This is a genomic window from Marinobacter sp., assembly GCF_041687235.1.
Taxonomy (GTDB): Bacteria; Pseudomonadota; Gammaproteobacteria; order Pseudomonadales; family Oleiphilaceae; genus Marinobacter.
Genome location: NZ_JAWLCH010000003.1, coordinates 36,201 through 93,871, shown reverse-complemented (window position 1 = coordinate 93,871; position 57,671 = coordinate 36,201). Strand labels below are relative to the sequence as shown.

Here is a 57,671-nt window from a genome sequence, read left to right as displayed (position 1 = left end):
AATAACCGGCAGCGTTTGATGCGGGCCCTGGAAGTGTTGCGCCTCACAGGAAAACCGATTTCGGCGTTCTGGGAGGCCGAAACCGGTCCGGGCAACGAAGCGGCAGAAGCAACAGGGAAGCGAGGCGATATTGAGGATTACACCTATTTCACTCGCTGGCAGGCAGACGAAACTTCTTTGCTTCCGTATACTGTGGTTCAGCTTGCCATGATGCCGCCTGAGCGGCGAGTGCTTCATGAGCGAATCCGCCTGCGTTTCCTGAAGATGCTTGAAGCGGGCTTTCTTGAGGAGGCGAGGGCACTGATGCTCAGGGAAGACTTGCACCCTGATCTCCCTTCCATGCGTTGTGTCGGATATCGCCAGGCCTGGAGTTATTTGTCCGGGGATGACGATTACGAGACATTTGTCAGCAAGGGAGTGGCAGCAACGCGCCAACTGGCGAAGCGGCAGTTGACCTGGTTACGCAAGTGGTCTGGTGTTGACTGGCTGGACAGCGACGACAAACTTATCGTTGAAGCAGCCTTGAAAAAAATCCGACTTCGCACCACATTTAATTTTGACAAATGACGATCTGCATTTACTAAAAACAGGAGAAAACACATGTCAAAAGGGCATTCGTTACAAGACCCTTACCTTAATGCATTGCGCAAGGAACGCATTCCGGTTTCCATCTTTCTGGTCAACGGCATCAAGCTACAGGGCCAGATTGAGTCTTTCGACCAGTTCGTGATTTTGCTGAAAAATACTGTCAGCCAGATGGTCTACAAGCACGCGATTTCCACCGTGGTACCTGCCCGTAATGTGCGTATTCCGCAGCAGGCTCCGGGAGGAGAGGGCGAGTCTGAAGACTGATCCAGCCGCTTTCCCGGTATTGCCACCCGCGTTCCAGGAGATCCCTTTCAGGGGTCTTGTGGCCGCGGGTGTTTGTTTTTATAACACCCCAAAGTCGATGACCCCGGAGTTGATGCCAATTGTTTGAACGTCCTGATGTCGGTGAGCGCGCGGTACTCGTCCACATCGATTTTACTGCCCATGATGGCACGGAAGACCCTGGTGAGTTTCGTGAGCTGGTTACCTCCGCCGGCGTCGAGCCCGTGTGTACGGTGACCGGGTCCCGCAAGCAGCCAAGCCCGAGGTTCTTTGTGGGTGAAGGCAAGCTGGAAGAAATTCGTGACGCTGTAGCTGCGAATGAGGCCGACGTTGTGCTCTTCAATCATGCCCTGAGCCCGCGTCAGGAACGGAATATCGAGCATGAACTCAAGTGCCGGGTACTGGACCGTACCGGCGTGATCCTCGATATCTTTGCCCAGCGGGCCCGGACTCACGAAGGCAAGCTGCAGGTGGAGCTGGCGCAGCTCGAACATATGTCCACGCGCCTGGTTCGGGGCTGGACTCACCTTGAGCGCCAGAAAGGTGGTATCGGTCTTCGGGGGCCGGGTGAAACCCAGCTCGAAACAGACCGTCGCCTGCTGCGGGAGCGGATCAAATCCATCCATAAACGGCTTGAAAAGGTTCGCCGGCAGCGAAACCAGGGGCGCAGGGCCCGTCAGCGGGCCGACATTCCCACGGTATCGCTGGTTGGTTATACCAACGCCGGAAAATCCACTTTATTCAACCGGATTACAACTTCTTCCGTATATGCTGCAGACCAGTTGTTCGCTACCCTGGATCCGACGCTGCGGCGGCTGGAACTTCCGGATATCGGGCCGGTCGTAATGGCGGATACCGTAGGCTTTATTCGGCATCTGCCCCATAAACTGGTCGAAGCATTCCGGGCAACGTTGGAGGAAACCACGCAGGCAACCTTGCTGCTGCACATCATCGACAGCCATGACCCCCGGCGCGACGAGAACATTGAGCAGGTTGAAGAGGTGCTTGCCGAAATTGGGGCCGATGAAATTCCCATGCTGCAGGTGTTCAACAAGATTGACCTGCTGGACAACTTTACGCCGCGAGTCGAGCGCAATGAAGAGGGTGTTCCGGTACGGGCCTGGGTGTCTGCGGTAACCGGCGAAGGTCTGGAAGGGTTGTTTGACGCGATCGTCGAGAGGGTTGCCGAAGACGTTGTTCATCATTTTGTCCTGCTTGGCCCCGCCGATGGCAAACTGCGCGCGCTGCTGCACGAAGCGGGTTCCGTGGTGAGCGAGGAGCACCGGGATACGGGGGATTCGGTTCTGGAGGTGCGCCTGCAGAATCGGGACTGGCAGCAGCTTTTGAGTCGGGCCGGAGTGAACGAAAATTCAGTCAGACTGGACGCTGGACGCGCCTGAAACCTTGGCGGCTATTGCCGGGGCGACGATAAATCCCTAGTATTTGCAGCCATTCTATCTATAAGTCAGTAACGGAGAGCACTATGGCCTGGAACGAACCGGGTGGAAACCGTAACGACAATGACCCCTGGGGTACCGGTGGTGGTCGACGCGGCAATGATCAGGGTCCGCCAGACCTCGATGAGGCACTGAAAAAGGGTCTGGATAAGCTCAACAAGATGTTGGGTGGTAAAGGTGGCAAGTCCGGTGGTGGCGGCAGCAGTAGCGGCGGAAGCGCCGGCGGCTTCGGTGCAATTCTCGCATTGGCGGCCATCCTGGTGGTTGGTTACGTCATATTTCAGTCCTTCTACACGGTGGACGAGCAGGAAAGGGCCGTCGTACTGCGTTTTGGTGAATACCACAAGACCGAAAACCCCGGCCTGCGATTCAAAGTGCCGTTGATTGATAATGTCACCAAGGTGCGCGTCACTAACGTGCGAACCGCCGAGTCCAGTGGCCAGATGCTGACCCAGGATGAGAACCTGGTTACGGTGGATCTGCAGGTTCAGTACCGCGTTGGCAACGCTGAAGCCTATGTATTGAACGTCAGGGACTCCAATGAGGCTCTGGCTTTCGCTACCGACAGCGCCATTCGTCATGAGGTGGGCAGCTCCACGCTGGATGACGTTTTGACCGAAGGGCGTGCGGAACTCGCTGTCCGCGTCGAACAAAGGCTCCAGACCTTCCTTGCGGATTATGGTACCGGCCTTGAGCTTGTGCGGGTCAACGTTGAGAGCACCCAGCCGCCTTCGGCCGTTCAGGATGCGTTCCGTGAGGTGCAGCGTGCCCGGGAAGACGAGCAGCGTGTCAAGGAAGAAGCGGAAACCTATCGCAACAAGGTTGTACCCGAGGCCCGAGGTCAGGCCCAGCGTATGATTGAAGAAGCGAATGCTTATAAAGAGGAAGTGATCGAGCGTGCACGTGGTGAGACTGCGCGATTCATGGAGCTTCTGAACGCCTATCAGATGGCTCCAGAGGTTACCCGTGAACGCTTGTATCTGCAGACCGTCGAGACGGTTCTGGCTAACAGCAGCAAGATCCTCGTGGACACAGAGAGCAGTGGCAACATGATGTACCTGCCGCTTGATCGTCTGACCCAGGGTTCCCTGCCCCGCAGTGGTGGATCGTCTTCCGGTGGCAACCAGGGTGATTTGGACATTCAGACTCTGACTGATCAGGTTCTTCAGGAACTGCGAACCAGGCAGGATACTACCGTTCGGAGGAGCAGATAATTATGGGACCTAAAGGTGTAGTGGGCCTTGCAGGCGCCCTTATCGTTGTCCTGCTGGTGTTGTCCAGTGTGTACATCATTCCGGAAACCCATCGGGGCGTTATGCTCCGGTTCGGTGAGCTGGTAGAGACCGACATAGAGGCCGGGCTTCATTTCAAGGTTCCGGTCATTGACCAGGTCCGCGAGTTCGACATCCGGGTTCTGACCATGGATCTGCCATCCCGGCAGTATCTGACGGTGGAGAAAAAGCCTCTCGATGTGGATTCCTACATTGCCTGGAAAATCCGGGATGTGGACCAGTTCTACCGGGCAACCGGTGGCGATGAGTTCCGGGCCCAGTCCCTCCTCTCCTCCCGTGTGGATAACGGGCTTCGGGATGAGTTCGGTGTCAGGACCATGGTTGAAGTGGTTTCCGGCCAGCGGGACGAGCTCATGCATACCCTGCGGGATCGGGTGAATCAGACCGCTCAGAACGAGTTCGGTATCGAGGTTCTGGATATTCGGGTGAAAGCGATCGAATTTCCGGGGCAGGTCAGTGAAAACGTTTTCCGGCGTATGGCGACCGAGCGGGAAAAGCTGGCCCAGGAATTCCGTTCAAGGGGGCGGGAACTGGCCGAAGGGATTCGTGCTGACGCGGACCGCCAGAGAACGGTGGTTCTGGCAACGGCTTTCGCCCAGTCAGAGGAAACCCGTGGTGAAGGTGACGGTGAAGCGGCCAGAATCTACTCGGAAGCCTATGGCTCAGATCCTGATTTCTACAGCTTCTATCGTAGCCTGGAGGCCTATCGCAAGACCTTTGCGAGCAAGGATGACATCATGGTGATCGATTCCGAAAGCGCGTTCATGAAATTCCTGAACGATCCGCAGGGCGCCCGTTAACCCTGCAGGCTGAGACCAAAAACCGGAATACCTCCGTATTCCGGTTTTTTTGTGTCCGCCAACCGTGTAAAATTCTGCCGGTTTTGTGTCGGGCTTTTACCAAGTGCCGCCTTAAATCCTGTGTGATCCCCCAGCCATCTGTGCCGGAGTGGATATAACGGACAACGGAATCTCATGACAGTATCTGATCGCTGGTTACTGCCAGATGGGGTAGAGGATATTCTGCCACCGCTGGCCGGACGGATCGAATCCCTGCGTCGGGATGTAATGGATACCTGCCAGCGCTGGGGTTACCAGCTGGTGATCCCACCGCTTATCGAATATCTCGAATCCCTGTTTACCGGGACCGGGCATGATCTGGAACTGCAAACCTTCAAGCTGACCGATCAGCTGACCGGGCGCATGATGGGCGTTCGTGCCGATATGACACCTCAGGCCGCCCGCATTGATGCCCACACCCTGGGCCAGGAAGGGATTACTCGTCTTTGCTACGCCGGGCACGTACTCCATACCCGCCCAAGACACATGCTGACTGGCCGAACGCCTATCCAGGCCGGTTGCGAGCTGTTTGGCAGTGGCTCGGAAGCGGCGGACATGGAAGTGATCAGCCTGATGCTAGAGGCTCTTCGGGTGGCGGGTTTGCCGCGTATCCATCTGGACCTTGCTCATGTGGCCATCTATGAGAGCCTGATCGGCGAGGCGGATTTTGATCGCGATACCGAAGCCGCCATTTTCGACGCCATGGCCCGCAAATCGGTACCTGAGCTGGATGAGCTGCTGGGTCAATGTCCGTCTGGCTCTGCGGGCGCTCGCCTGCGGGAGCTTGCCCGGGTCAGTGGTGGTCCGGAAGCACTGCAGGAAGCGCGCCGGATCCTGCAGGGTGCGTCTGACAACCTGGATGCCGCCCTTGATCAGCTGGCGCGCGTGTCCGACATGCTTGGCCGCGATTATCCGGACATCCGTTTCGGATTCGATTTCTGTGAGTTGCGTGGCTACAACTACCACACTGGCCTGGTGTTTGCCGCCTATGTACCGGGGCATGGTGATTCGGTCGCCAAGGGCGGCCGTTATGATGCCATTGGCAGTGATTTTGGCCGGGCCCGTCCGGCAACCGGGTTCAGTCTCGATATTCGGGCTCTGGTCTCCCTGGGTGACCGGGTAGTAAGCAAGGCCGGCGCAGTCTGGGCACCAGCGGAGGACGATCCCGCTCTCGAAGGTGTAATCTCCGGTCTTCGAATGACTGAAACCGTTGTCCGGGCCTTGCCCGAAGATAACGGCGTCGATCCGGTCCTCAGAGGCTGTGACCGGGAACTGGTAAAACAGGGCGGCCAGTGGGTCGTGCAGAAGCTGGGCTGATGCCTCCGGGGCTTCGGTGAATTCATTTCAGGTTAATTTGCGAAACGCCTGTCCTGCGGGGCAGCCGCATTGAGAGAGAATCATGGGTAAAAACGTTGTTGTGCTGGGCACCCAATGGGGTGATGAAGGCAAGGGTAAGATTGTTGATCTGCTGACCGACAAGGTTGCGGCGGTTGTCCGCTTTCAGGGTGGGCACAATGCCGGTCATACCCTGGTAATTGACGGCAAAAAAACAGCGCTCCATCTGATTCCTTCCGGTATTCTGCGACAGCACGTTTATTGCCTGATCGGTAACGGCGTCGTCCTGTCGCCAGAGGCCCTTCTGAAAGAGGTGCGTGAGCTTGAAGCCAATGGGGTGGCTGTTCGCGATCGCCTTCGCATCAGCCTGGCCTGTCCAATCATCCTGCGTACGCATGTCAGAATTGACCAGGCCCGCGAGAGGGCTCGTGGTGTCGACAAGATCGGAACGACCGGTCGCGGCATTGGACCGGCCTATGAAGACAAGGTGTCGCGTCGTGGCCTTCGTCTGGGGGATCTGTGTAACCCGGCCGATTTTGAGGTGAAGTTGCGCGAGATCATGTCGTACCACAACTTCATCCTGACCGAGTACTTCAAGGAAGAGGCCGAAGACATCGACGCCGCCCTTGAAGAGCTGAAGCAGATGGGTGAGGAAATCCTGCCGATGGCGGCGGATGTCACCGATATGTTGCACGACTTCCGCAAGCGCGGGGAAAACATCCTGTTCGAGGGTGCCCAGGGTTCATTGCTGGATATCGATCTGGGTACCTATCCGTACGTGACGTCCTCCAACACCACCGCCGGCGGCACCGCCACCGGGTCCGGTTTCGGCCCTCTGTTCCTGGATTATGTGCTGGGTATCACCAAGGCCTATACCACCCGCGTTGGTTCCGGCCCGTTCCCCACTGAGCTGTTCGACGACATGGGCAAGCACCTGGCGGTCAAGGGCAACGAGGTGGGTACCACCACCGGCCGCGCCCGCCGATGTGGCTGGTTCGACGCAGTGGCACTGCGCCACGCCATCCAGATCAACAGCGTGTCGGGCATTTGTCTGACCAAGCTGGATGTCCTGGACGGACTGGAAACCGTGAAGGTATGCGTTGGTTACAAGACCCCGAATGGCGAGATTTTCCGCCCCCCCATCGGCTGCGACAGTTACAAGGACATTGAGCCGGTCTACGAAGAGCTTCCTGGTTGGAGTGATAGCACCGTTGGGCTGACCAGCGTCGATCAGCTGCCAGAGAACGCCAAGGCCTACATTCGATTCCTGGAGGAGCAGATTGAGGCTCCGATCGACGTGATCTCCACGGGTCCTGATCGAATTGAAACCATCACACTCCGTCATCCGTTTGGCGACTGATCGTTAACGGATGAAAAAACCGCCCTGCCGAAAGGCACGGCGGTTTTTTTGTATTCAGGGCTTTTCCGCGACGACAGTGGCCCGAAGGGGGCCCGGGTACCCTTCCACCGTTTTCGACGGGTCTTGCCGGTCCAGAAAATCCTGCAGAGAGTTAAAGCGCATCCAGTCGGTGCTGCGCTGCTCTTCGGTGGTTGTCGCCGTGACATCGACCACCCGGGCATTGCGGAAGCCGGTTCGGTCCAGCCAGCGCAGCAGGGTATCGCAGGTGGGCAGGAACCAGACGTTTCGCATCTGGCCGTACCGGTCCTCGGGCATCAGGCTGAACCCCTCAGGGCCTTCAACCACCAGTGTTTCCAGCACCAGCTCGCCGCCCCGGCGAAGTGTCCCCTTGAGCTCAAGCAGATGATCCAGTGGCGACCGTCGGTGGTAGAGGACACCCATGGAAAAGGTGGTATCGAAGGTCTCGAGCCCTGTGGGCAAATCTTCCATGCGGATTGGAAGCAAGTCCACGGGTACATCACCAAGGTAATCCTTGACGCTGAAGAACTGGAACAGAAACAGGAGCCCGGGATCAATGCCGATCACCCGGCCGGCGCCTTCTCCCAGCATTCTCCAGCAGTGGTATCCGGAGCCACAACCGACATCCAGTATTCGGCGACCGGAAAGGTCTGAAAGATAGGGGGATACCCGGTCCCACTTCCAGTCAGAGCGCCACTCGGTATCAATGTAGGTACCGAAGAAATCGAACGGGCCTTTGCGCCAGGGCATCAGGCCCCGCAGTCCCTGCTCCAGTTGCTCCTGCTGGGCGCTGGTCAGGGGTTGCGAAGAGGTCAGGGTTACGGCGGAACGGTCCAGTTCCGCGGTTACCTTTTCAAGCTGGGGCAGGCGGTCAAGGGCAGCCTGCCAGCGATCCAGGTCGCCATGGGGACGGTCTTCAAAGCGGTGGGCCAGTTGCTGCCGGAGCAAACCTGCCCAGTGATCCAGGCCCTCTTCCGAAAGTTCATTGATGATTGGCCCGAACCGGGCGTTCCAGTCAAAATTTGCCATGGTCATTCGTCGGTTTCGTTAGCCTTGATGGCGAGCATGGAAACAAAGTTGAAGCACTGGTACCACACCACGACATTATCGAAACCCGCCTCCACAAGCCGGGCCCTGTGGGCCGACAGTGTTTCCGGAATCAGAACCTGCTCGATGGCCGTGCGTTTCTGGCTGATTTCAAGATCCGAGTAGCCATTGGCTCGTTTGAACTCGTGGTGGAGCCGGGTCTGGATGGTCTGCTCGGCTTCGGACTCGAAACGGATTTTCTCTGACAGGATCAGCACACCGCCGGGGCGGGTGGCTTTTGCAATTCGTGCGAGCAGGCTTGCCCGCTTTTCCGGATCGACAAACTGCAAGGTGAAATTCAGTGTGGTCACCGAGGCGTCGTTGAGCTCGGTGTCCAGAATGTCTTCGCACCTCAGGGTAACGGGAAGGGTGTTGTCGTCCAGGGCAATATAATGCTCGCAGCGTTCGATCATGGCGCTGGAGTTGTCCACGCCGACAAGAGTGCAATCCGAGTGTGATATGCCGTGGCGCATTGCAAGGGTGGAGGCGCCCAGGGAACAGCCCAGGTCGTAACAGTGGGAGCCCGGCTGGACGTATTGCTCGGTGATCACCTCGATCATCGGAATGATGGTGGTGTAGCCCGGAACAGAACGGCGAATCATGTCCGGGAACACCCTGGCTACCGATGCGTCGAATCGGAAATCCTCCGGCCGGCGTTCAGTGGCGAACAGCCGGTCCGTTACCTGTTCAGGCGCCGAAGGTCTGCGAGGTTTAGTCATCGGTGGCCGGGGCCTCCGGTGCCCGTGGGGCGGGCGCTCCCATGGGTGAAGGGCGTGCACAGCGTACGCCACGGTTCTTGTAATCCACCAGAATGCCCCGGAATGAAGGGTCCACATCCGCAGCAATAGCCAGGTAGCCGTTCTCGCAGACTGCGTGCAGTTCCGATGACTTGGGCGACATACGGAAGGTTTCGCCCTCGGTGATATGGATGGCCTGGAAATCACCGACCGGGACATGGTCCTTGTTGTCCGTATGACTGATCCTGCCGCTCATCTCCAGCACAAGAACGGTGCCGACGATGGCAACGATTGCGGTTAAAATCAGGCTGCGAACAGTGTAACGGGCCTCGTTCTGGCTCATGCCTACCTCGAATCAATAGAATTTAGAATGTTGTCAGTACTGTCCTGGCACGGTGATGGCCGGAGACTGAAGGGCTGATAACTGCTCCCGGAGGGAAAGAATCTGGTCTGACCAGAATCGTGGCTGAGCGAACCAGGGGAAAAAGCGTGGGAACGCAGGATCGTCCCATCGTTTTGCGAGCCAGGCGCAGTGTGCAATCTGACGGTAGCAGCGCAGTGGCTCGATCAGGTGGCGCTCACGACGGTTGAAATCACGGAACATCTCGTAACCTTCCAGCAGTTCTCCGAGCTGGGCACCCCGCTCAACGTCATCGCCGTTCAGCAGCAGCCACATATCCTGAATAGCCGGGCCTGTGCGGCAATCGTCCAGGTCGACGAACAGCATCTGCTCGTCCCGACACAGGATGTTCCCGGCATGGCAGTCGCCATGAATCCGCAAGGTTTCGACCGGGCCGGCCTCATCGACACGGGCGGCGCACTGCATCTGCAGGTCAGGGATCAGACTGTCCCAGGCGGGTCTGAGATCCGCCGGAATCCAACCGCCGTCCACCAGAAGCCGGTTACTGGATTCGATGCCGTCCAGCAGAGAGATGCTTGAGCGATGGGCAAACGGTTTGCGGGCACCCATATTATGGATTTGACCGAGCCATTGCCCCAATCGGTACAGGGTGTCGGTCACGCTCGTGTCCGGCGCCTGGCCCCCGCGCTGCGGAAAAACGGCGAACAGGAATTCGCCATGGCGCCCGAGGGTGTCTCCGGAAGCCAGCTTCAATGGTGCAACAACGGGAATGTCCGCCTGCAGCAGCTCCAGGGTGAAGTCATGCTCCTCCCGGATTTCCGCCTCGCTCCATCGGCCGGGCCGGTAAAATTTGGTGATGACCGGGGCGCCCTCGTCCAATCCCACCTGATACACCCGATTCTCATAGCTGTTCAACGCGAAGAGCCGTCCGCTGACTGCAAATCCGGCGTCTTCCATCGCGTCCAGAATGGTATCGGGAGTCAGGGAATCGTAGGGATGGGTGGATGCTGCAAGTGAAGGGTCATGGGTCATATGGGGACGTTTCAGAGCCTTGTGTCGTATTTGGACTTCATGGATTGCAGATGGTACCAGTTTTCATCCAGTTCCCAGCGGATTCGGCTGATGCCCGACGCTCCAAGCACGACATCTCCAGCACGGGCCTGTACCTGTGCCAGTTCCCGTTCGGCACGCTGCCAGTCCCGGTGACTGTCGCCGAGGTTTCGCATACTCGGGAATACCGCACTCAGGGCCTTATGGGTAGAGGTGGTGTGGGATCGCAGCGAACTCATGATGGCAGTATCGCCCTCCACCCTGAGCACCCGGTGCTTGTAGGGATAGCTGGCAACCATGGTGTCTGACTTGAGGCGCTCATTGAGGCTGATAACCTCAAAGCCACGCCAGCCCAGCCACCCGACGAACAGGGCGGCCACCACCATTACCAGAACAAACTGCTTCCTGTCAGACATCATACGCCGGGCTCCATGCACTTCTTTCCGGACGCCAGTATAACCGGTATGGGCTCTCGAGTAATGTGTTGAGCCTTCCCTGGCCGGTTTTTGCAGGGATGGCAGGATGGGGTAAGCTCAGTGCGTTGTCAGTAGATCCGGGGCAAGCGTAAGTGTCGACAGAAGTCCTTGAAAACCAGACCGTTGTAATCGGCGCTGGCGTTGTTGGGCTTGCCATTGCCCGCGCCCTCGCCAGAGCCGGACATGATGTGATTGTACTGGAAGCCGCGGGCCGCTTTGGTGAGGGGATATCCTCCCGCAACAGCGAGGTCATTCATGCTGGCATCTACTACCCGGAAGGGTCACTGAAAGCGGAATTGTGCGTTGATGGCCGACAGCGGCTCTATGAGTATTGCCGGACCCATAAAGTCGAACACCGGAAATGCGGCAAATGGATTGTCGCGGCCGACCAATCACAGAATGGCAAACTCCGGGATATTCAGGGCGCTGCAGCGCGCAACGGCGTTGAGCTGGCCCTGCATGACGCAGACCGAATCAGCCGGGAAATGCCGGACATCCGAGCCAGTTCGGGGCTCTGGTCGCCGGAAACCGGTATCGTCGACAGTCATGGTTTGATGCTCTCTTTGCTCGGCGAGCTCGAGGATGCCGGCGGCCAACTGGTCCTCCGGTCACCCGTGGTGGCCGCTGAATCGTACAGCCACTGGAATCGTCTCCACGTGGGAGGCGATCATCCGCTGATCCTGAAAGCGAAAAACGTCATCAACGCCGCCGGCCTAGCGGCCGTACCGCTGGCAAAAAATTGGGCTGGCCTGCCCGACGAATACAAACCCCGGCAGTGGCTCGCCAGGGGCGTCTACTTTAGTTACAGCGGCCGAACACCCTTCAAAACCCTGATCTACCCGGTCCCGGAACCGGGTGGCCTCGGTGTTCATCTCACCCTCGATCTCGCCGGCCAGGCCCGCTTCGGCCCCGACGTGGAGTGGATCGAAACGGAAGACTACACCGTCGACCCAAACCGCCAGGAAACCTTCGCCAGAGGCATCCGCCAATGGTGGCCAGCCCTCGACCCGGCCCGACTTCAACCCGCCTACGCCGGCATCCGCCCCAAGTTAACCGGACCTGATGGCGGCTTTGCGGATTTCCGAATTGATGGGCCGGAGGATCACGGAGTGAAAGGGCTGGTTAACCTTTTTGGCATCGAGTCGCCGGGTTTGACCTCGTGTTTGGCGATAGCAGATTTTGTACAGAAGAAGCTGGACTGATTAGCGGGCTCAGAAGTCTGGGCGTCAGGCGGGGTGGCCCTCCCGGGATTGTAGAGGGCCAAGGATGGCCCGAAACAAGCGCACATGGATGTGCTCGTAGCGTATCCCGGGAAGGCCACCCCGGCTGATGCATGCTCTGAAGAGAGGTATCGAATAACACTAACCGGGCGTCCGAGCCAAAGCCCAAACCTGAATCTCCCGCGCCCCGGCCTCCCGAAGAACCGAAGCCAAAACCCGAACCGTCGCCCCCGTCGTCACCACATCGTCCACAATGGCGACCCGCTCAGGCACCTCCGAAACGACCTCAAACACCCCGCGAAGATTCGCCAGCCGCGCCTCCCGGTTCAACTCTCGCTGCGCCCGAACCCGCCGGACGCGCTTCACCAATCCGGTAGCCACAGGAATGTTCAGGTGTCCCCCTATGGTCTCGGCAATGTCCTGGGCCTGATTGAACCCCCGCTGCCGCCGTCGCTTCTCATCCATCGGTGAGGGCACCAGTGTGTCCGGTCTGGCTATCTTGCCAGCGCCCAGTTCCTGTTCAAGAAAACTGGCGAAATCCGCCATCAATGGCCGCCCGAACTTACGCTGGCCATGGTATTTGTAGCGGCCGATCATACCGTCCAGCGGAAACTGGTAGCGCCAGGGCACGCAGGCATTATCAAAAGGTGGCGGGTATTTCAGGCAGTCGCCACAAAGCAGTTCCGAGGATGGAAAGGCGAGGGGCAGTGCGCAGCAGCGGCAGCGCCAGTGGTTAACCGGTAGATCGTCCCGGCAAGGTTGGCATAAGCCGTTGAAAGCATGAGAAGAAAGGCAGGCGACACACAGTCCGCCCTGCTTGATGCTGTTAACCTTTTGCTTCATCAAGGTTGACAGCAAGTTCAGTCCCTTTATCATCTGATTCATCCGTAAACCCAGAGACCGGGAAAGGTTAACAGGACTTTTACATGACCGCTACAGAACTCCGCCACGACTGGACACTGCAGGAAGCCCGCGAGCTTTTCGAGCTCCCCTTTAACGATCTTCTGTTCCGTGCCCAGAGCGTGCATCGCCAGCACTTCGACCCGAATGAAGTGCAGGTAAGCACTCTGCTGTCGATCAAGACCGGCGCCTGCCCGGAAGACTGCAAGTACTGCCCGCAGAGCGGTCATTACAACACCGGGCTTGAAAAAGAAAAGCTGCTGGAAATTGAAAAGGTGGTGGCGGAAGCCAAGGCCGCAAAACAGAAGGGGGCTTCCCGGTTTTGCATGGGCGCCGCCTGGCGCAGTCCTTCGAAGAAAGATATGCCTTATGTTCTGGACATGGTCAAACAGGTGAAGTCCCTGGGTCTCGAGACCTGCATGACCCTCGGCATGCTCAAAGAAGAACAGGCAGTGGAACTGGCCAATGCCGGACTGGATTACTACAACCACAATCTGGATACCTCCGAGAAGTACTACAGCCACATCATCACAACGCGGACCTACCAGGACCGGCTGGATACCCTGGACAACGTTCGCAAGGCCGGCATGAAAGTATGCTGCGGCGGCATCATGGGCATGGGTGAAGACGAGGATGACCGGGTTGGCCTTTTGGTTCAGCTGGCGAATCTGCCCCATCATCCGGAGAGTGTGCCGGTGAATATGCTGGTCAAGGTAAAGGGCACGCCCATGGAGGATGTGGAGGATCTGGATCCGTTCGAGTTCATCCGCATTATTGCGGTGGCGCGGATCATGATGCCAGCTTCCCACGTGCGTCTGTCGGCAGGCCGGGAAAATATGAACGAGCAGATGCAGGCGCTGTGTTTCATGGCCGGTGCCAATTCGATTTTCTACGGTGAGAAGCTGCTGACCACCGCCAATCCCGAGGCTGATGCCGATATGCTGTTGTTCAAGCGTCTGGGAATCCGCCCGGAGCAGCGGGAGCAGTGTGCCTCTGAGGAGCAGGAAGAGGAGGCGATTGCGGAGGCTGTGGAGTATGAGGCGACTCGTCACATGTTCTATGACGCTACTCGGGAATCTGCCTGAGTATTGGCCCATTACAATCCCGGGGAGCCTTACCCGCTCGTTGCCCGGGCCGATGAGTTAACCTCCAGGTGCTATCGTGCGGGACTTTGCCCTCGAACTCGAAGAGCGTAAGCAGGCCGGTCTATATCGGACCCGCCGGCAGGTAACCGGCCCCCAGAAGCCTTCTCTTGTTGCTGACGGCAAACCTTTGCTGTCTTTCTGCAGCAACGATTATCTTGGCCTTGCCAATAATCCTGCCAATATCGAGGCCCTTCGTAATGCGCTTCCGGAGACAGGGCTCGGGGGCGCAGCATCCCATCTGATCTGTGGTCACCATGATGCTCATCACCAGTTGGAGCTTCGTCTGGCGGAGTTTACCGGCCGTAGTTCGGCGCTGTTTTTTTCCACTGGCTACATGGCCAATATGGGCGTTATTTCGGCGCTGGCAGGGCGGGGTGATACGATTTTTTCGGATCGGCTGAATCACGCCTCTATCATCGATGGCTGTATACTGAGTCGGGCCCGGGTTCGGCGCTATGCCCATGGCAATGTGTCGGCGCTGGAGGCGATGCTGGCGGAGACGTCCGGGCACAAGCTGGTGGTGACCGACGGTGTGTTCAGCATGGATGGTGACATTGCACCGTTGGCGGAGGTGGCTCGGGTTTGCCGTGTCCACGATGCGTTACTGGTGGTCGACGACGCTCACGGGATCGGTGTTCTGGGGCCTGAAGGGCGGGGCAGTGTGGCCGAGATGGGGTTGTCAGAGGAGGATGTGCCGGTTCTTATCGGTACCCTCGGCAAAGCGGTTGGGACCAGTGGTGCGTTTGTGGCCGGGCCGTCAATGCTGATGGACTATCTGGTTCAGAAGGCCAGGACCTATATTTATACCACGGCAATGCCGCCGGCGCTGGCCATGGCGACCCTTTCGAGTCTGGATATTATTGCGCGGGACCAGGGGCGTCGTGATCATGTGCTGGGCCTGGTGTCCCGGTTTCGCAGGGAGGCGTCCGCCATGGGGTACACATTGATGCCTTCACGAACGCCGATCCAGCCTATCATGATTGGCGATAACCACGATGCGCTGGCGCTGAGTCAGGCGTTGGAGGAGCGTGGTTTGCTGGTCTCGGCGATTCGTCCGCCTACGGTTCCGGTGGGTGAGGCGCGTCTGCGGGTTACGTTCAGTGCCGCACATTCTCAGGAGAATCTCGATTGTCTGTTGAGCGCGCTGTCAGAGTGCCGTTATCTGGTTCAAAAGCCGGAAATGGCGATATGAATTCGGGCAAGGTCTCTTTGCGTCTGGTGGTGGTCGCCGGCTGGGGCGTTCGTGCGGAGATGTTGTCTGAGCTCTATGATTTCTGGCTGGGTGAGGTTGTGCCGGTTTCGCTCGACGATGAATTGCTGGCCCGTTGTCATTCCGTTTCAGAGGTGGCCGATGAGCTGCTATCGCTGTACCCGGAGCCCTCGGTCTGGATGGGTTGGTCCCTGGGCAGTCAGGTTGTCATGGAAGCCGCTGCGCGAGAGACGGGCTCGGTATCCTGCGCCATAACGCTGGGGGGCTTTCCCAGGTTTGTTGCTGACGAAAGCTGGCCCCATGGCATGAACGACCGGGATTTCAAAGCGTTCTCCCTCGGCATCCAACGGGACCCTCAGCGGTACTGGCTGCATTTTCTCCTGCTGATGATCAATGGGGCTGCGAACGAGAAGCAGGAGCGGCAAAAGCTTAAACCCTGGCTCGAAAAGGGCACCCTGGTTTCCCACGATTACCTCTGCGAAAGTCTTGCATGGCTGGAAACCGGCGACCAGAGAGCTCTCTGGCGTTCGCTGGCCACTCCCGCGCTTCACGTGATAGGCGAGAACGACATTGTTGTCGCGTGCCGGGCGGAGGACCTTGAGTTGCCGGCTTCAAGTAGCCATGCGCTGGTTCCGGGGATGGCACACTGGCCTGGCGGCTGTTCGGCTGCAGACTGCTGGGATGCGATACAGACATTTTTTGCGGCGCAAAGGGATTTGTCATGGGCATTATGAATGCGGTGCCGGTGGGTGCCTCCCTTACCCTGAAATCGGATATTGCCCGTGGTTTTGGCAATGCCAGCGGGACCTATGAACGTGCTTCCAGGCTGCAGCGATTCATGGGTAACACCATGCTGCAGAAACTCCAGTCCCGGGGCAGTCGGCAGGTTGAATCGAGTATCCTGGATCTTGGTTGTGGCACTGGGTGGTTCACGCGCAAGCTTGCGGATATGGGGCAAATGGAGCTTCTGACGGGGGTGGATCTGTCGCCGGGCATGTTGCGGGAAGCCCGCCAGAACAGCCCCGAGGCGATCCGTTGGCTTCTGGCAGACGCTGAACGCCTGCCGTTGCCCGATGAGAGCTATGATCTGATTTTCAGCAACCTCATGATCCAGTGGTGCGATGACCCCTGTGCCGTCCTTCAGGAATGCCGGCGGGTTCTTCGTCCGGGTGGGTTGCTGATGGTATCCACGCTTCTGGATGGCACACTGAGTGAACTGAAAGCAGCCTGGCAAGCGGCAGATCCCGAGCACCAACACGTCAATCGTTTCGAAACCGAGCTTGCCCTGCAGGCGAAGGTACGTGCTGAGTTGCATGACGCAGCCCTCGAAACCCGCACCATCAGGCTACCCTATGATTCACCCATGTCCCTGGCGGGGGAGCTTCGATTCCTCGGAGCAGGCTTCCGCGGCGCGGGGCGTCGACGGGCGGTCACGGCGCCCGGCAGGATGCGGGCAATGTGCAGCAACTATCCGAAGCAGGCGGACGGGACTGTCATGGCAAGTTACGAGGCCGCCTGGATATACTGGCAGAAAAGTTAATACTCGGCGAAAACAGAAGAAGATGGCACGGAAACGGTGCTCCGGTAACAGGACGTCATAATGGCCAAGCAATCGTTCTTTGTAACAGGTACTGATACGGGTGTGGGCAAAACCATGGTGTCGGCGGCAATTCTCCGCGCGGCCCGGGCCATGGGTAAGCATACTCTGGCGATGAAGCCTATCGCCTCGGGTTGTGACCGCACGCAGGAGGGGCTCCGTAACGAGGACGCCCTGGTGTTGCAGAATGCCATCACCGAGCCCCTGGCCTACGAACTGATCAACCCGGTGGCGCTTGAGCCCGCCATAGCGCCGCACGTGGCGGCTGAGCAGGCTGGTCGCCATATTACCTCTGATCGCCTTGTCGGTTTTTGTCGGGGATTACAGATTCGACCGGCAGATCTCTTGCTCGTGGAAGGTGCCGGAGGCTGGCGAGTCCCTCTCAATGATCGGGAAACCTACTCGGAGTTTGCTCGCCAATTGGCGATGCCGGTTATTCTGGTGGTTTCGCTGCGTCTGGGTTGTATCAATCATGCGTTGCTGACAGCGGAAGCCATCAGGAGTGACGGACTGAGATTGGCCGGGTGGGTTGCCAATCGCACTGAATCCGAGCCTATGAATTGCGAGCAGGATACCCTGAATTACCTGGTGAACCACATGGGGGCGCCCTGCCTGGGTATCCTTCCCTGGCTTGAGGAGTCACGTCCGGAAATGCTGGCGGGATACCTCAACATTGACGTGTTGTTTGAAAAATGACCAGGATTGTGGCTTAATTGAGTCAATTAATGGTCATCAGGCACCGTGGTTATGATCAACAATACACTCGCAGTTGGGATTCAGGGCATTCAGGATGGCATGGTCGGCATAGACAATGCCGCCAGAAAGATTGCCCGGGGCGGCACTGACGGGCCCCAGGGCACTGCTGAGGGTGCGGGCAATCTCATAGAGCCGATTGTTGATCTGAAGATATACGAGCGAAGTGTTGAGGCGTCTGCACAGGTTGTAAAAACCGCCGATGAAACGCTCGGAACGCTTCTGGACGTCATGGCCTGATACCTGAAAGGGCGCTGCGCACGTGCTTTCCTCTGTTCCCCCTATGTTCCCCTCGTTTTCTGGGGTATCTCCTCCCGGACAGGTTTCTCCACGTATTCAAACAGCCGGCTCGCCAGAGGCGGAACCTGAAACCCCTTCTGTCGGTGGCAGAGCCACTGAAGCGTCTGGTAAAGCCGAGTCTGCGCGGGAAAATCCAGAATCCGGGCCCGGTGAGAATGTTGCAGACAACCCGCAGGGGCTGACGGATGCTGAGCTCAAACAACTGACCGAACTCAAGGCCCGGGACCGCGAGGTCCGTGCCCATGAGGCTGCGCATCAGGCGGTGGGTGGCCAGTATGCTGGTGCCATGTCCTTCACCTATCAGCGAGGCCCGGATGGTGCACAGTACGCCGTGGGTGGTGAAGTCTCCATCGACTTGTCCCCGGTGCAGGGGGATCCCCAGGCTACCATTGAAAAAATGCGGGTTGTGCGTGCAGCGGCCATGGCGCCGGCGGAGCCGTCGGGGCAGGACAGGGCCGTCGCAGCCCAGGCCATGCAGATCATGCTTCAGGCCCAGTCAGAGCTCGCTTCCGATCCCGGTTCCTCAAGGGTTGCAAGTAATGCCTACCGGGAGGTTTCTGCCATGGGGGACGGCGAAGAAACTCGTGCCTCCTCGTTCGAAACCGTCTCTGCCTGAGCTCGGTCTTCCCAACCTTCAATCCCTCCATAAATTTCCCGCAGTTACCGTTCGATGGTGCTGCGAATGCACTGTTGTGGCGCGTGATCTGGTGACACACCGCTACACAAATTTTGCATCCGGCTATTGACAATTCTGTGCCTCTAAACGTATGTTTCAAACAAGTGTTTAATTAAGGCTGCAGCGCAGTGCGTTGCAGTGTCTGAGCAAACCCAAGGCCAGAAGCTGTCAAACCTGTTTCAGCTGAGACCGAAAACCGAGGTGGATTCCATGCCTGACTACAAAGCGCCCCTGCGTGACATCAAATTCGTAATGACCGAGCTGCTGAACAGCGAGCAGCACTACGCCAACCTGGAAGGTGCCGAAGACGCCACTCCGGATATGGTGGATGCCATTATCGGGGAAGGTGCCAAGTTCTGTGAGCAGGTTCTGTCTCCCCTGAACCAGGTGGGCGACAAGGAAGGCTGTACCTGGAGCGAAGAAGGCGTCAAGACGCCGACCGGCTTCAAGGAAGCTTACCAGCAGTACGTTGAGGGTGGTTGGCCATCCATGACGGCCGATCCCAACTACGGTGGCCAGGGGCTTCCGCATTCCCTCGGTCTGGTCATGAGTGAGATGGTCGGTACCGCCAACTGGTCTTTCGGCATGTATCCCGGCCTGAGCCATGGTGCGACCAACACCATCGAGGAGCATGGTACCGAAGAGCAGAAGCAGACGTACCTGACCAAGCTGATCAGCGGCGAGTGGACCGGCACAATGTGCCTGACCGAGCCCCATTGTGGTTCCGATCTGGGCACCCTGCGTACCAAGGCTGAGCCCAACGCCGACGGCACCTACGCCATTACCGGTACCAAGATCTTTATCTCCGCCGGTGAGCACGACATGGCCGAGAACATCGTCCACATCGTTCTGGCACGTCTGCCAGGCGCACCGGAAGGCACCAAGGGTATCTCCCTGTTTATCGTGCCCAAGTGTCTGCCGAACGAAGATGGCTCTGCTGGTGAACGCAACGCCGTTTCCTGCGGTTCCATCGAGCACAAAATGGGTATCCACGGCAACGCCACTTGCGTAATGAACTTCGACGGCGCCAAAGGCTGGCTGATCGGGCCGGAGAACAAGGGCCTGAATTGCATGTTCACCTTCATGAACACCGCTCGTATCGGGACCGCCATCCAGGGTCTGGGTGCCGCCGAGCTGGGCTTCCAGGGCTCACTGGCCTACGCCAAGGAGCGTTTGGCCATGCGTTCACTGAGTGGCCCCAAGAATCCGGAAGGCATTGCCGATCCGATCATCGTTCACCCGGATGTACGTCGCATGCTGCTGACCCAGAAGGCGGTTGCCGAAGGCGCCCGCGCCCTGATTTACCTGACCGCGCAGCAGGCCGACATCGTTCACAGCGGCAAGACCGAAGAAGAGCGTCGTGCAGCGGACGAAGCGCTGGGCTTCCTGACCCCGATCGCCAAGGCGTTCCTGACCGAGATCGGTTACGAGGCAGCCAACCTGGGCATGCAGGTATTCGGTGGCCACGGCTTTATCTCCGAGTGGGGTATGGAGCAGAACGTTCGTGACGCCCGTATCGGCATGATCTACGAAGGTACCACCGGTATTCAGGCACTGGATCTTCTGGGACGCAAGGTTCTGATGACCCAGGGCGAATCCCTGAAGGGCTTCACCAAGCAGGTTCACGTGTTCTGCAAGGAAAATGCAGACAATGAGCAGCTGAAGGAATTCATCGAGCCGCTGGCGGCCATGAACAAGGAATGGGGCGAGCTGACCACCAAGATCGGTATGTCTGCCATGAAGAACCGCGAGGAAGTCGGTGCGGCCTCTGTGGACTACCTGATGTACTCCGGCTACGCGGTATTCGCGTACCTGTGGGCCCGCATGGCCAAGGTCGCTCTGGACCGGATGGTCGAGGGCACCTCTGAAGAAATGTTCTACAACGCCAAGGTGCAGACTGCTCGCTTTTACTTCAAGCGCATGCTGCCCCGTGCCAAAGGCCACGCAGAAAGCATGCTGGCCGGCGCTGACAGCCTGATGGACATGCCAGAGGAAGCCTTCGCCATCTAAGGCGCGGGCACCGAAGGACGGTTCCTTAGGATAGAAAGCCCGCGCTCCCTGGAGGCGGGCTTTTTTCATGAGTTACGATCCGCTTTTAGGGTAGAATAACGGCCCATAAAAATAATCTTCAGCGGACACATAGCCCGAGCAGGTGTGACCGGCCGGAACACCGGCCCCATTGCCACCTGAACAGACTGACAGAATTTTTGGAGAGTTTTAGATGGCTGATTATCAGGCACCCCTACGTGACATGCGCTTCGTTCTGAACGAGGTTTTTGATGCCCCCGCCCTGTGGGCCTCACTGCCCAAGGTTGCCGAGAATGTGGACCCGGAAACGGCCGACGCCATTCTTGAGGAAGCCGGCAAGATCAGCAGTGGTGTTCTCGCGCCCCTGAATCGCGAGGGTGACGAGCAGGGCTGCAAGTGGAATGACGGTGAGGTGACCTCTCCGGACGGTTTCAAGGAAGCCTACCAGACCATCGTTGAAGGCGGATGGAACGGACTCGGTGGTAATCCGGATTTCGGCGGAATGGGTATGCCCAAGACTCTGGTGGCCCAGTTTGAGGAAATGATGCAGGGCGCCAACATGGCGTTTGGCCTGGCACCCATGCTGACCGCTGGCGCCTGTCTGGCCCTGGACGCCCACGGTAGCCAGGAACTGAAAGAAAAGTACCTGCCGAACATGTACTCCGGCGTCTGGTCTGGCGCCATGGACCTCACTGAACCCCATGCCGGCACAGACCTGGGTATTATCCGCACCAAGGCTGAGCCCAATGACGACGGGTCGTTCAACGTCACAGGTACCAAGATCTTTATTACCTGGGGCGAGCACGACATGGCAGAGAACATCATTCACCTGGTTCTCGCCAAGCTACCGGATGCGCCCAAGGGGCCCAAAGGCATTTCCCTGTTCCTGGTGCCCAAGTTCCTGGTAAACGACGACGGCTCCCTCGGAGAGCGCAACAGCTTCAGCTGTGGTTCGATCGAGAAGAAGATGGGCATCAAGGGCTCGGCTACCTGTGTCATGAACTTTGATGGCGCCAAAGGCTGGCTGGTTGGCGAGGAGAACAAGGGCCTGGCCGCCATGTTCACTATGATGAACTACGAACGTCTGGGCGTAGGCATCCAGGGCATCGGCGCTGCTGAGGCTTCTCTGCAAAGCGCACGGGAATACGCCCTGGATCGCATTCAGAGCCGGGCGCCGACCGGTGCCCAACAGCCCGAGAAAGCCGCAGACCCGATCCTCGTGCACCCTGACGTCCGCCGCATGCTGCTCACCATGAAAGGCTATGTGGAAGGCGGTCGCGCTTTCTCAACCTATGTGGCTCAGTGGCTGGATATCTCCAAGTACGCCGAGGATGATGAGCGCCGCAAGCACGCTGAAGGCATGGTGGCGTTGCTCACGCCGGTAGCCAAGGCTTTCCTGACCGATCGGGGCCTGGATGCCTGCATCATGGGGCAGCAGGTCTTCGGTGGCCATGGTTTCATCCGCGAGTGGGGCCAGGAGCAACTGGTTCGTGACTGCCGCATTACCCAGATCTATGAGGGTACCAACGGAATCCAGGCACTGGATCTGATGGGGCGGAAGGTGGTTGGCAGCCAGGGCAAACTCTATGAGCTGTTCGCCCAGGATGTGGCGAATTTCCTGGAGGAAAACAGTGGCGACGAAAACCTGCGTCCGTTCCTGGAGCCTCTTGCTGCAGCGGTTGAGCGTCTCGACGACGTCACCGAGCACGTGATCAAGCAGGCTGGCGATAACCCGAACGCCGTCGGCGCGGCCTCTGTAGACTACCTGGACCTGTTCGGTTTGACGGCTCTGGGCTACATGTGGGCGAAGATGGTTAAAGCCGCTGCGCCCCAGGCTGAAAGTGATACCTCTGGTTTCTACAGTGGTAAGCTGAAGACAGCCCGGTTCTACTTTGACCGCCTGCTGCCAAAAACGGTCTCCCTGGCCGAGGGTATCCGCAGTGGCAGCGAATCCATGATGGCGCTGACGGCAGAAGAGTTCTGAATCCGCCGGCAATAGCCACACACAAAAAAACAGGCCTTCGGGCCTGTTTTTTTGTGGCTCACTGCTAATGAGGTTGGTGTCTCAGAACCTCACAGTCGCTCCATTCTCTCTGGATTGGTAACGAAAGGATTGTCGTTGCCCTGGATGTCAGCAATGCGCCGGTGACGTGTCAGCTCGCCATCATCCGGAGGGTCGATTCGGTTCCATCCCTTGAAAACGGCAGAGGAGCCTAGCCAGGGCAGGTTATAGGTGTCCACCATATAGGCGACGGTGCGGGCGACATCGCCTTTGACGCGCACGGGCGGCTCAAAGAACTGGGCGCTCTTGCGAATACCGCATTCATCCTCGGTCACCGACGAGCCGAGTTCTTCGTAGCGGGCGTTGCGGCGGCCCATCTCGGTTCGGCTTCGCACCGGTATCATGTTATGCAGGTCGGAAGCGATCTGCCGGTAGCGGTTGTCCTGCTCACACTGGCGCGATGTACCGCAGTCCAGGGCACTGCGGATATCTGCCAGTGGGTAAACGTACCCGTCTGTCAGGATAAAGCCTTTGCTGGTGAAAGGGGTGTCACAAAAGAAGGAATTACCGCCACTGGCGTATAGGTCGCCCCAGAAGTGCTCGGTAACGACGGTCTCGGGATCGCTGAACCGGATATTCTGGCCAATCACGAGGGTGGTCGTCAGTAACAGGCTGAGAGCTGTGGGTATCAGTAAGAGTCTTTTCATACGCCTTTTATACCTCGCAGTGTACTTGGGCGCCCTGGCAATACGGGCCCTTTAATCAGGACCGATCAGGATCTGATCAAGCGGGTCAAAAATATGACGCTTTGTTCACTGATACTGTGAAGTATGGCACAGAGGCTCCAATCCACGGAGCCTCTGAGGTAGAAATTTGTGGCGTAGTGTTAACGGGTTAACAGTTTTACTTCAGTTTGTTGCGAATGTTCTGGTAACCGGTTTTCAGATCTTCGCCCAGTTTCTCGGCGGTCTGGCGGGCTTCCTGGGACGCATCCCCGGCATCATGCAGAACCTGGTCGATCTTGGTTCTGAACCGATCCCAGTCCTGCTCTAGATCGTCCCATTCGTCCTTCACATCTTCCCGGGCCAGATGCATCTGAACGCGGGCTTCATCCCGGTACTGTTTTACCTTTTCCGACAGCTTCTTGAGCTCTTCTTGAAGACTCATTTCAAGCACCTCCTTGGATTGATGGTGTTCTTACAATGCGCCCGATTGTAAAAAACTGTCAAGGGGGTTGCCGTGCCAGAAGATGACAAGGAGGAAAGAGTTTGACTCAGGTCAGGAACGGCCGGCAAGCAGGGCAGACATATCCCGAAGATAATGCCAAGGAGTCAGGGGGTCGAAGCCTTTGGCCGCCCGGTCGATCTGACTGCACAGGGCGATAGCGTCGTGCAACTGTGACCGGTTCAACCGACGTGCGGCCTGCTCCAGGGCTCGCGCCCTTTGAGGCTGGAACACGCCCCGTTTTTTCAGGAAAGCCGCCGGGTTTTCAGACTGGCCGGCCGAAGACTTCAGCTCAAGCAGGAGGTTGAGGTCGCGGCTGAGAACCGATAACAGGCCCAGCGGGTTTTCTCCCTCCTGCTGGAGGACGGTGATCATCTTGCCAGCGTGCGGCGCCCGGCCACTTAGCAGTTCTGTCACCAGTTCAAAGCCGTTGAACCGGGAGCTGTCCTGAACCGCCTGTTCGACGGTTTCTTCGTCGATGGTGCTGCCGTTCGCCAGCAGCGACAGCCTGTCGAGCTCCTGGCTGGCGGCAAGCAGGTTGCCTTCCAGACGTTCGCTCATAATCGCCAGGGCACCCCGGGTCAGGCTGAGCCCACGATTGCTGGCCCTCTGCTGGAGCCAGCCCTGAAATTTGTCGGCATCGACAGGCCATACCGGAACGTGGACGCCTTTGCCCTGGAGTTCCTTGTACCATTTTCGGCGGGTCTCGGCCGCGTCCAGGCGGGCGCTGATCAGCAGCAGGATAATATCCTCAGGGGGTTCCTGAAGCACCCGCTCGAGTACCGCCCGGCCGTCCCCAAGCTTGCCGGTTGGCAGGTGAATCTCAATGCGCCGTTTCTCTGCGAACAACGACATCGCGCTGAATTCATCGGCTACAGCATTCCAGTCCAGTTGATGATCGGCATGGAAGGTCAGGCGGTCATGGAAACCAGCGTCCTTTGCGGCCTTTCGAACCTGGTCGCAACACTCCTGCACCAGCAGTGGTTCATCCCCGGAAATAAGATAGACCGGAGCCAGGCCTTTTTTCAGCAGCTGGGATAACTGTCCCGGATTGGTTTTCATGGCTGGCCTGTGGATGAGCCGTCGGCTTCCTGATTGCGCCGGTGCTGCGCCCGAATGGACTCAATCCGCTCCGACGTCAAAGGAGCAAGGCGGAATATCACCTGTTGCGCAAGGCGATCATCCAGTTGCTGGCGGAGGGATTCTTCTTCCCGTTGTTTTGCCAGCACGTTGGTTTCATCGTAACGATAGCTTTCACTGGTGGTTAGCCGGGTCTCGGCGACCAGGGGAATTCGGTCTGCACTGACAACGTCGAGATCCACCGAATGACGCAGCGTGTATTCCGCAGCACCCGCCTGGGCCGTAATGGCGGTTGCACGCCGGTCCTGCTCAAAGTTTCTCAGGCGCAATACATAGTCGGCATCTTCGACCGCGGTGAGCCTGACGTCGCCCAACGAGAGCTGTTCACGTATTGCCCGGCAAAGCGTATCGGGTATCTGTGACGAGCAATCCACCGCCAGGGGCTCAAGGGCTGCAGAAACCGGTGGTGCCCCCCGCAACTGGAACCCGCATCCCGCAACAAGCGCCGCCATGACAGCCGCGGACATCAGGCAGGTTGCGGATCTCAGGGCGGAGTAGCGTGGCATCTCAGTTAGCCACCACGTTCACCAGTTTGCCGGGTACCACGATGACCTTGCGCACCGTTGCGCCCTCCGTGAAGCGCATAACGTTCTCGTTCTCCAGCGCCAGCTTTTCCAGGTCGGCCTTACTGATGTCGGCGGGTACATCTTCCTTGGCCCTTACCTTGCCATTGACCTGCAGTACCACCTGGATCTGGCTGCGAACCATCGCGGCTTCATCGGCTTTTGGCCAGGGGGCGTCGACGACGGGTTCTTCATGACCCAGCGCCTGCCACAGGGTATGGCAAATGTGTGGCACGATCGGCGACAGAACAAGCACCGCGGTGTCCAGGGCTTCCTGGCGGACCGCCCGGGTCTGGGGTTCGTCACCCTGGAGCTTGCCAACATCGTTGAGCAATTCCATCACGGCGGCAATGGCTGTGTTGAAGGTCAGGCGGCGGCTGATATCGTCACTGACCTTGGCAATGGTCTCGTGAGTCTTGCGGCGCAGGTTTTTCTGGGCATCGTTCAGGCCCGCCGCGTCGACAGCCGGGGCAGCGCCAGCGGCGGCATGTTCGTTCACCAGGCGCCAGAGACGCTTGAGGAACCGGTGTGCGCCTTCAACGCCGCTATCGGACCATTCCAGGGACTGTTCCGGGGGCGCAGCAAACATCATGAACAGGCGAACAGTATCGGCACCATGCTCGTCAATAATGGCCTGGGGATCGATACCATTATTCTTGGACTTTGACATCTTGGTGACGCCGCCGGAGACCACCGGCTCGCCATCCTCTTTGTGTACGGCTCGAACAGGCTGGCCTTTTTCGTCCCGTTCGACGGTAACGTCGGCGGGGGAGATCCACACTTTCCCGCCCTTACCGTCTTCGCGGTAATAGGTCTCTGCCAGAACCATGCCCTGGCAAAGCAGCCGGTTGAAGGGCTCGGAACTGGTCACCAGCCCGACATCCCGCAGAAGCTTGTGGAAGAAGCGTGCATACAGCAGGTGCAGAATGGCGTGCTCAATACCACCGATATACTGATCCACCGGCAGCCAGTAGTTGGCGGCGGACGGGTTCAGCATGCCCTGATCGTAATTGGGGCTGCAGAACCGGGCGTAGTACCAGGAAGACTCCATGAACGTATCAAAGGTGTCGGTCTCCAGGGTCGCCGGCTGGCCATTGAATTCAGTCTTACACCACTCGGGGTCGGCCTTGATGGGGGACTGGACGCCGTCCATTTCGACATTTTCCGGTAGCCGCACCGGCAGCTTGTCATCTGGTACCGGCATCTCGGTACCGTCTTCCAGAGTCATCATCGGGATCGGTGCGCCCCAGTAGCGCTGGCGGGACACGCCCCAGTCGCGCAGACGGTAGTTCACGGTGCGCTTGCCGATGTGGTGTTCTTCCAGGTAGCTGGCGATTTCGTCGAAGGCTTCTTCGCTGGTCAGGCCGCTGTATTTTCCAGAGGACACGAGCGTGCCTTTCTCGGTAAACGCCTCTTCCTGCACATCAATCTCACGGCCGTCGCGGGCGGCAATGACCTGCTTGATGGGAAGCTTGTACTTGCGGGCAAACTCATGGTCCCGCTCGTCGTGGCCCGGAACCGCCATAAGCGCGCCGGTGCCGTAATCGGTCAGAACAAAGTTGGCAACCCAGATTGGAATCTCTTCCTGGGTCAGTGGATGGATCGCTTTGAAACCGGTATCGATACCGCGCTTCTCCATGGTGGCCAGCTCGGCCTCGGCAGTCTTGCTGTTTCGACACTCTTCGACAAATTGAGCCACATCGCGATGACGCTCCGCCGCCTCTTTGGCCAGCGGGTGCTCCGCCGCCACGGCCATATAACTGACCCCCATCAGGGTGTCCGGACGCGTGGTGTAGACCGTCAGGCCACTGTCCCGGTCTTTCAGCGGGAAGGTCAACTCGGTACCTTCCGACTTGCCGATCCAGTTGCGCTGCATGGTTTTGACCTGCTCCGGCCAGTCTTCCAGCTCATCAAGGTCGTTCAGCAGTTCTTCGGCGTAATCGGTAATGCGGATAAACCACTGGGGAATCTTCTTCTGTTCCACCAGCGCCCCGGAGCGCCAGCCCCGGCCGTCCACAACCTGCTCGTTGGCCAGGACTGTCTGGTCCACCGGATCCCAGTTCACCGTGGACATCTTCTTGTACACCAGGCCCTTCTCATACAGGCGGGCGAAGAACCACTGCTCCCAGCGATAGTAATCCGGCTTGCAGGTCGCCAGCTCCCGCTCCCAGTCGTACCCGAAGCCCAGCTGCTTGAGCTGGTTCTTCATGTACTCGATGTTGGCATAGGTCCACTTGGCCGGAGCGGTCTTGTTGGCAATGGCAGCATTCTCGGCCGGAAGGCCAAAGGCATCCCAGCCCATGGGCTGCATCACGTTCTTGCCCTGCATGCGCTGGTAGCGGGAAATGACATCGCCGATGGTGTAGTTGCGGACATGCCCCATGTGCAGTTTGCCACTGGGGTAGGGGAACATGGACAGGCAGTAGTACTTGGGTTTGCCCGGTTCTTCCTTCACCGTGAAGGTTTTGTTCTCTTCCCAGAAATTACGGGCATTCTGTTCTACGTCACGGGGATTGTATTGCTCGTCCATTCCTGCCATTACCGAAATTACCTTGTGTGGAAAAATAAAAGCCTGTATCAAAATCATGTCCGGAGCGGGCCGCACATTCTAACGCACACTAGCCTTTACAGGTAGTCTGCCAATTTTCCGTTCTTGTGCCAGACTTATAGCTATGGGGAAGGTTCTGGCGGGTATGGCTCCCCGGGACACGCCGTGAATACGTCCGTGTAGGCTTGATCGCAGCATCCCTGCTGCTCACAGTCCCGGGGAGCCACACCCGCCAGAACCCCAAACAAAGTCAGTGGATTCAACAGGCGTGTTCCCGAGGTTTGGGAGACGTGGTGGGGGCGTTCTTGCCGGGACTGTCTGCAGCATGGATGCTGCAGTCAAGCGTACAGGGATGTATTTACAGCGTGTCCCGGCAAGAACGCCCTCAGCGCGGCTCTTGCACCCAGATTTGCGGTATCAAGGAGTCAATATGACACAACCAGAAAGAAGTCATCTCTCAGGCAAGGCACTGGAAGTTTACGACCGTATGCTGGAGCGGGTAAAAACGCGTCTCCATGACCTGCAAGAAACATCGCTCCAGAACCTCGAGGAAGAGGTCGACAAGGCGGTGGAGTTCGAGTACGAACTGGGGGAAATGACCCGGGATGAAGCAAATCTTCTCGGAGCCTATCTGCAGCGGGATCTCGAACACCTGTTGCATTTTGTCGAGGAGACCGGCGAGGGGCTGAGTGAATGGTTGCAGCTCGATATCGCTCTGCTGGAACACCAGTTGGCCAATAGTTTGTTATCGGTTGCTGATAGAACCGTCGTCGACTTTCTGGAGCTAAAACAGAAACTGGAAAACAAGGAAGTGGGCCAGTATATCTCAGGCGAGGTGGCCACCGCCGGAATGTTCCAGTGCCTGAACTGCGGACATATGAGGTGCCTGACAGCCACCAGCCACCTGGAACCCTGTGAGGCCTGCGGCTCCCACTACTACGAGCGGGTTACGAGCCGCTGGCCGAAACAGGAGGAATGATCCGCTCCCGGACAAACACGATCAGGATGACCGCCAGGGTCAGGACCGGCCAGGAGCCAGTCTGCATATAAGGTGTACTGCCTTTGGCGGTAAACACCTCGCCGGTCAGAGTGGCGCGCTCGAACTGTGGAATGGTTTCAGTCAACTCGCCCCGGTGGTTGATGATCGCGGTCACTCCATTGTTCGTGCCCCGGAGCATGTACCGTCCGGTTTCAATGGCGCGCATTCTGGCAATCTGCAAGTGCTGTAACGGACCAACGGAGTCGCCGAACCAGCCATCATTGCTGATGGTCAGAAGAAGGCCGGAGCCCCGGGCATTGAAAGCGACGAAATCGGGGTAGGCGACCTCATAGCAGATGAATGGCATGACATTGACACCATTGGCCGTTAGCGGATCCTGCCAGGCAGGCCCGCGGCTGAAATCGCTCATGGGCAGGTCAAAGAAGCCAATCAGCCCCCTCAGAACGCCCTGCAGTGGCACATACTCGCCGAACGGCACCAGCTTCTGCTTGTGGTAAATGCCTTCGCCATTGCCGATGGCCATGATGCTGTTGTGGAACGTGAAATCCTCAATACGATCACTGAAGCCGTACCAGGGTATTCCGGTAATCAGGGTACTATGCTCGCCCAGTTCTTCACTGATGTGATCAATGATCTTGCCGGCCTGATCCTGGGGGATGGGAATGGCAGTTTCCGGCCAGAGGATCAGGTCTGTGTCCCAGTGGTCCTCCGTCATTCCCAGGTAGGTGACAATCTGGTCCTTCAGGAAGTCCGGGTCCCATTTGATTTGCTGGGGAATGTTGCCCTGCATCGCGGCAAAGGTCGTGGGTTCGTCGCTTAGCTCCGTCCAGTTGACCTGGTTCATGGCCGGGGCAATCACCCACGGAAGCAGGGCGGCAAGCACCGTCACCCCTGCAGCGATCGGTTTAAGGTGCTTCATGAGCCACCATCCGCCATAAACTGCGGCACCGGTGGCAGCGATCCAGAAGGTGATCCCGTGCACGCCGGTCAGCGGAGCCAGCCCGGCCAGGGGGCCGTCCGTGTGTGCCGTGCCCAGATACAGCCAGGGAAAGCCGGTGAGTAGCCAACCCCGAAGCCAGTCGCCCAGAATCCAGATGGCCGGAAACAGGATCAGTCGCCTGACCGGGCTGTCTTTGGCAAGCTTGCCCCAGAACCAGAAGGCCAGGCCATGGAACAGCGCCAGGCCTGCCACAAACAGAACCGTCAACAGGATGGCAATAGGAATTGCCGTGTTGCCGTGTTCACTGATGCTGATGTAAACCCAGCTGGCGCCGCTTGCAAACAGCCCGAGGCCGGTGAGCCAGCCGGCCCGGAACAGCTTTTCGGGGGCCAGGGGCACGGTGACCAGAAGAATCAGCAGAACCGAGACGGGCCCCAGCCACCAGAGGTTGAACGGCGAAAAGGTCAGGGTCTGAAGGGCGCCGGCAACCAGAAGGGTTGCCGTACCCAGCCAGGCGTTGGAGGAAAGCGGAGTATTCAGCGCTGTGGTATGTGTGGCCTTACTGTTCACTTCGGGTTACCTGCAACAGACGGATGACGCGGTTATCGGCGTTGGCAATGGTAAAGCGCAAGCCGCCGAATTCAACCGATTCGCCCCGTCTGGGCAGGTGTCCGAATTCCTTGAGAACCACGCCACCGATGGTGTCGAACTCTTCCTCGTCCATTTCGGTCTCGAAGAATTCGTTGAAATCATCTATCGGAGTCACCGCTTTAACGGCATAGCTGCCATCGCCACGGGCCTTGATGTGGGTTTCTTCATCGAAATCGTGCTCGTCTTCGATTTCACCAACAATCTGTTCGAGCACATCCTCAATGGTGATAAGCCCTGCAGTACCACCGTATTCGTCCACCACAATCGCCATATGATTGCGGTTCTCCTTGAACTCCTTGAGAAGCTGGTTCAGGCGCTTGCTTTCAGGCACAAACGTGGGCGGTCGCAGGATTTCCCGGATACGGTTCCAGTTCAGGTCGTTGTTCAGGGCAAGGGGGAGCAGATCCTTGGCCAGAAGGACGCCAATCACGTCGTCCTGGCTGTCCCCGATGACCGGGAACCGGCTGTGTGCAGAATCCATGATTTCGCCCAGAAACTCTTTGGGCTCCTGGGATGCCTTGACGGTGACCATCTGTGAGCGGGGAATCATGATTTCATCCACCCGCATGTCGATCACCTGCATGGCACCTTCAATGATGCTCATGGCATCGACATCGATGATGTTCTGGGACTCGGCGTCCCGCAGGATTTCCAGCACGTCCTCGACGGACTCAGGCCCGCTGGAGAAGGCCTGTGATATACGTTCCAGCCAGGACTTGCCGCCCTGGCTGCGACTCGACTGATCGTCGCTCATGAGTCTTTTTCCGTTTCCTCTGCTTCGTAGGGATTGCCAAATCCGAGCTGCGCCAGCAGCCGGACTTCGAGGGCTTCCATGACCTCGGCATCTTCATCTTCTATATGATCGAAACCCTGGAGATGCAACATGCCGTGCACCACCATGTGAGCCCAATGTGCGTCCAGGGTCTTGTTCTGCTCCCTGGCCTCTTTTTCGACAACCGGCGCACAAATCACCAGATCTCCGGCCAATGGCACCGTTATACCGGCTGGCGCCTCAAATGGGAAGGACAATACGTTGGTCGGATAATCCCTGTCCCGATACTGGTGATTGAGGGCCTGACTCTCTTCGGTTCCGACAATACGGACCGTCACTTCGGATGGATCCTCGCCCTGCCAGGCAAGTTGAGCCCAGGCCTGCACCTGGGCTTCCGATGGTATCCCCGGCGCCTCGAAAACCTGTTGGAAATCCACAGTCAGTTCGCTCACTGGCCGGTCGCACTCCCGTCGTCAAAGGAATCGTAGGCTTCCACAATCCGCTGAACCAGCGGATGACGCACCACGTCCTTCGCTTCAAACCTTGTGAATCCGATGCCGGCTACTTTACTCAGAACGCCAGCAGCATGAATCAGCCCGGAATTCTGGCCCCTGGGCAGGTCCACCTGGGTGGTGTCGCCGGTGATAACAGCCGTGGAGCCAAAGCCGATCCGGGTCAGGAACATCTTCATCTGCTCCCGGGTGGTGTTCTGGCTTTCGTCCAGAATGATGAACGAGTTGTTCAGCGTGCGGCCGCGCATGAACGCCAGCGGCGCAATCTCGATCACACTCTTCTCGATCAACCGGGTAACCTGCTCAAATCCGAGCATTTCATAGAGCGCGTCGTAGAGCGGGCGCAGATACGGGTCTACCTTCTGGGCCAGATCCCCGGGCAGGAAGCCGAGCTTCTCGCCAGCCTCGACGGCAGGCCGGACCAGCAGAATCCGCTTCACCTGTTCGTCTTTCAGGGCCTCAACCGCACAGGCCACCGCCAGCCAGGTCTTGCCGGTACCCGCCGGCCCGATCCCGAAGTTGATATCGTGGGTGCGGATGTTATGAACATACTTCTGCTGGTTTGCGCCCCGAGGCTTGGCCTGCAGCTTCGGCGTCTTGATAACCGTTACGGCCCCATCGTAGGGCACATCCTCCGGCAGGCGCTCAAAACCGGTTTCCCGAATAAACAGATGCACGGTATCCGGCGGAATGTCATCCGTGGCTTCGGTTTCCCGATACAGATGCCGAATAACCTCAACGGCCGCCGCCACATGCTCGGTTTCCCCTTCCACCCGAAAATGATGACCCCGCCTGCCAACTTTCACATGCAGGCGTTTTTCAATCATTTTCAGGTTTTCATCAAACTGGCCACAAAGCGTCGCCAGCCGACGCTGGTCCACCGGGTGCAGGTCAAATTGTCTGTGATCGTTGGCGTTCAAAAGTGCTCCGTTTTGGTTTACTCCCCTTGTTTTTTCTGGGAGTACGTATTTCTGATGTTCGGTTAGCGGGCAAGGGCCGGAGGGGCTTTCCAAAAAGCGCCCGCAAGTACTTCCCTGTAGGGCTCGGTCGCGCCATCCCTGGCGCTCCACGTTTTTGGAAAGCCCCTCCGGCCCTTGTCCTGATAAGTCTATGTGCAGGTCCGAGTATGAAAAAACAAGTAGGTCGGATTAGCCGGAGGCGTAATCCGACAGGTATACTCGTGAAAGGTACATTGTTGGATTACGACTTCGTCTAATCCAACCTACGAAATACCGATGTTCATCTCATAGCTTCTTGCAGACGACTGTAAGGCTTGCGGAGAGTGGTGCGTATGGCTTCCCAAAAATGTCGGCGGCCAGGGATGGCCGACGCCAAGCGCACATGGATGTGCTCGTAGCGTTTTTTGGGAAGCCATACGCACCACTCGCCCTACACCAAACCCCAGACGGATGGGAAACCGGCGCCTAGTAAAACTCCGAATCCACAGGCACCCCGCGAAGAGAATTGGGATAGGCCTCCACAATATCGACATCAATAAAGTGCCCAACAACCTCCGGGTTCTCATGCCGGAAATTCACAATCCGGTTGTTCTCGGTACGCCCCGCATACTCCCCGGGGTCCTTCTTGGACAGACCGGTCACCAGAATCCGCTGGGTACTGCCAACCATCTTGCGGCTGATATCCATCACATTCTGGTTCAGGCGATCCTGCAGGATGCTCAGGCGCTGCTTCTTGACGTCCATCGGCGTCTCGTCCGGCAGGTCCGACGCCGGTGTGCCCGGACGGGCGCTATAGACGAAGCTGAAAGACATGTCGAAGCCGATGTCGTTGATCAGCTTCATGGTGTCCTCGAAGTCTTTCTCGGTTTCACCCGGAAAGCCGATGATGAAGTCCGAGGAGAAACTGATATCCGGGCGAATCTTGCGCAGGCGGCGCAGCTTGGATTTGTACTCCAGTGCGGTGTGGCCGCGCTTCATGGCAGCCAGGATCCGGTCGGAGCCGCTCTGGACCGGCAGGTGCAGGTGGCTGACAAGTTCAGGGACGCGCTCGTAGACCTCAATCAGAGCATCCGAGAACTCGACCGGATGTGATGTGGTGTAACGGATGCGGTCGATGCCCTCGATGGTGGCGATCAGTTCAATCAACTCTGCCAGATCCATGGTGTCGCCGTCGTGGGTTTCGCCACGGTAGGCATTCACGTTCTGGCCCAGAAGGTTCACTTCGCGAACACCCTGGCTGGCCAGGTGGGCGACTTCAGCGATTACATCGTCGGCCGGCCGGCTGACTTCTTCACCACGGGTGTAGGGCACCACGCAGAAGGTGCAGTATTTGCTGCAGCCTTCCATGATTGAAACAAATGCGGAGGGGCCATCTGCGCCGGGCTCTGGCAGGTTGTCGAATTTCTCGATTTCCGGGAAGCTGACGTCCACCACGCCAACACCGTTACCCTTCGCGCGCACTTCGGTAATCATGTCCGGCAGGCGATGCAGGGTTTGTGGACCAAAGACCATGTCGACGTACGGTGCGCGGTCGATGATGGCCTGGCCTTCCTGGGATGCCACGCAACCGCCGACGCCGATGATCATGTCGGGCTTTTTGCTCTTCAGCTTTTTCCAGCGGCCAAGCTGATGAAACACCTTCTCCTGGGCCTTTTCCCGGATGGAGCAGGTGTTCAGCAAGAGGATGTCGGCGTCATCGGGTGAATCGGTCATTTCGACGGTTTCACCGGTTTTGAGCAGGTCTGCCATGCGGGCAGAATCGTACTCGTTCATCTGACAGCCGTGGGTTTTGATGTACAGCTTTTTGGCCATGGGTCTCACGTAATCTGATGGATGTTGCGCCGGGAACTGGATGGTTGAAACGGGGCGCCAGCAAAAAGGAACTGAGTATTATAACGGGGTGCTTAAACTTCAACCACCTTTGTCTCGGCTAGTTGCTAGTCCGCTTGTGGTATTATTTGTGGCTTATGGTTTCGGGGCTGAATCGATTGGGGAGGAGCTTTCCAAAAAACGCCCGTAAATACGTCCCTGTAGGGCTCGGTCGCGCCATCCCTGGCGCTCCACGTTTTTGGAAAGCTCCTCCCAAATCGCTTCGACGGGCCTCGCGATACACCCCGAATAAAGATGAAACGTAGGTCGGATTAGCCGAAGGCGTAATCCGACAACCTCGGAAACCCAAAACCAAAAAACCAAACACCAAAATGACCCCCGAACGCCTCGCCCGAATCAAACAAACCCTCAACACCCGGCAACCGGATCTGAGCGTCCTCACCGACCAGGTCCACAAACCCCGGAACCTGTCTGCGATCATCCGCTCCTGCGATGCGTTTGGCCTTGCCAACATGCATGTGGTCTGGCCAAAGGAAGGCTTCCGCGCGTTTCGCAAAACCGCGGGCGGCAGCTACAACTGGGTCACTACCCACACCCACCGGAGCATGGACGAGGCGATAGCGAAGCTGAAAGGGCAGGGTCACAAGCTCTACGCCGCACAGCTTTCCGACCGGGCCATCGATTTCCGGGAAGCCGATTACACCGTGCCGTGTACGGTCGTCATGGGTAACGAAGTGGATGGCGTCAGCGCCGATGCCGCGGCCCAGGCCGACGAACATATTGTGATCCCGATGATGGGCATGGTGGAGTCGCTCAATGTATCCTCCGCCTGCGCGATTATACTCTCGGAAGCCCAGAGGCAGCGGAAATTGGCCGGCCTGTTCGACCAGCGCCGGCTGCCGGACGACGAATACAACCGCCTACTGTTCCGCTGGTGCCAGCCGACGGTTAAACGCTACTGCGACGACCGTAACCTGCCATACCCACCGATCGACGCGGAAACCGGAGAGCTGATTGACGGTGTCGGCTGGATGCAGGAAGTCCGCAAACTGCGGGCCAATCGCCGCAGATGGGATGACCCGGGAAATATTACTCCTCCCGAGCCTCAAGATACCGCTGAAGCTGCTCCCGCAAAGCCTTGGGAAGCCGGGTGATGGTCAGGGCATCCTTGTCTCGGTCGTAGTAAACCGCCTGATTCACCAGGTCGGATGAAAAGGACACGCTCATCCCGCCACCGGAGCCTGCAATACGCACCAACTTCTTCACTTTCCGGTGGTCAGGGTGCAGCACGCCGCTTTCCGGCAGTTCGGCGGTTTTCGAGGCAAACTCCTTGAACCGCTGCGGCTCACTCTCGTCCAGATAGCCAGACAGAGCCTCAATTTCCACCGGCTCGCCCAGGGCATGCTGCTCCTTACAGAACTCGTAAGCCTTGTTGCGAACCTCGCCAGCCTTCTCCGGCTCCGAGGATTTTGCGAACGCCTCCACGGCATCCAGGAAGGTCATGGTTTCCTTTTCCACATCGACCTGATTGGTAAACCCGCACAGGCGAATGAACAGCTCCCCCGGTTCCCCGGTGCCACGACCATGCACCAGTGTCAGATAGTTTTCTGCCGGGTTATTGCTGCGCCAGTCATCCAGTTCAATGCGAACGGCCAGGTTCAGTCGGGAAAGGCTGAGTACATCGGTGGCATCCAGTGATTGGTTGCCGTCAAAACGCATGGCACTGTCGGTCTCCATAACATACAGGTAGACCACCTCGGCATCCGCCAGGGCGTCGTGGACGATCATCAGGTGGCCGTCGAATTCTTCCTGGCTGCCAGTGAGCAGTTCCTGCCACTGCCCAAACAGGCGGTCGGTCATGGCGCCGAAGGTTTGCTTGTCTTCCAGGTAGTCCTTGAGCCAGGCACTGAACGGGCACTCGCCCAGGTCTTCGGAAAACCGGCCGTATTTCTTGCCGGGCTTGCTGTTGAACAGCCGCTTCATCTGTTTGTGCAGTCCCTCGTAATCGCCACCGGGCTCCTGCAGGGCCTCGCCGGTCACGAGGCGGGCAGGCTGGCCCGGCTGGTACTGGCTGGCGAAGGCAGTGCGGAGGTGTTTGATGGCCATTTTTTGGCTCCTGTTCGTTGTTTCGGTTCACTCAGAGAGGCGGGATTCTGCCATGTATTGGCGTGGGATTCATTCCTGGTCTTCTGCCTTGGGGGTGGGGGTATCTTTTTCTGCCGGGAAAAGATGTCTGAGCGAAGCGAGTTGCTTTTCACAAAAAAAAAGACACCCCCACCCCGGCGCCAGCCACCAAAGCAGGGATATCTCTCGTGTACTCAAAAGTCAGAAATCAAACCCGCTTGCTGCGAATCAAATCCTGCACAAGTTTGCCAACAGCCTCAGGAATCTCCTGCTCGTTGTCGGCGGTTGTCGCCGCATTGGCGATGTCCGTGCCGAGATTGACGGCAATGGCTACCAGTCCATGGGAAGTCAGAAGCTGAGCAACGCGACGGCGCTCATCGGCATCGCCGGCGTTTTCTTCGGTGACCACCACGGCCGTTTTGCCCTGGTCGAACAACGCGCGTTCAACGGCAAGTGCCAGTGCCGGCGCCTGGCGGCCATTGCAGGCAATGATGGCCGGCTTCTGGGCCAGGCGGCGTTCCCGCTCTTCTACCGAAACCGGATCGAGGGATTCGCCGGAATCGGCCAGGCCAGCCACCATGCCTGCACCGATGGTGACGTTGGACAACCGGTCGATCACGATAAAGCTGCCGGTGGCATGATTGCGCTGATAGGCGTCAAATGCGATCGGCTGGTTCAGGGTCAGCTCACACAGACCAATTTCGTTGAGCTGGAGCTGGCTTGGGTTGGCCTGCTGTTCCAGGGTGTTTACATCGGTCTGGTGGTGAATCTTCTTCACCGTGCCGGAGGTAAACGTCGGCCCCAGCTTGATGTCGTACAGGCGACCGGTTTCCAGGGGTGCATCGGTCATCCAGACGATATTTGCATTAAAGCGGTTGCCCACTTCCGGCTCGTCTTCCACTTTGACCAGCATATCGCCGCGACTGATGTCGATTTCATCGGCCAGCGTGAGGGTAACCGCCTGGTCGATGTAAGCTTCTTCCAGGTTGCCGTCGAAGGTCACGACCTCTTTCACTGTACTGGTGCGCCGTGAGGGTAGGGCCATGACTTTTTCGCCCGGGCGGATCACGCCGGAGGCGATGGTGCCGCAGAAGCCGCGGAAATTCAGGTTCGGGCGGGTTACGTACTGAACCGGGAAGCGGAAATGCTCCAGGTTCTTGTCCCGGCCCACTTCCACGGTTTCCAGGATTTCCATCAGGGGCTGGCCGGTGAACCAGGGCGTGTTCTCGCTCTTGTTCACCACGTTGTCGCCTTCAAGGGCGGAAAGCGGTACAAAGCGGATGTCTTTCAGACCCAGCTTGGCGGCAAACGCCAGGTAATCGTCTTTGATTTCGTTGAATCGTTCTTCGCTGAAATCCACCAGGTCCATCTTGTTCACTGCCACCACGATATGGCGGATGCCCAGCAGTGAGGCGATGTACGAGTGCCGACGGGTCTGGGTCAGCACGCCGTGTCGGGCATCGATCATCAGGATCGCGACCTGCGCGGTGGATGCGCCGGTGGCCATGTTACGGGTGTACTGTTCGTGGCCCGGCGTGTCGGCAATGATGAACTTGCGCTTGTCGGTGGAGAAGTACCGGTAGGCCACGTCAATCGTGATGCCCTGTTCCCGCTCCGCCTGCAGGCCGTCCACCAGCAGGGCGAGGTCAAGTTTCTCGCCGGTGGTGCCCATTTTTGCGCTGTCGGTTTTCAGGCTGGCCATATGATCTTCGTAGATCATCTTGGTGTCGTGCAGCAAACGGCCTATCAGGGTGCTCTTGCCGTCGTCGACGCTGCCACAGGTGAGCAGGCGCAGGAGTTCCTTGTTTTCGTGCTGCTTCAGGTAGGCCTGAATATCTTCTGCAATCAGATCAGACTGGTGTGACATCTTAGAAGTACCCTTCCCGCTTTTTCTGTTCCATGGAGCCGGCTGAGTCGTGGTCGATGACCCGACCCTGGCGCTCGGAGCTCTTGGCCAACAGCATTTCCTGGATAATGTCCGGGAGGGTGTTGGCTTCTGATTCGATGGCACCCGTTAGCGGGTAGCAGCCCAGTGTCCGGAAGCGGACCGATTTCATCATCGGTTTTTCGCCCTCCTTCAATGGCATGCGGTCGTCGTCCACCATGATCAGGGTGCCGTCGCGCTCAACCACCGGGCGCTCGGCAGCGAAATAAAGCGGAACAATGTCGATGTTCTCAAGGTAGATGTATTGCCAGATGTCCAGTTCCGTCCAGTTGGACAGGGGGAACACACGGATACTCTCGCCCTTGTTGATCTTGCCGTTATAAATGTTCCACAGCTCGGGCCGCTGGTTTTTCGGATCCCACCGGTGGTATTCATCCCGGAACGAATACACGCGCTCCTTGGCGCGGGACTTTTCCTCGTCGCGGCGGGCACCGCCGAACGCTGCGTCGAACTTGTATTTGTCCAGAGCCTGCTTCAGGGCCTGGGTTTTCATAACATCGGTGTGCTTGGCACTGCCATGGGTGAACGGTCCGATGCCCTGATCAACGCCTTCCTGATTGGTGTGCACAATCAGGTCGAGGCCAAACTTCTGAGCCACGTTATCCCTGAACTTGATCATGTCCTGGAACTTCCAGGTGGTATCAATGTGCATCAGGGGGAAGGGCGGTTTGCCGGGATAGAACGCTTTCAGGGCCAGATGAAGCATTACCGCGGAATCTTTACCGATGGAATACAGCATTACCGGATTGTCGAACTCGGCTGCCACTTCCCGGATGATGTGGATGCTTTCCGCTTCCAGCTGTTTCAGGTGCGTGAGGTTGTATGTGGTCATGGTAATCCGTTGCCGCCGTGCGGGCCATTTTGGCTATGCGAATTGATAGGGCAACTATACCAGAGCAGGTGAGGGCATAAGAAGACGCCCAACTAGACATTGGGGTTATAACAATATAGCAGGTGTCAGGCGCCGGGCTTTAGCAAATTGGCCTTGCTTGCTCAGGCCGGATTGCGGGAGTCGGCCAGTAATTTGGCAACGTAGCGGTCGACGTAATCAAAGCCGTTGCCTTCAAATTCCGCAAACTGGATTCCGAGCTGGAATTCGTCCCGGGCGATCCGGCGCATGTGGACAATGTTTCCATCAGCAATGATGGCTACCGGCTGTGTGGCAACGACTGGCACCGAGAAGCGGGTTTTGACAGCAATCCAGTTGCCGGGCGCGGGTGCTTTCTGTTCCGGCACGAGTTGCTTCACGGTTTCCTGATTGCAGGAAATCATCACTCCGGTGCGCGAGAGATTCGAGACCGAACAGGTCAGGCAGCAGCCGTCCGGCTTTTCAATGGTGATGTCGGTGGCTACGTCCACTCGCTGTTGGTTGCGCAAATTCAGTTTGGCGGCGACAGGTTTCATGTTGACTCTTCTGGCGTGTCTGGTTGCAAATGAGGCTGCCTTTCCCATAAATCCCTTCCAGAAAAACACTTAAACTCATGATAAACGCATGAAAGTGTAGTTGTTTACTTTGTGATCAGCAAGAAGCCTGCCGCCTATAGTGGCAGATTTATTAAATCTTTCTGAACGAGACGTCACAAATTTTGACGTCTGTCAGTCAAAATCGCTGTTTTCAATAGTTTGTCTTTTGCTGCAGGCGGTCCTGTGCCTGGTGTAAAATAGCCGCCTCCATTCATTTGTGGGCTCCACTGAGCTCCGGGAATTCCAAGCCTTTTATGACAGACAACACCCAGAACCCCGCAGCGTCCGGCAACGGCAAAGTCGGTTTCATCAGCCTCGGCTGCCCCAAGGCACTTGTCGATTCCGAGCGCATCCTGACCCAATTGAGGCTGGACGGCTACGATGTCGTGCCAACCTACGATGATGCAGACATTGTGGTGGTCAACACCTGTGGCTTTATTGATGCCGCCAAACAGGAATCCCTGGACGCCATTGGCGAAGCCATCAGCGAAAACGGCAAGGTCATTGTCACCGGTTGCATGGGTGTTGAAGCCGACAAAATCCGTGAGACCCACCCCGGCGTTCTGGCGGTTTCCGGGCCCCATGCCTATGAAGAAGTGGTTGGGGCGGTTCACCAGTTTGTTCCGCAGCAGAAACAACACGATCCGTTTACCGACCTGGTTCCGCCCCAGGGTATCAAGCTGACCCCGAGGCATTATGCCTACCTGAAGATCTCCGAGGGCTGTAACCACCGCTGTACCTTCTGCATTATTCCCTCCATGCGCGGCGACCTGGTCAGCCGGCCCATCGGCGATGTGATGGATGAAGCCCAGCGCCTGGTGGATGCCGGTGTGAAAGAATTGTTGGTTATTTCTCAGGACACCTCCGCCTACGGCGTTGACACCAAATACCGAACCGGTTTCTGGCAGGGCCGGCCGCTCAAGACCAAAATGCAGTCACTGTGCGAAGCCCTGGGCGAAATGGGTGTTTGGGTACGTCTGCACTACGTTTACCCATACCCCCATGTAGATGACATCATCCCCCTGATGGCGGAAGGCAAAATCCTGCCGTACCTGGACATCCCGTTCCAGCACGCCAGCCCGAAAGTCCTCAAGGCCATGAAGCGCCCGGCCCATGACAGCAAAACCCTGGAGCGCATCCGCAAGTGGCGCGACATCTGCCCCGAGCTGACTATTCGCTCCACTTTCATCGTCGGCTTCCCCGGTGAAACCGAGGAAGATTTCCAGTACCTGCTGGACTGGCTCGATGAGGCTCAGCTGGATCGCGTTGGCGCGTTCAAATACAGCCCGGTGGAGGGCGCCAAGGCCAACGAGCTGGAAGGTGCGGTTCCCGAGGAAGTCAAAGAAGAGCGCCTGGCCCGCTTCATGGAAAAACAGGCCGAAATCTCAGCGGCTCGGCTTCAGGCTAAAATCGGCCAGACGATCGACGTGCTGATTGATGAGGTCGACGAGGAAGGCGCCATTGGTCGCTCAAAGGCCGATGCGCCGGAGATCGACGGCATGGTTTACCTCAACGATGAAACTGACCTTGTTCCGGGTGAAATCGTTCAGGCGGTTGTTGAGCATGCTGATGAGCACGATCTTTGGGCTCGGCTTGTTTAGTGGTGTTTGAGTTCGGCTCGTAGCCTTCTGGTTCTGGGGGCGGGCCATGGCGGGGTGTGCCTCCCAAAAACCGCTACGAGCACCCGCAAGCGGGTCCAGCCAGCAATCGCAGATTGCTGTCGCTCCGCGGCACGCGAAGCTTCGCTTCTAAAGCGTTTGCTCCGCCCATGTGCGCTTGGCGTCGGCCATCCATGGCCGCCGACATTTTTGGGAAGCTCCTCCCGCCAAAGCCTCAGAATCTTCAGATATAGGGAGCAAACAGGCCGGATGAATGAGATTAGTAGGTCGGATTAGGCAAAGCCGTAATCCGACAAAGGAGTCTGTCGTTCAAAGGTGTCGGATTACGCTCCGCTAATCCGACCTACGATTTTGTTTTGATGGTCTGTATTCGCGAGGACACGCCGCCAGTTCGAGTGCCGTGGTGGGTAGAGCCTCCAAAAAATCTGGAGCGCCAGGGATGGCGCGACGAAGCCCTACAGGGACGTATTCACGGGCGTTTTTTGGGAGGCTCTACCCTCCATGGCAGCCCTCCAAGCTAGCAGGCTAGGGCCGAAGCTAGAAACCACGACCCAAGCCAAAGAGGTTACCCCCCAAGCTTGCGAACAAGAATCTCGTTAAACAGCTTCGGGTTCCCCTGGCCTTTAGAAGCTTTCATCAGCGGTCCCATGAAGCCACCGAGCATCTTCTTGCGCTTCTTCGGGTCTTCCTCATTCTGATACTGCGCCACCTGATCCGGCATGCCTGCCAGAACCTCATCCACCATGGCTTCCAGGGCGCCAGTGTCGGAAACTTGCTTCAGACCCTTGGCATCGATGATGGCATCGACGCTGTCGTTCTCGCCGGTCCAGAGTGCTTCGAAGACCTTCTTGGCGCCGGCTGAAGAGATGGTATTGTCGGCGATGCGCACAACCAGGTCACCGAGCTGTGCGCCGGTAACGGGCGAGTCGCCTACGGATTTCTCTTCCGCATTGAGGCGAGCAGAGAATTCGCCCTGGATCCAGTTGGCCACCAGCTTGGCGTCTTTGCCATGGCTTGCGGCTTCCTCAAAGAATGCTGCCAGTTTCGAGTCGCCGCTGAGCAGGCCAGCGTCGTAGTCGTTCAGACCATACTGGTCCATGAACCGAGCTTTGCGGGCGTCCGGCAGTTCCGGAAGGCTGTTGCGGGCTTCGTCAATGAACGAGTCATCAATTTCCACGGGCAGCAGGTCGGGGCAGGGGAAGTAGCGGTAGTCGTTGGCTTCTTCCTTGGTACGCATGGAGCGGGACTCATCCCGGTCCCCGTTGTAAAGGCGGGTTTCCTGCACGATGGTGCCGCCATCTTCCAGGATATCCATCTGCCGCTCGACTTCGTGGGCGATGGCCTGCTCCATGAACCGGAACGAGTTGAGGTTCTTGGTTTCGGTACGGGTGCCCAGTGTGTCAGAGCCTTTTGGCTTCAGAGAAATGTTGACGTCAAAGCGCATGGAGCCCTGGGACATGTCGCCGTCGCAAATTCCCAGCGACGTCACGATGCCGTGCAGCTTTTTGGCAAAGGCCACGGCTTCCTCCGCATTGGTCATATCCGGCTCGGTGACCACCTCGATCAGCGGCGTACCTGCCCGGTTGAGATCAACACCGGTCATGCCGTGGAAATCCTCGTGCAGGGATTTTCCGGCATCTTCTTCCAGGTGTGCGTGGTGGATTCGTACGCGCTTGGTTTCGCCGTTCGCCAGGTCAATATCCACATAACCGGGGCCGACAATCGGTCGCTCCAGCTGGGTGGTCTGGTAGCCCTTGGGCAGGTCCGGATAGAAATAGTTTTTCCGCTCGAATACCGAGCGGCGTTCAATTTCCGCATTCACCGCCAGGCCAAACATCACCGCGTAGCGAAACGCTTGCTCGTTGGGTACCGGCAGGGTGCCGGGCATGGCCAGGTCAACGGCGTTGGCCTGGGTGTTGGGCTCGGCGCCGTAAGCGGTGCTGGAGCCGGAAAAAATCTTGGTTTTGGTGGCGAGCTGAACGTGAATTTCCAGCCCGATCACAATGTCCCACTGCATACTCGTTCTCCTGTCCCGGGCTTATTGCGGTTCACGCTGGTGCCAGTCGGTCACCTGCTGGAATTGATGGGCGGCGTTCAGCAGACGGGCTTCGGAGAAATAATCCCCGATAATCTGCAAACCCACCGGCAAACCATCCACGAAACCGGCCGGTACCGACATGGCCGGAACCCCCGCCAGGTTGATGGCGATGGTGAATACGTCTTCCAGGTACATGGTCACCGGGTCACTGGTCTTCTCGCCCTGAATAAAGGCAGGCGAGGGCGTGGTCGGGCTCATCAGCACGTCCACTTCCTTGAAGGCATTGATGAAATCCTGCTGGATTAGCCGGCGAACCTTCTGGGCCTTGAGGTAATAGGCATCGAAATAGCCGGCAGACAGAGCGTAGGTGCCCACCAGAATCCGACGTTTCACCTCGGCACCAAAACCCTCCGCCCGGGAGCGGGTATACAGATCCATCAGATCCTTCGGATCTTCGCAGCGGTAGCCATAGCGCACACCGTCAAATCGTGACAGGTTGGCAGAGGCTTCTGCCGGCGCAATCACGTAATAGGCCGCAATAGCCAGCTTCGCATTCGGCAGCGACACCTCTTTAACCGTCGCGCCCAGCTTCTCGTATTCGGTTACAGCGTTGCGAACCTGCTGCTCCATTGCCGGGCTGAGCTGGTCGCTGAAGTACTCCTTCGGCAAGCCGATCTTCAGACCTTTCAGCGGCTCGTTCAGTGTGGCCGTGTAATCCGGCACCTCGCGGTCAATCGACGTTGAGTCCTTCGGATCAAAGCCTGCCATTACATTCAGCATCAGCGCATTATCCTCTGCGCTCCGGGCAAGAGTGCCGCCCTGGTCCAGACTGGAGGCAAAGGCAATCATCCCGTACCGGGATACCCGGCCATAAGTTGGCTTCAGCCCGGTAACACCGCACAGTGCCGCAGGCTGGCGAATCGAGCCGCCGGTGTCCGTGGCCGTCGCTGCCGGCACCAGCCGAGCCGCTACCGCTGCCGCAGACCCGCCGGAGGAACCGCCCGGCACCCGCTTATCACCCTGGCCCAGACCCCAGGGGTTGGTGGTTGCGCCAAAATAGCTGGACTCGGTAGACGACCCCATGGCGAACTCATCCATGTTGGTCTTGCCCAGACACACCGCGCCGGCCTGACGGAAATTCGCCGTGACGGTTGCATCGTAAGGCGGAACAAAATTCTCCAGCATCTTCGAACCACAGGTGGTGCGAACACCGTTGGTGCAGAAAATGTCCTTGTGAGCAAACGGAATACCCGTCCAGGGCGTTGCATTCCCCGCCGACCGCTGTTCGTCCGCTGCCCGGGCATCGGCCAGGGCCTGCTCTTCGGTGACGGTAATAAAACTGTTGTACTTCTTATCTTCCCGCTTGATGCGGTCAAGGAACTGTTGCGTCAGCTCCACACTGGAAACCTGGCCGCTCTCCAGTTCCCGGGAAAGCTCTGCTACGGATTTGTTATGCATGATGAATCCTGAAATCGCTGTTCGTCAGATCACTCAATTCCCGTGAATCACTCAATCGCTCATTCACTCGATTGCTTATTCAATAACCCTGGGAACCAGATAAAGCCCGTTCTCGGTAGCCGGCGCAATCGCCTGGAACGCCTCCCGCTGATTGGTCTCCGTCACCTCATCGGCGCGCAGGCGCTGGACCGCATTCAGCGGATGGGCCATGGGCTCAACCGAATCGGTATCGGCCGCCCCCAGTTGATCCACCAGATCCAGGATATTGCCCAGATCCTTCTCCAGGGCCGAAACCTGCTCGTCATCCACACGAATGCGGGCGAGCACAGCGACTTTCTCAATGTCCTTACGGGAAATGGTCACGCATTGCCTCCCAGGTAAATGAAATGTCGGTAATAAATCTTTTGAAAAAAGAGGGCCGCTCAAGGTTCTGGGGCCGTTCGGGAAGTCCTTTTCAAAACTGTAGAGGGCCAAGGATGGCCCGAAACAAGCGCACAGGGATGTGCTCGTAGCGTGTTTTGAAAAGGACTTCCCGAATGGCCCTTCACCAAGGCCAGAAAACCAAAGCGAGTATGGTAACAGATTCGAACAATGGCGGGAGGCCCCAGCCCATAAGGTAAATGTGTGAACCGTAAGGCGTGAGGCCCGTTCGCGCCTTGCCTGCAGGGGTGCTCACTGCTAAAGTTGCCGCATCTTTTCTTTGCGACTGCAACTCTCAGGTTGAAACTACACGAATGTTGATCAAAAGACTCCGAGGCTTATTTTCAAGCGACCTGTCCATCGACCTGGGCACCGCCAACACCCTTATCTATGTCCGCGAGCGCGGAATCGTCCTGAATGAGCCCTCGGTAGTGGCCATTCGTACCAACAATTCCCAGAAAATGGTGGCCGCTGTCGGCTCCGAAGCCAAACGCATGCTGGGCCGTACCCCTGGGAACATTACCGCCATACGCCCCATGAAAGATGGCGTGATTGCGGATTTCGTGGTTACCGAAAAAATGCTCCAGCACTTTATCCATAAAGTGCATGAGAACAGCTTCATTACCCCGAGCCCCAGAGTGCTGGTGTGTGTACCCAGCAAGTCCACCCAGGTAGAGCGCAAGGCCATTCGCGAATCCGCACTTGGCGCCGGCGCCCGTGAAGTATTCCTGATTGAAGAACCCATGGCCGCCGCCATCGGCGCGGGCCTTCCGGTGGAAGAAGCCAGCGGTTCCATGATTGTCGACATCGGGGGTGGCACCACCGAAATCGCCATTATCTCCCTGAACGGCATCGTCTACGCCGAATCAGTTCGGGTTGGCGGTGACAAGTTCGATGAAGCCATCGTGACCTACGTGCGCCGCAACTACGGCAGCCTCATCGGTGACTCCACCGCCGAGCGCATCAAGCACGAAATCGGTTGCGCCTATGAGGGGCTCGAAATCCGCGAGATCGACGTCCGCGGCCGCAACCTGGCCGAGGGTGTGCCCCGCGCCTTTACCCTCAACAGCGAAGAAATCCTCGACGCGTTGCAGGAATCCCTGGCGCAGATCGTTCAGACCGTCAAGAGCGCTCTCGAACAATCGCCGCCTGAACTGGCGTCTGATATTGCCGAGCGTGGCATTGTGCTGACTGGTGGCGGGGCACTGCTGCGCGGGCTGGACAAACTGATCAGCGAAGAAACCGGCCTGCCGGTCATTATCGCTGAAGACCCGCTGACCTGCGTTGCCCGAGGTGGTGGCAAGGCGCTGGAAGTGATTGACCGGGGTGGCATCGGAATGTTCTCCCAGGAGGGATAATCCTGTGGGGAGGGCTCGCCATTAAAACCATCTTTGTCCAGGGGCCTGTTCCCGGGTTCAGACTCCTCATCGTTCTCCTCGTATCGGCAGCCCTTGTGGTTGCCGATGCGCGTTTCGACAAGCTCTCAACCGTGCGCAGCACCATCGCAACCGGCCTGGCGCCTGTGTACTGGCTGGGCAATGCCCCCTACGAGTTTACCGACTGGGTGGCCGGCCTGTTTGAGAACAAAAAGGATCTACAGGAAGAGAACGAAGATCTTCGGGCCCGTTTGCTGATCCTTGAGCGCAGGGCTCTGAAATATGCGGCTCTTGCCTCAGAAAACAACGAGCTTCGCCGCCTGATGAACTCCTCCGAAGTGCTGGATGACCGGGTGATTGTGGGCGAAGTGGTCGGTGTCTCCCCGGATCCTTTTTCCCACGAAATCATCATTAACAAAGGGCGCAGCGACGGATTGTCGCCAGGCCAGGCTATCCTCGATGCCCATGGCCTGATGGGGCAGGTGGTGCAGAGCAGCCAGATCACCTCCCGGGTATTGCTGGTTTCTGATAGCAGCCATGCGGTTCCGGTGGAAGTCGTGCGCAATGGCTTGCGGGCGATCCTGCTGGGCACCGGCGATACCGATACCCTCGATCTTGTCCATGTGCCGGACACCGCAGATATCCGGGAAGGCGATCTGTTGGTCAGTTCCGGCCTTGGCGGCCGTTTCCCCCGGGGTTATCCGGTGGCGGAGGTCAGTCGTATCGCCAAGGAGCCGGGTGAGCCGTTCGTTTCTATCGAGGCCACCCCGAAGGCACAGCTTAACCAGAGCCGCCTGGTGTTGGTGGTATTCCCGCCGGAAGGCTTGTCACCGATCGAGGATGACACCGCTGAAGGCGAGCCCAACGTCAACATTGGCGCGGAAAACACTGAGGGAGGGCAGGACTGATGTTGTCGGTAATCAGCTATCCGGTCTTCGTACTCTCCGTCATTGTCGCCCTGGTGTTCAGTATTTCCCTGTTCCCTGTCGGCTGGTTTGAATTCCGCCCCGAGTGGTTGGGGCTGGTGGTTTTCTACTGGACATTCAGGGCTCCGGCCCAGTTCGGTATCCTGCTGGCCTGGTGTCTTGGCTTATTGCTGGATGTGCTTGAAGCCACACCACTTGGCGTGAACGCCATGGCCATGGCATTGATCGCCTTCCTGGTGCTGACCATTCACCAGCGTCTGCGCATGTACCCTATGCCCCAGCAGTGTCTGATGGTATTCCTGTTGTTGGGTATCAATCAGATGCTCGTGCATTTCGTGAAGCAGTTGCTGGGTGCCGACGATGCCGGTTTCAGCTATCTCTGGCCGGCCCTGACCAGCGCGCTGATATGGCCGGTGTTCTGTATTCTTCTGGACAATATTAACCGCAAACTGGGTTAGCCATGCCACAAATCATTCTCGCCTCGGCCTCGCCACGCCGGGCGGAGCTGTTGCAGCAAATCGGCCTGAATTTTTTGGTTCGTCCGGCGGATATTGATGAAACACCCGAGCCCGCAGAAACGCCGGAGCATTATGTGGAGCGGCTGGCGCGAGAGAAGGCAATGGCAGTGGCCGAATCCGCCGGGAACTGTCTGGTGTTGGGGTCTGACACCTCGGTGGTGCTTGATGGTGTGATCCTTGGCAAGCCTGCGGACCCGGCTGACGCCAGAGCAACCCTGGCCCGGCTATCTGGCGCCACTCATCAGGTCATGACCGCCGTGGCACTGACGGCAGAAGGGCAGTGTCAGTCCTGCCTGGTGATTACCGAGGTACGCTTCAGGGAGCTCTCGGCAGGCGAGATTGAAGCCTATGTTGCCAGCGGCGAGCCCATGGACAAGGCCGGAAGTTATGGAATTCAGGGCCTTGGTGGTATTTTTGTTAACGAGCTCCGGGGTAGCTACAGCGCCGTGGTTGGTCTGCCGCTGCAGGAAACCGCAGCGCTGCTGGCAAGTGCCGGTTACCCGGTCTGGAGAAACTGGCCGCGCAGTCTGGAGAGCCAAGCGTCATGAGTGAAGAGATCCTGATCAACGTCACCCCCGTGGAAACCCGGGTGGCCCTGGTTGAAAACGGCATGCTGCAGGAAGCCTACATCGAGCGAACCAGCAGGAAAGGCATCGTCGGGAACATCTACAAGGGCAAAGTGGTGCGTGTTTTGCCAGGCATGGAAGCGGCGTTCGTCGATATTGGTCTGGAACGGGCGGCATTTATCCACGCCTCCGATGTGGTTCCGAGCCAGTCCAATGGCGATGAGGCGTCCGATACCCCGAAATCCGTTCCAGACATTCGCAGCTTGCTACGTGAAGGGCAATCCCTGGTCGTTCAGGTCACCAAGGATCCGATTGGTACCAAAGGTGCCCGGCTGACTACCCAGCTGTCGATTCCGTCCCGGTACCTGGTGTTCATGCCTGGTGTCAGCCACGTCGGTATTTCCCAGAGAATTGAAGACGACAACGAGCGAGCCCGCCTGAAGGCCCTGGTTGAAGAAGCCGCTGCGGAAGAGCAGGAGGTTCAGGGGGGGTATATCATCCGGACGGCAGCTGAGGCAGCCGCTCCGGAAGACCTGATCGGTGATATGGCGTACCTGCACCGGTTGAGTCAGTCCATTCAGGAACGGATTGCTAGGGTTCAGGCCCCGGCCGTGGTTTATCAGGACCTGCCGCTGTTTATCCGCACGATCCGCGACCTGATCCGGCCCCAGACTGAAAAAGTGCGCATCGACAGCCGCGAAAGTCACCAGCGGGTCATGGAATTTGTCCAGGAGTTCGTCACAGAATTTGCCGACAAGGTGGAGTATTACCCCGGCGAACGCCCTATCTTTGACCTCTATTCGGTGGAAGACGAGATACAGAAAGCTCTGAGCCGGAAGGTGCAGCTCAAGTCCGGTGGCTATGTGATCATCGACCAGACCGAGGCCATGACCACCATCGATATCAACACCGGCGCATTTGTCGGGCACCGTAACCTTGAGGAGACCATCTTCAAGACCAATCTCGAAGCTGCCCGTGCCATAAGCCGTCAGCTGCGTCTGCGCAATCTCGGCGGTATTATCATTATCGATTTTATCGACATGGAAGATCCGGAGCACCAGCGCCAGGTGCACCGCATGCTGGAAAAGATGCTGGAGCGGGATCACGCCAAGACCAAGATCACCGGGGTTTCCGAACTCGGCCTGGTGGAAATGACCCGCAAGCGCACCACGGAGAGTCTTGGCCAGGTGCTCTGCGAACCCTGCCCGATCTGTGACGGGCGCGGGTTCCTGAAAACCACGGAAACCGTTTGCTACGAAGTCTTCCGGGAAATCCTCCGGGTCAATCGAGCCTACGACGCCGAGAGTTACCTGGTGATGGCCTCCCAGAGTGTGGTGGACCGCCTGCTGGATGAGGAATCGGACAACGTGGCTGATCTTGAAACCTTCATCAGCAAGACCATTCGGTTCCAGGTGGAGCCGTTCTACAGCCAGGAGCAGTATGATGTTGTCCTGCTCTGATCCCGGGAAACTCCGTCGGTTCTTGGGTTAAGGGATCAGGATGTCCACCGCCGATCACCAGCCGCCGCTTCCGGAGAATCTGCCTGAAAGCCCTCCCGTCCGGCTGTTGGCGCGAGTTGCCAGTCTGATCTGGTGGTCGTTGTTGACGCTGCTGGTGCTACTTGCCCTCTATGCCGGCGTCGGGCGCCAGCTGACCCAGAATGTGGACAGCTTTCGGGACGATCTGGCCCGCGAATTGTCAGACCGACTGGGCCATGATGTCAGCATTGGCAGCCTGTCCTCGCAATGGTATTGGCTAGACCCCTCATTCACCGCCCGTGATATCCAGATCAGCCATCCTGATACCGGCATTGGCGTTGCCAACCTCCAACATCTGAACATCCGATTCGACGCGCTCGCCTCGCTGATGCGTCTGAGAATCGTGTTCGAGGATTTTGAGGCGGACAGCCTGGAGCTGACCGTCAACCAGGAACGAAGCGGCGATGTGGCTGTCCGGGGCGCGGAAATCCCGGAGCCGGTCAGCAACCAGCTGCAGGAGTGGCTGGAACTTGCCGGCAACTGGTTGTCCGACCCCTACGTCAAAATCACCCGGGTCCACCTGGGTATCCGGGACAATCAGGGCAATCTCCGCCATCTGGACATCCCCCAGCTGGATCTGGACTACCGTCGTGGTCTCTTCCACGCCTCGGGCCGCGCCATGCAGTCCGGAACCACACAGCAGCTGGCCAGCTTTGCCCTGGTGGGCCGGCATTTCTTTCGCGGTGATTTTACCGGCCAGTTGTATCTCGATGTGGACTCCGGTCGACTGTTCGACGGGCTCATTGACGAGTACCAGTGGCGGACGCTCCGGGTAGAAGGGTTCGACCTTGGCGGAGAGGCGTGGCTTACGTTCCGGAATGGTCTGCTGCAGCAGGTCACAGGAACGGTGAGGACACCATACCTGCAGTTGGGCGTCGGGTATGAGTCCCTGGCGCCCCTCGAGGATATTCAGGCCAGGTTCGGTTGGCGTCGTCACGGTTCGGTGATGACCGACGAGACCATGGACGAATCCGGCGCTTTTGCCCTGGGGGAGTGGCATCTGAAGGAACTTGAGTGGACCTGGGATGGCGATGTGGTGTCACCCTTCAGCCTGCGCCTGGCACCCTCGGAAGGCGGTATGTCAGTGATCGCCGACGCTTTGCCGCTGGCCCCTACCCGTCGTCTTGCCGCCAGGCTCCCGTTACTGCCGGAGCCCGCCCTCAGGGCCCTGAACAACTATCGACCAGGAGGCTTCCTCGATGATCTGAAAGTCTACCTTCCCGATGGGGCTCCGGAGGCATTTGAGCTTTCAGGGCGGTTGAGAGAGGTCAGCGTCCGGGCCCATGGTGGTGCGCCCGGTGTTACCGCCGTGAATGGTGATATTTTTCTGGACCGGCGCAATGGTTACGTCCGGGTAGCGGCCGGAGAGTCACCGGTCTCCCTTGAGTTCCCCGAGCTGTTCGGGGGTGCCTGGTCATTCCCGGTCTTTGAGGGGGAGGTCGCCTGGCAACTGGACGGCGCCATCACCCGGGTGTTTTCAGATGGCATTCATATGGGCTACGGCGAGGATACCGAACTCGACGGCGCCTTCGATCTCAGAATGGATCGCGGGGGCGAGGACAATCTCGGGCTGAGGGTTTCGGTGAAGAACGGCCATGCCGGAATGCTGGCAGACTTTGTGCCGGTTAAAGCGGTTGATCCCGGCCTGTATGAATGGCTGACCACCGCTATTACTGAAGCAGACATCACCTCCGGAACCTTCTTCGGCCATGGGCAGATTGGGTCTGATGCGCCCAGAGGGTCGTTTGTTACGTCCATGGTTTACGAATTCGACCAGGCAACTGTCCGCTACGATGACAACTGGCCTGAGGTCACCGCGGCCCGGGGCAGCGTGCGGGTTCACAATGGCAATACCCTGGTTAATCTCGAAGCCGGCCAGACCGGAGGCCTGAGCCTTGATCCGGGCACCATCCGGGTTATCCCCGCCGACGATGGCGCCCGGGTACAGGTGGATACCTCGGCTCTGGTGCCTGGAGAGTCGGTCGGTTACTGGATGGATAACAGCCCACTGGGAGAAATGGCAGGCGCGGAAGCGCGGAAGCTCCAGTACGGTGGCCAGTATCAGCTGGATCTTGGGATTGATCTGCCACTGGGTGGCGAGCAGCCACCCGTGGTTCAGGCGGGCATAGCCGTCGAAGAGGGCTCTGTATCCTACCCGGCTGCCGGGTTGGCATGGGAGTCGATCCGTGGCGACCTTGCCTACCATAGTGAGGACGGTTTCTCGGGAGGCCCGCTGACTGCCAGCTTTTTCGGTGAGCCGGTGAACATTGCTTTCAGCACCGCACGCGCAGGGAATGCACTCCGGATCCGTCAGTCGGGCAGATTATCGGTGCCCGAAGTGTTTGCCCGGGCGGGGCTTTCGAACGATTCCGGCTTTGGTCTGCAAGGGACGGCTGGCTATACCGCTGAACTGGACGTGGGTGCCGAGTCGACCTCTGGCATCCGTGTGCGCTCCAGCCTTGAGGGATTGGCCGTTGACTGGCTGGAACCCCTCTCGAAAACCGCGGGCGAATCGGCGCCTCTCCGGGCGACCATCAATCCTTCCGCCAGTGACGGCCTTGGCATTACCGGCGATTGGGAAAACCGGGTTTCCTTCGACCTGCTGTGGAAAGACACCGGATTCGACCTGCGCCTCGGGCGTCTCTATCTCGGTGACCAGGCGCTGAATGACATTGATATCAATGCCCTCGACCTTGGTGACCGCTGGGTGGTTACCACCAGCTCGGAACGGGCAGAGGGCCGGCTGGTGCTTCCCGGGGGAGATGAGACAATCAAGGCGGATTTTGAGGTGCTCCGGCTTGTCCGTAGTGAGGATTCTGGTGAAGAACCGCCGGATTTGCTGACTTTTGAAGAGCAACTGGAAGCCTTTCGCGCTCTCGATATGGGCAGCTGGCCAGACATTGATGTAACAATAAGAGACCTTCGGCTGAACGAGGAATCCCTCGGCCAATGGGCCTTCCGGCTTCGTCCTGAGCCCTTTCGGCTGAAGGTGAATGACATCGAGGGGCGTCTCAATTCGCTGACACTGCTTGGGGATATGACCTGGAGTATTGTCGGAGACCGGGAAACCAGCCGCTTTTCGGGTTCCATTACGGGGGGCGCGCTGGCGGATCTGAACGAACTGCTCAATGCGGAAATGCCGGTCACCAACGCGGGCACAAACATTGAACTGGATCTGGACTGGCCGGGCCGGCCGGATGAGTTCTCCATACCCGAACTGAGTGGTTCGGTCAGCCTGCGCCTGGATGAGGGCGTGATTCTTGAGCGAAACAACACGGCCCAGCTGTTCCGGGTCTTCAATCTGTTGAACTCCGATACGCTCTGGCGGCGGCTGAAGCTCGACTTCTCCGATCTTTACGAAAGGGGCGTGGCGTTTGATGCGATTTCCGGCAAGGCGCAGATCGTTAACGGATTGCTGACCATGGATCCGGAGTTGCAGATCGTGGGGCCATCAGGGGCCTTCAAGCTCAGTGGCGCCACCAATATGGCCGATGAGCAACTGGATATGCGGCTTGTGGTTGTGTTGCCCCTGACCCAGAATCTGCCCCTGGCAGCTCTACTCATGGGCGCCGGTGCACCGATCGGCGGCGCATTGTTTGTGCTGGACAAGATTCTGGGTGATCCTCTCAGCAAGCTTACCAGCGCAACCTACAGTGTGACCGGTACATGGGATGAGCCGGAGGTGGACCTGCAACGGGTATTCGATACCGGCGAGTAACCTTTTTCGTGTTTGGCAACAGCGGAGGCAATCATGAGCGAGCGTGTTTCCAGCAGGGTCGCAGCCATTCAGGTGGTCAGCAATCATGATATCGAGGCCAACCTGGCTGAAGCGCAGCGATTGCTGGCGGAGGCCGCCCGGCAGGGAGCCTCGGTGGCGGTGCTGCCGGAGAATTTCGCGGTACTGGCAACCGGTCAGATGCTTGAGTGCGGTCGCAGGGAGGCGGGCACGGAACCGGTCATACGAGCATTCCTTGCGGAACAGGCCAGGCAACTGGGGATCTGGATTGTTGGTGGCTCCCTGCCGGTTGCCAGGCGACCGGATGGTTCAGAGATCGCGGACCGGGTCCGGGCAACCTGCCTTGTCTATGACGACAAGGGCCGGGAAGTCGCCCGCTACGACAAAATCCACCTGTTTGATGCCATGGTGGAAGACGCCCATGGCCAGTATCGGGAATCCGATACCTTTGAACCGGGTGAGCAAGTGGTAACCGTTGATACGCCGGCGGGGAAACTGGGTCTGGCTATCTGTTACGACCTGCGCTTTCCCGAATTGTTCCGGGCGTTAAGAGAGCAGGAGGTGGACTGGGTATGCCTGCCGAGCGCATTTACTTGGCAGACCGGTGACGCCCACTGGTATCCGTTGATCCGGGCGCGCGCCATCGAAAACCAGGTTTGGGTGGTTGCGCCCGGGCAGGGTGGTCAGAACAGTGAAAAGCGCCGGACTTATGGCCACAGTCTGATCTGCGATCCCTGGGGGAGGGTGGTGACCGACATTGCCGAAGGTCCGGGTGTCGTCGCCACCGAGCTGGATCTGCATCAGGTGGCCAATCTTCGCACCCGCATGCCTGTCTGGGAGCACCGTCGGCTTAGCTGATCGCCTCAGCGTCGTCGATGCATTCCCGGAGATAGCGGAACAGTTTCCGGGCCTGCCCCGTGTTCTTCTGTTTCTCGACGTCCTTGCGGGCGTTGCGGGCCAGGTTGCGCAGGTGCTGCATGTCCGCACCGGGGCAATAGCTGAAGAACTCCCCGACCACTGAATCGCCCTCGGCAATCATGCGATCCCGCCAGCGCTCCGCCAGATGGTGCCGGCGGGTGTGTTCCTCGCTCCCGGCATCAAAGGCGTCGATGGCTTTCGCCAGGGCCTCAGGATCGTCTTCCTGGCGAATGACCTTGCCGATGTATTGCAGGTGCCGGCGCTTGGCCTCGTTCTGGCGGATACGGCGGGATTCTTCAATGGCGGCCCGCAGGGTATCGCTGATCGGCAGGGTTTCCAGCTGATCGTTGCTCAGGTCCAGCATCCGTTTGCCAAGATCCTGCAGGGCGTGCATTTCCCGTTTCAACTGGGATTTGCTGGGGCCGTCGTATTCTGGTGTATCGTTGTCGTGGTTGTCTTTCATAAGTTCAGCCTGGTTGTCGGGTTACGCTGCGCTAACCCGACCTACAAAAAAGAGCACCCAACGTAGGTCGGATTAGCGCAGCGTAATCCGACACCCGATCAAGCACAGAAATTCCCGCCAACCGTAGGTCGGATTAGCGAAGCGTAATCCGACACACTGCTAGGCGTAGAAAATCGTCGCGAGGCCAAGAAAGGCCATAAACCCGACCACATCCGTAACGGTCGTGAGAATCACGCTGCCGGCAAGAGCCGGGTCAATATTACGCGATTTGAGGAACAGTGGCAGAACGGTACCCACCAGGGCTGCGGCAACGAGGTTTATCACCAGCGCTGCGGCAATGATCGCGCCAATCAGCACCTCCTGGAACCAGAGCATGGCGGCTCCCGCAACCACCGCGGCCCAAAGCAGGCCGTTGAGTATGCCCGACAGAAACTCCCGGTTCAGCAGCCAGCCAACATTGGCCCCGCTGATTTGGCCCACAGCCATACCCCGGATCACCAGGGTCAGGGTCTGGCTGCCGGCAATACCGCCCATGCTGGCAACAATTGGCATCAGGACCGCAAGCGCCACCACTTTGGCAATGGTTTCTTCAAACAGGCCGATTACGGCAGACGCTGTAAGTGCGGTAAGCAGGTTGATACCGAGCCATACGGCCCTGCGCCGCGTGGTTTTCCAGACCGGGGCAAAGGTATCCTCGTCTTCATCCAGACCGGCCATACTCATCAGTGAATGGTCAGCATCCTCCCGGATAACGTCAACCACGTCATCGATGGTGATGCGACCCAACAGCCGGCCGTCCTCGTTCACCACCGGCGCCGAGATCAGGTCGTAGCGTTCAAACAATGTCGCTACCTTGGTGTCGGAAAGGCTTACGGGAATAGGCTCGATGTCGGTATCCATCACTTCCCGCACGGTGGAGGCAGGGTTGGATACCAGCATTTTGGTAATCGGCAGCATGCCAATGAAGTCATCCCGCCGGCTGACGACAATCAGGCTGTCGGTCATCGGAGGCAGTGTGCGGTGTCGGCGAAGGTAACGCAGTACCACGTCAATACTGATGTCCGGGCGCACCGTAATGGTGTCCGTGTTCATCAGGCCGCCGGCGGTGTCCTCCGGGTAGGAGAGCACTTCCTCCACACGCTGGCGATCCTGCTCGTCCATGGTGTCCAGGACTTCCTGGATTACCGTGTCCGGCAGCTGCTGCAGCAAGTCGGCCAGATCGTCCGACTCGAAATCCTCGATGATATCCGCCAGTTCCTGGGCGTTCAGCTGGCTCAGGAAGTAACCACGGATATCATCGCTCAGGTACTGGAGAACTTCCCCTTCCAGCTGCTTGTCGACCAGGTTCCACAGCAGGGCACGCTGCCGGGGCGGGGAGGATTCCAGCAGGTGGGCAATATCACTGGGGCTCAGGCCACCGTTCAGGATGCGGGCAACCTGCTTCAGTGCGCCACTGTCCAGGGCTTCGCTCAGGGAGCGAAGGCGCTGGCGGGCCTGGCTTTTTTCCAGAATATCGGTCATGAATCACCCGGCGTCAGAAAACGCCTGTATTATAGCGGAGTTAGGCGCTATCGGTGAGAAAGAGTTGTAGGTGAATGCCGTACGAGCGACGAATTACTCGCCCTCACCAAAATAGTCATTGATCAGCGCGACCAGGGCCTCTATGGCCTGCTCCTCATCCGGGCCGTCGGCCATGAGCTCCACATCCGTG

The 57,671-nt window shown here is 58.2% G+C and carries 52 protein-coding genes (1 of these 52 only partly in view); 27 read left to right on the top strand and 25 right to left on the bottom strand.

Translation table 11 applies throughout. The features are described from left to right. The 7 genes from miaA to ACESMK_RS05890 form a co-directional block, all read left to right on the top strand. A protein-coding gene (gene miaA, locus ACESMK_RS05920; protein ID WP_372996707.1) for a tRNA (adenosine(37)-N6)-dimethylallyltransferase MiaA crosses the window boundary here: on the top strand, positions 1-567 show its 3' portion. It extends 441 nt beyond the left edge of the window; 567 of the gene's 1,008 nt are visible here — the last part of the coding sequence; its start codon lies beyond the left edge, outside the window; it ends in the stop codon at positions 565-567. A gap of 33 nt (positions 568-600) precedes the next feature. Next, positions 601-852, top strand: coding sequence for an RNA chaperone Hfq (gene hfq / locus ACESMK_RS05915; RefSeq protein ID WP_008170056.1), 252 nt, complete (start codon positions 601-603; stop codon positions 850-852). A gap of 119 nt (positions 853-971) precedes the next feature. Beyond that, on the top strand, positions 972-2,270 hold the full coding sequence (gene hflX / locus ACESMK_RS05910) for a ribosome rescue GTPase HflX (protein WP_372996228.1): 1,299 nt from the start codon (positions 972-974) through the stop codon (positions 2,268-2,270). A gap of 83 nt (positions 2,271-2,353) precedes the next feature. Beyond that, positions 2,354-3,541 carry an FtsH protease activity modulator HflK gene (gene hflK / locus ACESMK_RS05905; RefSeq protein WP_372996226.1) on the top strand — a complete coding sequence of 396 codons (1,188 nt, stop codon included), beginning with the start codon at positions 2,354-2,356 and terminating at the stop codon, positions 3,539-3,541. Positions 3,542-3,543: 2 nt separating this feature from the next. Beyond that, positions 3,544-4,419, top strand: a complete 876-nt coding sequence (gene hflC, locus ACESMK_RS05900; protein WP_372996224.1) for a protease modulator HflC — start codon at positions 3,544-3,546, stop codon at positions 4,417-4,419. A 174-nt stretch (positions 4,420-4,593) separates the two neighbouring features. Beyond that, positions 4,594-5,775: an ATP phosphoribosyltransferase regulatory subunit gene (locus ACESMK_RS05895; RefSeq protein WP_372996222.1), complete on the top strand. Its 1,182-nt coding sequence runs from the start codon at positions 4,594-4,596 to the stop codon at positions 5,773-5,775. Positions 5,776-5,857: 82 nt separating this feature from the next. Then, the gene (locus tag ACESMK_RS05890) at positions 5,858-7,153 is read left to right on the top strand and encodes an adenylosuccinate synthase (RefSeq protein ID WP_372996220.1); all 1,296 of its coding nucleotides are present in this window, start codon (positions 5,858-5,860) and stop codon (positions 7,151-7,153) included. Between the two features lie 54 nt (positions 7,154-7,207). Here ACESMK_RS05890 and cmoB read toward each other — a convergent pair whose 3' ends face one another. From cmoB to ACESMK_RS05865, 5 genes are read right to left on the bottom strand one after another with little or no spacing between them, the layout of a single operon-like run. After that, complete coding sequence (cmoB, locus tag ACESMK_RS05885; RefSeq protein WP_372996705.1) at positions 7,208-8,200, bottom strand: tRNA 5-methoxyuridine(34)/uridine 5-oxyacetic acid(34) synthase CmoB; 993 nt, start codon at positions 8,198-8,200, stop codon at positions 7,208-7,210. A gap of 2 nt (positions 8,201-8,202) precedes the next feature. After that, positions 8,203-8,976 carry a carboxy-S-adenosyl-L-methionine synthase CmoA gene (gene cmoA / locus ACESMK_RS05880; RefSeq protein WP_372996218.1) on the bottom strand — a complete coding sequence of 258 codons (774 nt, stop codon included), beginning with the start codon at positions 8,974-8,976 and terminating at the stop codon, positions 8,203-8,205. Continuing rightward, a complete protein-coding gene (locus tag ACESMK_RS05875) occupies positions 8,969-9,337 on the bottom strand; it encodes a kinase (protein ID WP_372996216.1) in 369 nt (122 codons plus the stop codon). The genes cmoA and ACESMK_RS05875 overlap by 8 nt, the downstream gene beginning before the upstream one ends. Before the next feature lie 33 nt (positions 9,338-9,370). Next, positions 9,371-10,387, bottom strand: a complete 1,017-nt coding sequence (locus ACESMK_RS05870) for a serine/threonine protein kinase (RefSeq protein WP_372996214.1) — start codon at positions 10,385-10,387, stop codon at positions 9,371-9,373. A gap of 11 nt (positions 10,388-10,398) precedes the next feature. After that, a complete protein-coding gene (locus ACESMK_RS05865) occupies positions 10,399-10,824 on the bottom strand; it encodes a hypothetical protein (RefSeq protein WP_372996212.1) in 426 nt (141 codons plus the stop codon). 149 nt (positions 10,825-10,973) lie between these two features. Here ACESMK_RS05865 and ACESMK_RS05860 point away from each other — a divergent pair, with 149 nt between their 5' ends. Further along, positions 10,974-12,083, top strand: coding sequence for an NAD(P)/FAD-dependent oxidoreductase (locus ACESMK_RS05860; RefSeq protein WP_372996210.1), 1,110 nt, complete (start codon positions 10,974-10,976; stop codon positions 12,081-12,083). Positions 12,084-12,242: 159 nt separating this feature from the next. Here the strand turns inward: ACESMK_RS05860 and ACESMK_RS05855 are convergent, their stop codons facing one another. Beyond that, the gene (locus ACESMK_RS05855) at positions 12,243-12,986 is read right to left on the bottom strand and encodes a ComF family protein (protein ID WP_372996208.1); all 744 of its coding nucleotides are present in this window, start codon (positions 12,984-12,986) and stop codon (positions 12,243-12,245) included. A 41-nt stretch (positions 12,987-13,027) separates the two neighbouring features. Between ACESMK_RS05855 and bioB the strand changes: the two genes are divergently transcribed. The 9 genes from bioB (at position 13,028) to ACESMK_RS05810 (ending at position 22,694) form a co-directional block, all read left to right on the top strand. After that, positions 13,028-14,086, top strand: a complete 1,059-nt coding sequence (gene bioB / locus ACESMK_RS05850; protein WP_372996206.1) for a biotin synthase BioB — start codon at positions 13,028-13,030, stop codon at positions 14,084-14,086. 76 nt (positions 14,087-14,162) lie between these two features. Continuing rightward, complete coding sequence (gene bioF, locus ACESMK_RS05845) at positions 14,163-15,338, top strand: 8-amino-7-oxononanoate synthase (RefSeq protein ID WP_372996204.1); 1,176 nt, start codon at positions 14,163-14,165, stop codon at positions 15,336-15,338. After that, positions 15,335-16,090, top strand: coding sequence for a carboxylesterase (locus ACESMK_RS05840; protein ID WP_372996202.1), 756 nt, complete (start codon positions 15,335-15,337; stop codon positions 16,088-16,090). The genes bioF and ACESMK_RS05840 overlap by 4 nt, the downstream gene beginning before the upstream one ends. Next, positions 16,078-16,896, top strand: a complete 819-nt coding sequence (gene bioC / locus ACESMK_RS05835; protein WP_372996200.1) for a malonyl-ACP O-methyltransferase BioC — start codon at positions 16,078-16,080, stop codon at positions 16,894-16,896. The genes ACESMK_RS05840 and bioC overlap by 13 nt, the downstream gene beginning before the upstream one ends. Positions 16,897-16,956: 60 nt before the next feature. Beyond that, positions 16,957-17,649 carry a dethiobiotin synthase gene (gene bioD, locus ACESMK_RS05830; protein WP_372996199.1) on the top strand — a complete coding sequence of 231 codons (693 nt, stop codon included), beginning with the start codon at positions 16,957-16,959 and terminating at the stop codon, positions 17,647-17,649. 51 nt (positions 17,650-17,700) lie between these two features. Then, the gene (locus ACESMK_RS05825) at positions 17,701-17,946 is read left to right on the top strand and encodes a flagellar basal body rod C-terminal domain-containing protein (protein WP_372996197.1); all 246 of its coding nucleotides are present in this window, start codon (positions 17,701-17,703) and stop codon (positions 17,944-17,946) included. A gap of 43 nt (positions 17,947-17,989) precedes the next feature. Further along, entirely contained in the window at positions 17,990-18,622 is a 633-nt protein-coding gene (locus ACESMK_RS05820; protein WP_372996195.1) for a putative metalloprotease CJM1_0395 family protein, read from the top strand. A 270-nt stretch (positions 18,623-18,892) separates the two neighbouring features. Further along, positions 18,893-20,692: an acyl-CoA dehydrogenase C-terminal domain-containing protein gene (locus tag ACESMK_RS05815; protein WP_372996193.1), complete on the top strand. Its 1,800-nt coding sequence runs from the start codon at positions 18,893-18,895 to the stop codon at positions 20,690-20,692. Between the two features lie 211 nt (positions 20,693-20,903). Further along, the gene (locus ACESMK_RS05810; RefSeq protein ID WP_372996191.1) at positions 20,904-22,694 is read left to right on the top strand and encodes an acyl-CoA dehydrogenase C-terminal domain-containing protein; all 1,791 of its coding nucleotides are present in this window, start codon (positions 20,904-20,906) and stop codon (positions 22,692-22,694) included. A gap of 89 nt (positions 22,695-22,783) precedes the next feature. On the opposite strand, the gene ACESMK_RS05805 is transcribed toward ACESMK_RS05810, so the two are convergent. From ACESMK_RS05805 to leuS, 5 genes are all read right to left on the bottom strand, one after another. Then, a complete protein-coding gene (locus ACESMK_RS05805) occupies positions 22,784-23,419 on the bottom strand; it encodes an endonuclease (protein WP_372996189.1) in 636 nt (211 codons plus the stop codon). A gap of 196 nt (positions 23,420-23,615) precedes the next feature. Next, complete coding sequence (locus ACESMK_RS05800) at positions 23,616-23,879, bottom strand: hypothetical protein (protein WP_372996187.1); 264 nt, start codon at positions 23,877-23,879, stop codon at positions 23,616-23,618. Between the two features lie 111 nt (positions 23,880-23,990). After that, a complete protein-coding gene (holA, locus tag ACESMK_RS05795) occupies positions 23,991-24,998 on the bottom strand; it encodes a DNA polymerase III subunit delta (RefSeq protein WP_372996185.1) in 1,008 nt (335 codons plus the stop codon). Continuing rightward, entirely contained in the window at positions 24,995-25,582 is a 588-nt protein-coding gene (gene lptE, locus ACESMK_RS05790; protein WP_372996183.1) for an LPS assembly lipoprotein LptE, read from the bottom strand. The genes holA and lptE overlap by 4 nt, the downstream gene beginning before the upstream one ends. 1 nt (position 25,583) lies before the next feature. Further along, the gene (gene leuS, locus ACESMK_RS05785) at positions 25,584-28,169 is read right to left on the bottom strand and encodes a leucine--tRNA ligase (protein WP_372996703.1); all 2,586 of its coding nucleotides are present in this window, start codon (positions 28,167-28,169) and stop codon (positions 25,584-25,586) included. Between the two features lie 448 nt (positions 28,170-28,617). On the opposite strand from leuS, the gene ACESMK_RS05780 reads away from it, so the two are divergent. Beyond that, the gene (locus ACESMK_RS05780) at positions 28,618-29,166 is read left to right on the top strand and encodes a zinc ribbon-containing protein (protein WP_372996181.1); all 549 of its coding nucleotides are present in this window, start codon (positions 28,618-28,620) and stop codon (positions 29,164-29,166) included. On the opposite strand, the gene lnt is transcribed toward ACESMK_RS05780, so the two are convergent. The 5 genes from lnt to miaB form a co-directional block, all read right to left on the bottom strand. Beyond that, positions 29,135-30,697 (bottom strand): apolipoprotein N-acyltransferase, encoded by a 1,563-nt coding sequence (gene lnt / locus ACESMK_RS05775; protein WP_372996179.1) that lies wholly within the window; start codon positions 30,695-30,697, stop codon positions 29,135-29,137. The genes ACESMK_RS05780 and lnt overlap by 32 nt on opposite strands. After that, positions 30,687-31,532: an HlyC/CorC family transporter gene (locus ACESMK_RS05770; protein WP_088827602.1), complete on the bottom strand. Its 846-nt coding sequence runs from the start codon at positions 31,530-31,532 to the stop codon at positions 30,687-30,689. Before ACESMK_RS05770 ends, lnt begins: the two co-directional genes overlap by 11 nt. Next, complete coding sequence (gene ybeY / locus ACESMK_RS05765; protein WP_372996177.1) at positions 31,529-32,002, bottom strand: rRNA maturation RNase YbeY; 474 nt, start codon at positions 32,000-32,002, stop codon at positions 31,529-31,531. Before ybeY ends, ACESMK_RS05770 begins: the two co-directional genes overlap by 4 nt. After that, positions 31,999-32,982 carry a PhoH family protein gene (locus ACESMK_RS05760; protein WP_372996175.1) on the bottom strand — a complete coding sequence of 328 codons (984 nt, stop codon included), beginning with the start codon at positions 32,980-32,982 and terminating at the stop codon, positions 31,999-32,001. The genes ybeY and ACESMK_RS05760 overlap by 4 nt, the downstream gene beginning before the upstream one ends. A 504-nt stretch (positions 32,983-33,486) precedes the next feature. After that, positions 33,487-34,833, bottom strand: a complete 1,347-nt coding sequence (gene miaB / locus ACESMK_RS05755; RefSeq protein ID WP_372996173.1) for a tRNA (N6-isopentenyl adenosine(37)-C2)-methylthiotransferase MiaB — start codon at positions 34,831-34,833, stop codon at positions 33,487-33,489. A 389-nt stretch (positions 34,834-35,222) separates the two neighbouring features. On the opposite strand from miaB, the gene trmH reads away from it, so the two are divergent. Then, entirely contained in the window at positions 35,223-36,005 is a 783-nt protein-coding gene (gene trmH, locus ACESMK_RS05750; RefSeq protein ID WP_372996171.1) for a tRNA (guanosine(18)-2'-O)-methyltransferase TrmH, read from the top strand. Here trmH and ACESMK_RS05745 read toward each other — a convergent pair. The 4 genes from ACESMK_RS05745 to ACESMK_RS05730 form a co-directional block, all read right to left on the bottom strand. After that, entirely contained in the window at positions 35,941-36,957 is a 1,017-nt protein-coding gene (locus ACESMK_RS05745; RefSeq protein WP_372996169.1) for a nucleoid-associated protein, read from the bottom strand. The genes trmH and ACESMK_RS05745 overlap by 65 nt on opposite strands. Positions 36,958-37,183: 226 nt before the next feature. Then, entirely contained in the window at positions 37,184-38,842 is a 1,659-nt protein-coding gene (cysN, locus tag ACESMK_RS05740; protein ID WP_372996167.1) for a sulfate adenylyltransferase subunit CysN, read from the bottom strand. 1 nt (position 38,843) lies between these two features. Continuing rightward, positions 38,844-39,752: a sulfate adenylyltransferase subunit CysD gene (gene cysD, locus ACESMK_RS05735; protein ID WP_372996165.1), complete on the bottom strand. Its 909-nt coding sequence runs from the start codon at positions 39,750-39,752 to the stop codon at positions 38,844-38,846. Between the two features lie 161 nt (positions 39,753-39,913). After that, on the bottom strand, positions 39,914-40,324 hold the full coding sequence (locus ACESMK_RS05730) for a PilZ domain-containing protein (RefSeq protein WP_372996163.1): 411 nt from the start codon (positions 40,322-40,324) through the stop codon (positions 39,914-39,916). Between the two features lie 314 nt (positions 40,325-40,638). Between ACESMK_RS05730 and rimO the strand changes: the two genes are divergently transcribed. Then, positions 40,639-41,985, top strand: a complete 1,347-nt coding sequence (gene rimO, locus ACESMK_RS05725) for a 30S ribosomal protein S12 methylthiotransferase RimO (protein ID WP_372996161.1) — start codon at positions 40,639-40,641, stop codon at positions 41,983-41,985. A gap of 583 nt (positions 41,986-42,568) precedes the next feature. On the opposite strand, the gene gatB is transcribed toward rimO, so the two are convergent. The 3 genes from gatB to gatC all read right to left on the bottom strand — a co-directional run bounded on the left by gatB (position 42,569) and on the right by gatC (position 45,862). Then, positions 42,569-44,020, bottom strand: a complete 1,452-nt coding sequence (gatB, locus tag ACESMK_RS05720) for an Asp-tRNA(Asn)/Glu-tRNA(Gln) amidotransferase subunit GatB (RefSeq protein ID WP_372996159.1) — start codon at positions 44,018-44,020, stop codon at positions 42,569-42,571. 21 nt (positions 44,021-44,041) lie between these two features. Next, positions 44,042-45,499, bottom strand: coding sequence for an Asp-tRNA(Asn)/Glu-tRNA(Gln) amidotransferase subunit GatA (gatA, locus tag ACESMK_RS05715; protein WP_372996157.1), 1,458 nt, complete (start codon positions 45,497-45,499; stop codon positions 44,042-44,044). Positions 45,500-45,574: 75 nt separating this feature from the next. Next, entirely contained in the window at positions 45,575-45,862 is a 288-nt protein-coding gene (gene gatC / locus ACESMK_RS05710) for an Asp-tRNA(Asn)/Glu-tRNA(Gln) amidotransferase subunit GatC (protein WP_372996155.1), read from the bottom strand. A 374-nt stretch (positions 45,863-46,236) separates the two neighbouring features. On the opposite strand from gatC, the gene ACESMK_RS05705 reads away from it, so the two are divergent. From ACESMK_RS05705 to ACESMK_RS05675, 7 genes are read left to right on the top strand one after another with little or no spacing between them, the layout of a single operon-like run. Further along, positions 46,237-47,277 carry a rod shape-determining protein gene (locus tag ACESMK_RS05705; RefSeq protein ID WP_091990808.1) on the top strand — a complete coding sequence of 347 codons (1,041 nt, stop codon included), beginning with the start codon at positions 46,237-46,239 and terminating at the stop codon, positions 47,275-47,277. Between the two features lie 29 nt (positions 47,278-47,306). Continuing rightward, positions 47,307-48,203 carry a rod shape-determining protein MreC gene (gene mreC / locus ACESMK_RS05700; RefSeq protein WP_372996701.1) on the top strand — a complete coding sequence of 299 codons (897 nt, stop codon included), beginning with the start codon at positions 47,307-47,309 and terminating at the stop codon, positions 48,201-48,203. Further along, on the top strand, positions 48,203-48,679 hold the full coding sequence (gene mreD / locus ACESMK_RS05695; RefSeq protein ID WP_372996153.1) for a rod shape-determining protein MreD: 477 nt from the start codon (positions 48,203-48,205) through the stop codon (positions 48,677-48,679). The genes mreC and mreD overlap by 1 nt, the downstream gene beginning before the upstream one ends. A gap of 2 nt (positions 48,680-48,681) precedes the next feature. Continuing rightward, positions 48,682-49,287 carry a Maf family protein gene (locus ACESMK_RS05690; RefSeq protein WP_372996151.1) on the top strand — a complete coding sequence of 202 codons (606 nt, stop codon included), beginning with the start codon at positions 48,682-48,684 and terminating at the stop codon, positions 49,285-49,287. Then, positions 49,284-50,765, top strand: a complete 1,482-nt coding sequence (gene rng, locus ACESMK_RS05685; protein ID WP_372996149.1) for a ribonuclease G — start codon at positions 49,284-49,286, stop codon at positions 50,763-50,765. The genes ACESMK_RS05690 and rng overlap by 4 nt, the downstream gene beginning before the upstream one ends. A gap of 40 nt (positions 50,766-50,805) precedes the next feature. Continuing rightward, entirely contained in the window at positions 50,806-54,561 is a 3,756-nt protein-coding gene (locus tag ACESMK_RS05680; RefSeq protein ID WP_372996147.1) for a YhdP family protein, read from the top strand. 33 nt (positions 54,562-54,594) lie between these two features. Then, entirely contained in the window at positions 54,595-55,437 is an 843-nt protein-coding gene (locus ACESMK_RS05675) for a carbon-nitrogen hydrolase family protein (RefSeq protein ID WP_372996145.1), read from the top strand. Here ACESMK_RS05675 and yjgA read toward each other — a convergent pair. Together yjgA and mgtE are read right to left on the bottom strand one after the other, a co-directional pair. Further along, positions 55,430-55,960, bottom strand: coding sequence for a ribosome biogenesis factor YjgA (gene yjgA, locus ACESMK_RS05670; RefSeq protein ID WP_372996143.1), 531 nt, complete (start codon positions 55,958-55,960; stop codon positions 55,430-55,432). The two genes, ACESMK_RS05675 and yjgA, sit on opposite strands and share 8 nt — an antisense overlap. Before the next feature lie 159 nt (positions 55,961-56,119). Next, positions 56,120-57,481: a magnesium transporter gene (gene mgtE / locus ACESMK_RS05665; RefSeq protein ID WP_372996141.1), complete on the bottom strand. Its 1,362-nt coding sequence runs from the start codon at positions 57,479-57,481 to the stop codon at positions 56,120-56,122. Positions 57,482-57,671: the final 190 nt, after the last annotated feature.

Bases quoted from the DNA above. Each gene is read 5' to 3' on its own strand.
- hfq (WP_008170056.1), top strand. From the start codon at position 601: ATGTCAAAAGGGCATTCGTTACAAGACCCTTACCTTAATGCATTGCGC.
- hflK (WP_372996226.1), top strand. From the start codon at position 2,354: ATGGCCTGGAACGAACCGGGTGGAAACCGTAACGACAATGACCCCTGG.
- hflC (WP_372996224.1), top strand. From the start codon at position 3,544: ATGGGACCTAAAGGTGTAGTGGGCCTTGCAGGCGCCCTTATCGTTGTC.
- ACESMK_RS05895 (WP_372996222.1), top strand. From the start codon at position 4,594: ATGACAGTATCTGATCGCTGGTTACTGCCAGATGGGGTAGAGGATATT.
- ACESMK_RS05890 (WP_372996220.1), top strand. From the start codon at position 5,858: ATGGGTAAAAACGTTGTTGTGCTGGGCACCCAATGGGGTGATGAAGGC.
- cmoB (WP_372996705.1), bottom strand. From the start codon at position 8,200: ATGGCAAATTTTGACTGGAACGCCCGGTTCGGGCCAATCATCAATGAA.
- cmoA (WP_372996218.1), bottom strand. From the start codon at position 8,976: ATGACTAAACCTCGCAGACCTTCGGCGCCTGAACAGGTAACGGACCGG.
- ACESMK_RS05875 (WP_372996216.1), bottom strand. From the start codon at position 9,337: ATGAGCCAGAACGAGGCCCGTTACACTGTTCGCAGCCTGATTTTAACC.
- ACESMK_RS05870 (WP_372996214.1), bottom strand. From the start codon at position 10,387: ATGACCCATGACCCTTCACTTGCAGCATCCACCCATCCCTACGATTCC.
- ACESMK_RS05865 (WP_372996212.1), bottom strand. From the start codon at position 10,824: ATGATGTCTGACAGGAAGCAGTTTGTTCTGGTAATGGTGGTGGCCGCC.
- ACESMK_RS05855 (WP_372996208.1), bottom strand. From the start codon at position 12,986: ATGAATCAGATGATAAAGGGACTGAACTTGCTGTCAACCTTGATGAAG.
- bioB (WP_372996206.1), top strand. From the start codon at position 13,028: ATGACCGCTACAGAACTCCGCCACGACTGGACACTGCAGGAAGCCCGC.
- ACESMK_RS05840 (WP_372996202.1), top strand. From the start codon at position 15,335: ATGAATTCGGGCAAGGTCTCTTTGCGTCTGGTGGTGGTCGCCGGCTGG.
- bioC (WP_372996200.1), top strand. From the start codon at position 16,078: ATGGGCATTATGAATGCGGTGCCGGTGGGTGCCTCCCTTACCCTGAAA.
- bioD (WP_372996199.1), top strand. From the start codon at position 16,957: ATGGCCAAGCAATCGTTCTTTGTAACAGGTACTGATACGGGTGTGGGC.
- ACESMK_RS05825 (WP_372996197.1), top strand. From the start codon at position 17,701: ATGATCAACAATACACTCGCAGTTGGGATTCAGGGCATTCAGGATGGC.
- ACESMK_RS05820 (WP_372996195.1), top strand. From the start codon at position 17,990: ATGTTCCCCTCGTTTTCTGGGGTATCTCCTCCCGGACAGGTTTCTCCA.
- ACESMK_RS05815 (WP_372996193.1), top strand. From the start codon at position 18,893: ATGCCTGACTACAAAGCGCCCCTGCGTGACATCAAATTCGTAATGACC.
- ACESMK_RS05810 (WP_372996191.1), top strand. From the start codon at position 20,904: ATGGCTGATTATCAGGCACCCCTACGTGACATGCGCTTCGTTCTGAAC.
- ACESMK_RS05805 (WP_372996189.1), bottom strand. From the start codon at position 23,419: ATGAAAAGACTCTTACTGATACCCACAGCTCTCAGCCTGTTACTGACG.
- ACESMK_RS05800 (WP_372996187.1), bottom strand. From the start codon at position 23,879: ATGAGTCTTCAAGAAGAGCTCAAGAAGCTGTCGGAAAAGGTAAAACAG.
- holA (WP_372996185.1), bottom strand. From the start codon at position 24,998: ATGAAAACCAATCCGGGACAGTTATCCCAGCTGCTGAAAAAAGGCCTG.
- lptE (WP_372996183.1), bottom strand. From the start codon at position 25,582: ATGCCACGCTACTCCGCCCTGAGATCCGCAACCTGCCTGATGTCCGCG.
- leuS (WP_372996703.1), bottom strand. From the start codon at position 28,169: ATGGACGAGCAATACAATCCCCGTGACGTAGAACAGAATGCCCGTAAT.
- ACESMK_RS05780 (WP_372996181.1), top strand. From the start codon at position 28,618: ATGACACAACCAGAAAGAAGTCATCTCTCAGGCAAGGCACTGGAAGTT.
- ACESMK_RS05770 (WP_088827602.1), bottom strand. From the start codon at position 31,532: ATGAGCGACGATCAGTCGAGTCGCAGCCAGGGCGGCAAGTCCTGGCTG.
- miaB (WP_372996173.1), bottom strand. From the start codon at position 34,833: ATGGCCAAAAAGCTGTACATCAAAACCCACGGCTGTCAGATGAACGAG.
- trmH (WP_372996171.1), top strand. From the start codon at position 35,223: ATGACCCCCGAACGCCTCGCCCGAATCAAACAAACCCTCAACACCCGG.
- ACESMK_RS05745 (WP_372996169.1), bottom strand. From the start codon at position 36,957: ATGGCCATCAAACACCTCCGCACTGCCTTCGCCAGCCAGTACCAGCCG.
- cysN (WP_372996167.1), bottom strand. From the start codon at position 38,842: ATGTCACACCAGTCTGATCTGATTGCAGAAGATATTCAGGCCTACCTG.
- cysD (WP_372996165.1), bottom strand. From the start codon at position 39,752: ATGACCACATACAACCTCACGCACCTGAAACAGCTGGAAGCGGAAAGC.
- ACESMK_RS05730 (WP_372996163.1), bottom strand. From the start codon at position 40,324: ATGAAACCTGTCGCCGCCAAACTGAATTTGCGCAACCAACAGCGAGTG.
- rimO (WP_372996161.1), top strand. From the start codon at position 40,639: ATGACAGACAACACCCAGAACCCCGCAGCGTCCGGCAACGGCAAAGTC.
- gatB (WP_372996159.1), bottom strand. From the start codon at position 44,020: ATGCAGTGGGACATTGTGATCGGGCTGGAAATTCACGTTCAGCTCGCC.
- gatA (WP_372996157.1), bottom strand. From the start codon at position 45,499: ATGCATAACAAATCCGTAGCAGAGCTTTCCCGGGAACTGGAGAGCGGC.
- mreD (WP_372996153.1), top strand. From the start codon at position 48,203: ATGTTGTCGGTAATCAGCTATCCGGTCTTCGTACTCTCCGTCATTGTC.
- ACESMK_RS05690 (WP_372996151.1), top strand. From the start codon at position 48,682: ATGCCACAAATCATTCTCGCCTCGGCCTCGCCACGCCGGGCGGAGCTG.
- rng (WP_372996149.1), top strand. From the start codon at position 49,284: ATGAGTGAAGAGATCCTGATCAACGTCACCCCCGTGGAAACCCGGGTG.
- ACESMK_RS05680 (WP_372996147.1), top strand. From the start codon at position 50,806: ATGTCCACCGCCGATCACCAGCCGCCGCTTCCGGAGAATCTGCCTGAA.
- ACESMK_RS05675 (WP_372996145.1), top strand. From the start codon at position 54,595: ATGAGCGAGCGTGTTTCCAGCAGGGTCGCAGCCATTCAGGTGGTCAGC.
- yjgA (WP_372996143.1), bottom strand. From the start codon at position 55,960: ATGAAAGACAACCACGACAACGATACACCAGAATACGACGGCCCCAGC.
- mgtE (WP_372996141.1), bottom strand. From the start codon at position 57,481: ATGACCGATATTCTGGAAAAAAGCCAGGCCCGCCAGCGCCTTCGCTCC.